This is a genomic window from Microbispora sp. NPDC049125 (assembly GCF_040802045.1).
Taxonomy (GTDB): Bacteria; Actinomycetota; Actinomycetes; order Streptosporangiales; family Streptosporangiaceae; genus Microbispora.
On record NZ_JBEZDW010000043.1, the window covers coordinates 1 to 57,671 of the forward strand.

The 57,671-nt window shown below is 66.4% G+C and carries 45 protein-coding genes and 1 tRNA gene (1 of these 46 running past the window's edge); 32 read left to right on the forward strand and 14 right to left on the reverse strand.

Going from position 1 to position 57,671, the window contains the following annotated elements; all coding sequences use genetic code 11:
• The 4 genes from AB0B72_RS34120 to AB0B72_RS34135 form a co-directional block, all read left to right on the forward strand.
• Positions 1-573, forward strand: a 573-nt coding sequence (locus tag AB0B72_RS34120) for a type IV secretory system conjugative DNA transfer family protein (protein ID WP_367743506.1), incomplete at its 5' end; no start/stop codon positions are given.
• Complete coding sequence (locus tag AB0B72_RS34125) at positions 570-917, forward strand: DUF4913 domain-containing protein (protein ID WP_367743507.1); 348 nt, start codon at positions 570-572, stop codon at positions 915-917. The genes AB0B72_RS34120 and AB0B72_RS34125, both read left to right, overlap by 4 nt.
• A gap of 44 nt (positions 918-961) precedes the next feature.
• The gene (locus AB0B72_RS34130; RefSeq protein ID WP_367743509.1) at positions 962-1,348 is read left to right on the forward strand and encodes a hypothetical protein; all 387 of its coding nucleotides are present in this window, start codon (positions 962-964) and stop codon (positions 1,346-1,348) included.
• Positions 1,345-2,847, forward strand: coding sequence for a hypothetical protein (locus AB0B72_RS34135; protein WP_367743510.1), 1,503 nt, complete (start codon positions 1,345-1,347; stop codon positions 2,845-2,847). The genes AB0B72_RS34130 and AB0B72_RS34135 overlap by 4 nt, the downstream gene beginning before the upstream one ends.
• 187 nt (positions 2,848-3,034) lie before the next feature.
• Here the strand turns inward: AB0B72_RS34135 and AB0B72_RS34140 are convergent, their stop codons facing one another.
• Both AB0B72_RS34140 and AB0B72_RS34145 read right to left on the reverse strand, forming a co-directional pair.
• Positions 3,035-3,727: an Imm52 family immunity protein gene (locus tag AB0B72_RS34140; protein ID WP_367743512.1), complete on the reverse strand. Its 693-nt coding sequence runs from the start codon at positions 3,725-3,727 to the stop codon at positions 3,035-3,037.
• A gap of 21 nt (positions 3,728-3,748) precedes the next feature.
• A complete protein-coding gene (locus tag AB0B72_RS34145) occupies positions 3,749-14,335 on the reverse strand; it encodes an RHS repeat-associated core domain-containing protein (protein WP_367743513.1) in 10,587 nt (3,528 codons plus the stop codon).
• Positions 14,336-14,911: 576 nt separating this feature from the next.
• Between AB0B72_RS34145 and AB0B72_RS34150 the strand changes: the two genes are divergently transcribed.
• Together AB0B72_RS34150 and AB0B72_RS34155 are read left to right on the forward strand one after the other, a co-directional pair.
• A complete protein-coding gene (locus AB0B72_RS34150) occupies positions 14,912-15,799 on the forward strand; it encodes a phosphotransferase enzyme family protein (protein ID WP_367743514.1) in 888 nt (295 codons plus the stop codon).
• Complete coding sequence (locus tag AB0B72_RS34155; RefSeq protein ID WP_367743515.1) at positions 15,789-17,096, forward strand: hypothetical protein; 1,308 nt, start codon at positions 15,789-15,791, stop codon at positions 17,094-17,096. The genes AB0B72_RS34150 and AB0B72_RS34155 overlap by 11 nt, the downstream gene beginning before the upstream one ends.
• A gap of 94 nt (positions 17,097-17,190) precedes the next feature.
• Here the strand turns inward: AB0B72_RS34155 and AB0B72_RS34160 are convergent, their stop codons facing one another.
• Complete coding sequence (locus AB0B72_RS34160) at positions 17,191-18,081, reverse strand: phosphotransferase family protein (RefSeq protein ID WP_367743516.1); 891 nt, start codon at positions 18,079-18,081, stop codon at positions 17,191-17,193.
• A gap of 657 nt (positions 18,082-18,738) precedes the next feature.
• On the opposite strand from AB0B72_RS34160, the gene AB0B72_RS34165 reads away from it, so the two are divergent.
• From AB0B72_RS34165 to AB0B72_RS34240, 16 genes are all read left to right on the forward strand, one after another.
• Positions 18,739-19,386, forward strand: coding sequence for an HAD family hydrolase (locus AB0B72_RS34165; RefSeq protein WP_367743517.1), 648 nt, complete (start codon positions 18,739-18,741; stop codon positions 19,384-19,386).
• A gap of 70 nt (positions 19,387-19,456) precedes the next feature.
• On the forward strand, positions 19,457-20,632 hold the full coding sequence (locus tag AB0B72_RS34170) for a helix-turn-helix domain-containing protein (RefSeq protein ID WP_367743518.1): 1,176 nt from the start codon (positions 19,457-19,459) through the stop codon (positions 20,630-20,632).
• Positions 20,633-20,710: 78 nt separating this feature from the next.
• Positions 20,711-21,277 (forward strand): ATP-binding protein, encoded by a 567-nt coding sequence (locus AB0B72_RS34175; RefSeq protein ID WP_367743519.1) that lies wholly within the window; start codon positions 20,711-20,713, stop codon positions 21,275-21,277.
• 167 nt (positions 21,278-21,444) lie between these two features.
• Entirely contained in the window at positions 21,445-22,389 is a 945-nt protein-coding gene (locus tag AB0B72_RS34180) for a thymidylate synthase (protein WP_367743521.1), read from the forward strand.
• Positions 22,386-24,128: a carbamoyltransferase gene (locus tag AB0B72_RS34185; RefSeq protein WP_367743522.1), complete on the forward strand. Its 1,743-nt coding sequence runs from the start codon at positions 22,386-22,388 to the stop codon at positions 24,126-24,128. The genes AB0B72_RS34180 and AB0B72_RS34185 overlap by 4 nt, the downstream gene beginning before the upstream one ends.
• On the forward strand, positions 24,125-25,177 hold the full coding sequence (locus tag AB0B72_RS34190; protein WP_367743523.1) for a hypothetical protein: 1,053 nt from the start codon (positions 24,125-24,127) through the stop codon (positions 25,175-25,177). Before AB0B72_RS34185 ends, AB0B72_RS34190 begins: the two co-directional genes overlap by 4 nt.
• A 66-nt stretch (positions 25,178-25,243) precedes the next feature.
• Positions 25,244-25,762: a topology modulation protein gene (locus AB0B72_RS34195; RefSeq protein ID WP_367743524.1), complete on the forward strand. Its 519-nt coding sequence runs from the start codon at positions 25,244-25,246 to the stop codon at positions 25,760-25,762.
• 43 nt (positions 25,763-25,805) lie between these two features.
• Entirely contained in the window at positions 25,806-26,645 is an 840-nt protein-coding gene (locus AB0B72_RS34200) for a class I SAM-dependent methyltransferase (RefSeq protein WP_367743526.1), read from the forward strand.
• Positions 26,642-27,409: a hypothetical protein gene (locus tag AB0B72_RS34205; RefSeq protein WP_367743528.1), complete on the forward strand. Its 768-nt coding sequence runs from the start codon at positions 26,642-26,644 to the stop codon at positions 27,407-27,409. The genes AB0B72_RS34200 and AB0B72_RS34205 overlap by 4 nt, the downstream gene beginning before the upstream one ends.
• A complete protein-coding gene (locus AB0B72_RS34210) occupies positions 27,406-28,047 on the forward strand; it encodes a histidine phosphatase family protein (protein ID WP_367743530.1) in 642 nt (213 codons plus the stop codon). The genes AB0B72_RS34205 and AB0B72_RS34210 overlap by 4 nt, the downstream gene beginning before the upstream one ends.
• A complete protein-coding gene (locus AB0B72_RS34215) occupies positions 28,047-28,886 on the forward strand; it encodes a phosphotransferase (RefSeq protein WP_367743531.1) in 840 nt (279 codons plus the stop codon). The genes AB0B72_RS34210 and AB0B72_RS34215 overlap by 1 nt, the downstream gene beginning before the upstream one ends.
• Positions 28,887-28,955: 69 nt before the next feature.
• A complete protein-coding gene (locus AB0B72_RS34220; RefSeq protein WP_367743533.1) occupies positions 28,956-29,903 on the forward strand; it encodes an NAD-dependent epimerase/dehydratase family protein in 948 nt (315 codons plus the stop codon).
• Positions 29,904-30,058: 155 nt separating this feature from the next.
• Positions 30,059-30,403 (forward strand): hypothetical protein, encoded by a 345-nt coding sequence (locus AB0B72_RS34225; protein ID WP_367743535.1) that lies wholly within the window; start codon positions 30,059-30,061, stop codon positions 30,401-30,403.
• A gap of 507 nt (positions 30,404-30,910) precedes the next feature.
• Positions 30,911-31,942, forward strand: coding sequence for an endonuclease domain-containing protein (locus AB0B72_RS34230; RefSeq protein ID WP_367743536.1), 1,032 nt, complete (start codon positions 30,911-30,913; stop codon positions 31,940-31,942).
• Positions 31,942-32,568 (forward strand): hypothetical protein, encoded by a 627-nt coding sequence (locus AB0B72_RS34235; RefSeq protein WP_367743538.1) that lies wholly within the window; start codon positions 31,942-31,944, stop codon positions 32,566-32,568. The genes AB0B72_RS34230 and AB0B72_RS34235 overlap by 1 nt, the downstream gene beginning before the upstream one ends.
• A gap of 2 nt (positions 32,569-32,570) precedes the next feature.
• Complete coding sequence (locus AB0B72_RS34240; RefSeq protein WP_367743582.1) at positions 32,571-35,732, forward strand: ATP-binding protein; 3,162 nt, start codon at positions 32,571-32,573, stop codon at positions 35,730-35,732.
• Positions 35,733-36,030: 298 nt separating this feature from the next.
• Here AB0B72_RS34240 and AB0B72_RS34245 read toward each other — a convergent pair whose 3' ends face one another.
• Complete coding sequence (locus tag AB0B72_RS34245; RefSeq protein WP_367743540.1) at positions 36,031-36,480, reverse strand: hypothetical protein; 450 nt, start codon at positions 36,478-36,480, stop codon at positions 36,031-36,033.
• 139 nt (positions 36,481-36,619) lie between these two features.
• Between AB0B72_RS34245 and AB0B72_RS34250 the strand changes: the two genes are divergently transcribed.
• From AB0B72_RS34250 to AB0B72_RS34270, 5 genes are all read left to right on the forward strand, one after another.
• A complete protein-coding gene (locus tag AB0B72_RS34250; RefSeq protein WP_367743541.1) occupies positions 36,620-36,898 on the forward strand; it encodes a hypothetical protein in 279 nt (92 codons plus the stop codon).
• Entirely contained in the window at positions 36,895-37,740 is an 846-nt protein-coding gene (locus AB0B72_RS34255) for a DUF2637 domain-containing protein (RefSeq protein WP_367743543.1), read from the forward strand. The genes AB0B72_RS34250 and AB0B72_RS34255 overlap by 4 nt, the downstream gene beginning before the upstream one ends.
• Positions 37,741-37,751: 11 nt before the next feature.
• The gene (locus tag AB0B72_RS34260; RefSeq protein ID WP_367743544.1) at positions 37,752-38,807 is read left to right on the forward strand and encodes a toprim domain-containing protein; all 1,056 of its coding nucleotides are present in this window, start codon (positions 37,752-37,754) and stop codon (positions 38,805-38,807) included.
• Positions 38,808-38,928: 121 nt separating this feature from the next.
• Complete coding sequence (locus AB0B72_RS34265) at positions 38,929-39,411, forward strand: hypothetical protein (protein WP_367743545.1); 483 nt, start codon at positions 38,929-38,931, stop codon at positions 39,409-39,411.
• A 26-nt stretch (positions 39,412-39,437) separates the two neighbouring features.
• Positions 39,438-39,650, forward strand: coding sequence for a superinfection immunity protein (locus AB0B72_RS34270; protein ID WP_367743546.1), 213 nt, complete (start codon positions 39,438-39,440; stop codon positions 39,648-39,650).
• A 191-nt stretch (positions 39,651-39,841) separates the two neighbouring features.
• Here the strand turns inward: AB0B72_RS34270 and AB0B72_RS34275 are convergent, their stop codons facing one another.
• The 6 genes from AB0B72_RS34275 to AB0B72_RS34300 form a co-directional block, all read right to left on the reverse strand.
• Positions 39,842-40,609: a ComF family protein gene (locus tag AB0B72_RS34275; RefSeq protein ID WP_367743547.1), complete on the reverse strand. Its 768-nt coding sequence runs from the start codon at positions 40,607-40,609 to the stop codon at positions 39,842-39,844.
• A 3-nt stretch (positions 40,610-40,612) separates the two neighbouring features.
• Positions 40,613-41,587 (reverse strand): DNA-processing protein DprA, encoded by a 975-nt coding sequence (locus AB0B72_RS34280; RefSeq protein WP_367743548.1) that lies wholly within the window; start codon positions 41,585-41,587, stop codon positions 40,613-40,615.
• Positions 41,588-41,735: 148 nt separating this feature from the next.
• On the reverse strand, positions 41,736-42,389 hold the full coding sequence (locus AB0B72_RS34285; protein ID WP_367743549.1) for a hypothetical protein: 654 nt from the start codon (positions 42,387-42,389) through the stop codon (positions 41,736-41,738).
• Positions 42,390-43,326: 937 nt separating this feature from the next.
• Positions 43,327-44,763 (reverse strand): relaxase/mobilization nuclease domain-containing protein, encoded by a 1,437-nt coding sequence (locus AB0B72_RS34290; RefSeq protein ID WP_367743551.1) that lies wholly within the window; start codon positions 44,761-44,763, stop codon positions 43,327-43,329.
• Positions 44,760-45,113: a hypothetical protein gene (locus AB0B72_RS34295; RefSeq protein WP_367743552.1), complete on the reverse strand. Its 354-nt coding sequence runs from the start codon at positions 45,111-45,113 to the stop codon at positions 44,760-44,762. Before AB0B72_RS34295 ends, AB0B72_RS34290 begins: the two co-directional genes overlap by 4 nt.
• Positions 45,114-45,356: 243 nt before the next feature.
• Positions 45,357-46,808, reverse strand: coding sequence for a DUF4041 domain-containing protein (locus AB0B72_RS34300; protein ID WP_367743553.1), 1,452 nt, complete (start codon positions 46,806-46,808; stop codon positions 45,357-45,359).
• 460 nt (positions 46,809-47,268) lie between these two features.
• Here AB0B72_RS34300 and AB0B72_RS34305 point away from each other — a divergent pair, with 460 nt between their 5' ends.
• A complete protein-coding gene (locus tag AB0B72_RS34305) occupies positions 47,269-47,838 on the forward strand; it encodes a hypothetical protein (protein WP_367743554.1) in 570 nt (189 codons plus the stop codon).
• Positions 47,839-48,006: 168 nt separating this feature from the next.
• Here the strand turns inward: AB0B72_RS34305 and AB0B72_RS34310 are convergent, their stop codons facing one another.
• The 3 genes from AB0B72_RS34310 to AB0B72_RS34320 all read right to left on the reverse strand — a co-directional run bounded on the left by AB0B72_RS34310 (position 48,007) and on the right by AB0B72_RS34320 (position 55,452).
• Positions 48,007-48,837, reverse strand: coding sequence for a hypothetical protein (locus AB0B72_RS34310; RefSeq protein ID WP_367743555.1), 831 nt, complete (start codon positions 48,835-48,837; stop codon positions 48,007-48,009).
• The gene (locus AB0B72_RS34315) at positions 48,746-54,961 is read right to left on the reverse strand and encodes a hypothetical protein (RefSeq protein WP_367743556.1); all 6,216 of its coding nucleotides are present in this window, start codon (positions 54,959-54,961) and stop codon (positions 48,746-48,748) included. The genes AB0B72_RS34310 and AB0B72_RS34315 overlap by 92 nt, the downstream gene beginning before the upstream one ends.
• 417 nt (positions 54,962-55,378) lie before the next feature.
• Positions 55,379-55,452, reverse strand: a tRNA-Pro gene (locus tag AB0B72_RS34320).
• A gap of 95 nt (positions 55,453-55,547) precedes the next feature.
• Here AB0B72_RS34320 and AB0B72_RS34325 point away from each other — a divergent pair.
• The 3 genes from AB0B72_RS34325 to AB0B72_RS34335 all read left to right on the forward strand — a co-directional run bounded on the left by AB0B72_RS34325 (position 55,548) and on the right by AB0B72_RS34335 (position 56,846).
• Complete coding sequence (locus AB0B72_RS34325) at positions 55,548-55,991, forward strand: hypothetical protein (RefSeq protein ID WP_367743557.1); 444 nt, start codon at positions 55,548-55,550, stop codon at positions 55,989-55,991.
• Positions 55,992-56,073: 82 nt separating this feature from the next.
• Complete coding sequence (locus AB0B72_RS34330; RefSeq protein WP_367743558.1) at positions 56,074-56,334, forward strand: RNA polymerase sigma factor; 261 nt, start codon at positions 56,074-56,076, stop codon at positions 56,332-56,334.
• Between the two features lie 287 nt (positions 56,335-56,621).
• On the forward strand, positions 56,622-56,846 hold the full coding sequence (locus tag AB0B72_RS34335; protein ID WP_367743559.1) for a hypothetical protein: 225 nt from the start codon (positions 56,622-56,624) through the stop codon (positions 56,844-56,846).
• A gap of 195 nt (positions 56,847-57,041) precedes the next feature.
• Here AB0B72_RS34335 and AB0B72_RS34340 read toward each other — a convergent pair whose 3' ends face one another.
• Complete coding sequence (locus tag AB0B72_RS34340) at positions 57,042-57,404, reverse strand: DUF6458 family protein (protein WP_367743560.1); 363 nt, start codon at positions 57,402-57,404, stop codon at positions 57,042-57,044.
• Between the two features lie 118 nt (positions 57,405-57,522).
• Between AB0B72_RS34340 and AB0B72_RS34345 the strand changes: the two genes are divergently transcribed.
• Positions 57,523-57,671, forward strand: partial view of a hypothetical protein gene (locus tag AB0B72_RS34345; protein ID WP_367743561.1) — the 5' end (the start) only. Its footprint extends 598 nt past the window's final position; 149 of the gene's 747 nt are visible here — the first part of the coding sequence; its start codon is at positions 57,523-57,525; its stop codon lies beyond the right edge, outside the window.

Here is a 57,671-nt window from a genome sequence, read left to right on the forward strand (position 1 = left end):
ATCGCCGCGCTCACCGACACCACCATGCGTGCCGCCGAACGGCGGGCCGAGCGCCTGGGCGGACGGCTCGACCCGCCGATGGTCGTCTGCCTGGATGAGGCGGCCAACATCTGCCGGATCGCCGACCTGCCCGAGCTCTACAGTCACCTCGGCTCGCGCGGCATCGTGCCGGTGACGATCCTGCAGTCGTACGAACAGGGCATGACGGTGTGGGGTGAGGCAGGCTTGGCGGCGATGTGGGGCGCGGCGACCCGCAAGGTGATCGGCGCCGGCGTCGACTCCCCCCGCCTGGCCCGCGACCTCGCCACGCTCGTGGGCCAGCACGACGTCCCCGTCCGCTCGGTCTCCTACGCCGACGGGCGGGCGTCGGAGCAGATCTCGCTGCGCCGTCAGGACATCCTGGAGCCGGCCGCCATCCGCGCCTTGCCACCAGGGACCGCGCTGCTCCTGGCCACCGGCGGGCGCCCCGCCTTGATCTCCCTGCTCCCCTGGTATCGCAGTCGCGACGCCGACCGGATCCAGGCATCCCGCGCCAGGCTCGAACGACTCATCACGGAAGGGGCGGCGCGATGACTGAGCCGGTGTACGCCACGCTCGAAGAGTGGGTCACCGAGCGGTTCCGGCCCATCTACCGGCGCACGCTCGGCGGTGAGTACCGCTGGTGCGCCCAGTGGTGGAAGCACGCCGAGGCCATCTCCCGCCTGACCGCGCTGTGGCACGCATGGGAGGCGCTGCGCCTGGAAGCCGGCACCGGGATGGGCGTCTGGTACCGCGACCACCTCGATCACCAGTTGCCGATCCTGCTCGGTGCCCGCGGCCCCTTCTACCAGTGCAGCGAGGACGAGCACCTCGAACCGCACCTGGCCGTCATCGAACCGGCCCCACCCGGGTGGTGGGTCGTCCCCGACGACGACTAACTGCAGGAAGTGACATCGAACCAACCGAGTGAAGGAAGCCCACAATGATCACTCGTGCGTACGACAACCTGATCGGACAGCGACAAGCCGATGTCGAGACCGTGACGGCAGCGGCAGCGGACGCGCTGGCGGCCATCGCGGCAGCGATGGAAACCGGCGAGGAGCACGGGCCGCCCGAGCTGTACGCCTCCTACGCGTTCCTTCAGCAGGCGGCCGTCGAGGCCCTGACCGAACTTCGCGCCCATCCGAAGGCCGCTGTCCATGAGGCATTGGACGTCGACGCGCCTGACTTCGCCGAAGTGAGCAAGCTGGGCGGCCTGGTCTGCGAGGTCCTACTCGACGCCGCGATGCGCATCTCGGGCAGCCGACAACTCGACCTGCTGAAGGCGGCGGCCCACGCGGCCCGGATCAGGGACCTGCTGGCGTCATGACGGCGACCTTCGGCGACTTCATCGACGGCGCACGGGCCCACCTGGAGATAGCCGACCGGCACGCCCACGCCGACATCCACCCGGGCATCTCGGCGGGGATCTTCGACGCCGGCCGATCGCTGACGGCGATGCTCGCCCGCTGCGCCGACGACTTCGCAGGCGCTCGGGAAGTAGGCAACCCGCTCCGCCACGCCTCTCACCTGCTCGGGCGATGGGAGACAGACGGGTCATCCGCCCAACACCCGATACCGCTGCATCTGTCCGCCGCCGCGGTCGCGTGGGGAGCCGCCGGCGATGTGCTGGCCACCCACTTCTCCCCACGAAGAACCCACGCCCGCTCCGACTGGACCACCGTCATCACCGACCAGCGTGTCCGCAGCCACCTGCTCAGCGAGGTGGCCGGCCACGCGCTGGCCCTGTCATCGATTCTGGACCGTACGGCCCACGCTCACGCCGCCGACATCCGGGCAGCGCGCCACCTGCTGAGCTCGTCCCCCATGGTCGCGGCAGCGCGGCTGGACGGCTCCGCCGCCTTGCGAGTCGTACCTCTCAACCAGCCCGCTGCACCAGAGCCGATCCCGCAGGTGGCACAAACCGCTGACGAGCTGCGCGCGGGCATCACCACCGGTGCCGAAGCTCTGCGCGCCCTGCGCTACCACGACACCGACAAGGGACCAGCGGAATGGCACCGAACAGCACTGGCGGCCTCGATCATCACTCACATCAGCGCTCGCATGCTCACTCAGCTCACCCGCCGGGCCTATGAGCTGAACCCCGACCGCCAGCACGACCTCGGCCAGCTCCTGCAACGCGCCACCGACGGCCTGGACCAGTCACACGCCGAATGGAAGGGCGTACGCCGGGCCTGGCTGCGCCATCTTCGCCCCGGACCCGTCGCGAGGTCACTGCGCCAGCAACATCTGGAACAGGTGGCCGTCCGCCTCGGACGACTGCTCTACGCCAACCCAATGTGGACTCCCGCGCCGCACGATGCCGCCGAGATCAAGAGCCCTCAAGCACTTGCAACCAGCACTGGGGCGATGGTGCCGACCCTCAGATCGGTGCTGCACACGTTCGAAGCACTCATCGCCGTCACCGAACAAGATAGAGGCGACATGATCCGAGCTGGCAAGGCTGATCACCTACCGGACGGAGACACATCGGCGCTCCGGACGGCCTACGAGGAACTGTCCACACCCAAGGTCCGCACGTCATGGTCGATCAGCGAAGCCATCTTCCTCGCCGCTGACCCGGACCAGAGGCCGCAGCTATGGCCCGAGGTTCACGCACTCGAGCTACGCCGCAGCCCCACCGCCTTCACCCAGCAAGCCGCCCGCGAGCGGGACGGAACCAGCCGATGGCTGGAATGGCTGTCCACCCGCACCACCGTGTCAGACACCCGCCTCGCCTCGGCTGTCGAGCCAGGGACGACTCCACACACAGCACCGCCGGGGCAAAGATCGGCGTCCGCCCACCGCGGTCGCAATCGCCTTCCCTGACCCTCCACGCAGCAGTCGAATGACTGCATCATCACTGTGAGCTGCCCGCTGACGAAGTCACCGCCCAGGCGCCAGTCCCCCATCAGCACCTTCCATTTGGTGCCGTCCTTCACCAGGCAGCACGTCACGGCGCGGCGCATCGCCTCAATTGACTACTGCAAAAAATAGCAGAAGAGATCCACCCCGATCATTCCGCGGATCGATAGATCATCTTACGCACCGATGCCGCCTCATGGGATGCCACTTTTACTGGTGGCACATCGAGAATTGCCAGCGTTCCTCCTGCGAACTCTTCCGTCATAACGCCGGCATCAGTGCTTCTCTTTAGCATCCAGGGAGGCTTCACATAGGTAAACCACCCTGCCGTTGGAATATCTACAGTTTCGGCCTGCTCCGTCTGAATAGAGTAGCTTGACCATATGGCATAGTCAGGCTGCCAGATTTCAACCATTGTCTTCATCATGCGGGCAGCGACGTCTTTTTCATAGAGGCTGCACCCGCTCAAGTTGCTGTCCGGGTCTGGTAGATCGAGAACGAGATGGTTCGGCTCGCTGATCACGCTCGAGCCGGCCCCACAGGTGATTGCGAGGCCTACTGGAGCTTCGCCCCCATTCCAGAGTGCGAGAGAAAACCCTAGCTCCGCGATAATGGACCTATCGGCATCCCTTCGATTACTCCCCTCTTTCAATGCCCGACTCAGCTCTCCAGCCGCAATATCAATTGGCCCCTTCCTCGCAGTGGCCTTGCTTCGCCCGGTTCTGAACCAGGTCCGGAGGCTGGGATGAGCATTACTCAATCCTTCCAAGCAGTTTGCGAGTTTGTACGCACAGACCTCCGCGCTCTCAGGTCGAGGCCCCCAGTATGCTCCAGCAAAGAACATGATCGCTCTAACTTCTTTCACTTACGAGACGGGTTGGTGGACGAGGGTGATGCCCTTAATGCCGCGACTCGCGAAGAGGTTTTGCATAGCAAGCATGGCATCTTTCTCTGCCACATACCACACTACTGGTGTGCCATGAGCCGCCTGCAATTGGCGTTGCGCCTGCGCGACGAGGTCGTCGGCTCCATTATACCATGGCTGGAATCGACCGTTTTTGACAAATTTGGCATAACCGGGTCCCTTGGCATCCATGAGGACACCACCGCGGTAACCGTCAAATTTAACACCGTTCACCCAGTAGACCATGCCGTGAGGAACACCGGTGACTTCCATTTGGTACGCCGCTGCCCGCGCAGACATACTCTCGTTTGCCGACCCCCAACTTCCAGGACCGCCCGGTGTCGCCCAGCAGCCTGATGCATTGTGTACGAGGATATCGACAGTACCAGCGATAACGTAATATGTATGGAAACCCTCGATAGTGAGATTGTGCACTCGCTGCCTGAGCCGTTTGAAAAGCTTCACAGAGCTTACGACGTAGTCCCTGCTAGCGCTACTTCGTAAGCGCATACCCGGCGTCAGGTTGTATGCTGGCAACCAGTGCCCCTGATCACTTGCCCAAAAGGCATGCTCTGCAGTAGATATGATAGTTGCAGTTTCTGCAGAATTATCGGCGTCAGCTCTAAGTGTGACCTTAACTAGGCTCTTATCGCCCTCGTTAACGCTCAGAGCTATGACCGTCTTCGCTGCGGTGCTGCCCGTAATTGGATCAGTGGCTAAGACAGTGTCGCCGACTTCAACTTCCTCGATCGGTTTTTGGGATCCGTTCGCCATAAGTACCGAGGTGCCGGGCACGAAACTGCTGCAGCCGGTAAATTTGCGCACAGTTTTGAAATATTGCAAGGCTTTACTGGCAGGCAGCGAGGAGACGAGGCCGTTGAAGCAGTCCTGAATGTTTGGACTAGTAAGACAGCTGTCAATCGCATCAACACCGAAATACCAGAGGAGGAGCCCGCCAATCGCGTCTGTTCCCCAGACGGTTTCGCAATAGTTGACGTCCCCGCCCCGGGCGTTACTTCCACATATTACTTTTCCGTACCCGGCGGGAATATCGTCCGGATCGATGGTGTTACGAAGTTCATTGAGCTGCCTCTTGAGTTCCCCCTTTCTCCATTCCTTGCACTTTCGGGAGTTTGGGTTCTTACAGTAGAGGTCGTGCAACCTGCGGTTTTGCTCGCCTCTTCTACACTCCTTATACCCTTTATCCTGGGGATCGCAAGTGGTGCCCAGGCCCGTTGGATCGGACATGCCGATAGGATTATTACCTGCGTATTCGTATGGATTTGCCCATTGAGGCCGGCGCAGATCCAGAAGAGGGTCCGGGGAAACGAACCTACCGATCTCAGGGTCATAATATCGGGCAGAAAGGTAGTCCAGCCCGGTCGTGCCGTCTTCCACCTTGCCCAAGAATCCGTGGTCTGTGAACGGCAAGTCGTCACTACCGCGACGCTGACCGTAGGGGAGATAACGCTCGCGGGATACCCTTCCAGTCGCGTCGTCAATGGCAAGCTGGGTAGAGCCGTGCAGACCGGACATCAGCCAGGTGACCCCGCTGCCACCAACGCGCATTGCTACCGTGGCCCCATCGGGGGTGGTGTAGTAACGCTTCCCGGAGATTGTGTTGCTAGTAGCCTCGATCTCCATTGAGCCGAGGTAGAGAGTTGACTTTCCGTCTGGATCACGGCGTATCAGACGGTCTCCGTCTGCGTCGTATACCATCGTGGTGTCTTGCCCGTCGATGGTGGCTTTCTCTAGTTGGCCAAGTCCGTTCCAGTCAAATTTTTCGATCTTTCCTGCAACGGTGCGGGAAGTGAGTCGTCCTGCCGTGTCGTAGACGTAGGCGTCAGCGCTGCCGGAATGCGTGATAGCAGTGACTGCGTTTGGCCCTGAAACGGAATCGCCGGGCTCCGGATAGGAGTAGGTGGAAGTCTGTCCACCCGTGGCCACACTGGTGATATTTCCGACGCCGTCGTAGGTGTAGGACTGAGTGTAAGGGTCTATGCCTAAGCCATCTGCATTGGTTGGTCCTGCAACGCAGTCTGTAGCGGTTGTGGTCCAAGCTTGTGCTAGACGACGTAGTCCGTCGTAGGTGAAGCATTCTGACTGACCTGAGCCAGCGCCCACTGTGGAGGCGGCATCTAGGACGCGAGTAATTGCGCCTGCGGTATTGTAGAAATATTGATCGTCCTGTGCAACATGAGGGCTAGAGGTTCCTACTTGGGTTGTGGTAGTAACTCGGTTTACCCATCCGTTTGTATCGTCCCACGTCAGTACGCGCTTAATCTTCCCGCCCGCGCCATAGGCACGCTCAGCAAGTTTGCTGGTGGGCTTGTAGGAAGTGGAGTCAACGTAGGTGAAGCCACCTCCAAGGTTGGAGGTGAGTGCTTGCGGCAGGCCTAGCTCGGAGTAGGTTGCGACTACTTTTTCCTGGGGCAGTCCACCCGCAGCGGGCATTTCGTATGCCGCAATCGCCCCTGTGGCTGTGTAATTATTTGAGAAGACGTAAGTCCCCGCTAGCAATCCTTCCGAGGAAGGAATCGTCACCTTAGAGCCGATCGGACGGTTCATCCGGTCGTAGCCCGTCACAGCATCGACGTACGCATTGCCATCAACGTATCGGGTCCCGGCGGTCAGCTTGCCCTTGCCGTTATCGAGGGTGTCATACACCCATTCGGCTAGCTTGGTGCCGGTCTCGGTCTCCCCGGACCAGATAGCAGTCTTGCGTCCCAGGTCGTCGTAAGAATAGGAGATTTTCTCGCCCTTGCCATTGGTCGCCCACAATAGACGGCCAGCGTCATCGTAGGCCTGGTTGGAGTTACCAGCGTCTGGGTCGTGGGCGGCGGTGCGGCGGCCGAGAAGGTCGTAGGTGAAGGTGCGGACATTGCCGTTGGCGTCGGTCTGCTTGGTCAGCCTCCCGTTGCGGTCGTATTCATACGTCGTGTCGTAGTGCGTGGCGGGGCTGACGGTGATGGTTTGCCAGGAGGCCCAGTCGGAGGGAACGCCGCCCCGGGTCGCGCGGGCACGCCAACGGATCTTCCACCCACCGGCGAGTTTCCCGGCGGGGACAGTGACGGCGGCGTCGCTGCCGGAGGAGACGCCGGTGATCGATGTGGTCCAGATGCTCCCCGTGCCGTGCGCGGTATCGGCCGGGTCGTGCTCGACCTGGAAGTCGGCGCCGAGTTGACCGCCCTGGGGCACGCTGACTTTGGCGATCAAAGCGGGGGTGAGTGTGCTGGTGGTGCCGCCCGAGGACGGCTGGGTGCGCAGGCCCTCGACCACCGGGAGCTGGGAGGCGTCGACGACGGTCAGCGGCTGCCACGCCGACCAAGCGGTCGTCCCCCCAGGAGTGACGGCCCGGGCCCGCCAGCGCACCAGCCACCCGTCGCCGAACTTCCCGTCGGGCACGGTGACGGACGCCTGGGTCCCCGACGTCACGTCGTCAACGGCGGTCGTCCAGATGCTCCCCGTGCCGTGCACAGTGTCGGCCGGGTCATGCTCGACCTCGAACTCCGCACGTACCTTGCCGCCCGCCGGGTCGGTCATCTGCGCGAGCAGTTGCGGGGTCAGGGTGGAGGTCACGGTGGTACTGCCGACGGCCTGAGAGGGGGTGACCTGGAGTGCGCCCAGCACCGGGTCGGGCAGGTCCACGCGGAAGGTCTGCCAGTCCGACCAGGCCGAGGCCGCGCTACCGGCCAGGGCGCGGGCCCGCCAGCGCACCGTCCAGCCTTCGGTCAGCGCCCCGTCAGGTACGGCGACCGAGGCCTGCGTTTCGGCCGGAACGTCATCGAGCGCGCCGGTCCAGATGCTCCCAGTGCCGTGCGCGGTGTCGGCCGGGTCATGCTCGACCTCGAACTCCGCCCGCAGCGTCCCGCCGGCCGGATTGGTCACCTGGGCCAGCAGGTGCGGAGTCAGCGACGGAGTGACCGTGCTCCCGCCCACGACCTGGGAGGGCGTGATCTGGAGAGCGGTCACGGCCGGGTCGGCTGGGACGTTTCCGGCGTCGATCGTGGCGAGCTGCCAGTCCGTCCAAGCCGATGAGACCTGAGTGGCGGTGTTGACGGAGCGGACGCGCCAGCGCACCCCCCAGCCGTTGACCAGCTTCCCGCCGGGCACGGTGACGGCCGCTTGGGTGCCGGAGGCCACGTTGTCGGCCGCCGCCGTCCAGATCTGGCCGGTGCCGTGCGCGGTGTCGGCCGGGTCGTGCTCGACTTCGAACTCCGCGCGCAGCGGTGCGCCGTAGGAGTCGGTCACCGTGGCCAGAAGCTGTGGCGTCAGCGAGGAGACCACGGTCGTGCCGCCGGTCACCTGGGAGGGGGTTATCTGGAGCTGGGCGACCGCTGCGGCCGGGATGGTGACGGTCAATCCCTGCCAGGCCGTCCACGCTGAGGCGTTGGACCCGGCGGCGACGGCGCGGGCGCGCCAGCGGACCTTCCACCCGTCGGCGAGCTTGCCGGCGGGCACGGTGACAGTGGCCTGGTTTCCCGAGGCGATGTTGTTGACCCCGGCGGTCCAGATGGTCCCGGTGCCGTGCGTGGTGTCGGCCGGGTCGTGCTCCACTTCGAACTCCACCCGGGAGGCCCCACCGGCAGGGGTGGTCGCCCGGGCCGCGAGCGCTGGGGTGAGGGTGGAGGTGACCTGCGCCCCGCCGAGCGTCTGGGACGGGGTGACCTGGAGTTGGTCGACCACCGGGTCGGGCACGGTGACCGTCGCGGTCTGCCAGGCCGACCAGGCCGAGGAGGTCGAGGAGCCGGTGTTGGTGGCGCGGGCCCGCCAGCGGATGTGCCAGCCATCGGTGAGTTTCCCCGAGGGGATGCCCAGAGGGGCGTCCTGGCCGGAGGAGACCCCTGCCGAGGTGCCGGTCCAGATGCTGCCGGTCCCCTCCGCCGGGTAGGCGGGATCGTGCTCCACCTCGTAGTCGGCCTTGAGCGTACCGCCCACCGGGTCCGTCACGGTGGCATGCATGGTCGGGGTCAGCGTGGAGGTGACCATAGTGCCGTTGGACTGCGTCGCCGGAGTCAGGGTCGGATTCGACAACGTGGGCGGCGGCGGAGGGGTGTAGGTAACCGACAGCTGCGGCTCCGCCGCCGCCTCTGCCCAGTATGAGGAAAACGTACGCTTGTAGCTGTCGGTGAACGGCGTAGTATTTTCTTTCGTCCCGATCAAGCGGAAACCGTAGTTCGGCGTTCCGCTCGCCCATGCTTGGACGATCGAAGTAACCGTCCAGGTCATGGACCCGGTGACATTGGTCGTGTTATTAGGACATCGAGTGTCGGTCTGTGTCGCCTGCCCGGTGGTCGTGGCCGACGGCTGGGTGCTCCACCTGGTCGAATAGTCCCAGTTGCTCGTGATCCGCTGCATCGCCAGTGCCCCGGGAATGCACTTATAAGCGGTCTCCATCTGCAGAGTCAGTGTCGCCCCCTGCACGGAAGCCCCGGCAAGAGCGCCGGTATCGAACTGCAGGAAGGAGCGCTGCACTGACCGGGATCGATCGAGGAGGTCGAGATTGCCCACACCGAGCTCTTCGGTCGAGATGTATGCGGCACCCGACGCGAGGGACGTTGTATAAGTCGTGGTCAGCGTCAGTGTGGGATCGACAGTGACGGGATAGACGGTGTTCGGATCGGTGAGAAACTCTGCATCCGGCCTGAGCACCAGGACCTGACCGTCGTTCTCCGTGCGGGTGTCGATCTTTCCGACTGCTCCACCGGAGGAATACATGACGGGATCGGGCGCGGGAGCGATCGCCTTACCTTTCGCGTCACTCAACCGAAAGCCGCCCTGGCGCGTCTTCGACAGCTTCAGCTCGCCGTCCATCGACACGCGGTACTCAACGGGACGGTCAGGCCGTTTGCGCAGCACCACATCATGCCGGAGCCCTGTAGGCAGCGCCGTGACCACGAGATCCGCTCCACTGCCGGCCGCGTCGACGAACGTCGCCACATTCTTGGCGACACTCGGACGTGGCAGTGCCGTCGGCCAGGTCAACTCGATGGACTTACCCGTTTCATCGGTCAACTTGGCGAACGGCCCGGTCCCTCCGGTGGAAATCTCCACTTGCGGTCCCGCGTTGGGCGCTAGAACGCCGTCCTTCTCCGTGAGGGTGGTATCGATCGGCGTCCAGGCGTTCCCCCGCTTGACGCGCACCGGCGCGGAGCTGATCGTCGTTGTGTACGAGCCATTCGCGTTGGCGACCGTGGAGCTGTCGGCGGTGGTCAGGGACGCCACCTCGACCGGCTTGCCGGAGGCGGCGGCCTCGCGCGACGCTTGGGCTCCCTCGACAGGCGCCCTCCTGACCAAGGCGTCAGCGGGCGCGGGCGATCCCGTTGCGACGGGCTTGGAAACTGGCTGTTCAGCCGTGGTCGCAGTCGCGGGAGTGGCAGCCGGGCCTGCCACGGTGGCGCCCTGCTGGCCGGTACCGCCACCGGTGAGCCATTCCTCGATCTTGGTGACCTGGTCGGCGGCGTCGGTGTAGTAGACGGTCTTACCGCCTACCGGCGGGGTGACCTCGTATTTGTCGGCCCCTAGATAGTTCGTCGTCGTACGCCGCTGCTCATCCTTCTTAGACATGTCGACTTGGGCGGTGGTCCGGCCGAGTGCGTCATACTCTGGTTTCGACCACTGGAGCAACGAGTCCAATACCGGGTTCAGCAGGCCCGAACCAGCTCCCGACGAGTTGTACACCGGTGCGGTGGTCGCGGACTGCAGGCCTCGCCCGTCGTAGGTCGTCACCTGAACGATCCGCCCGCCCGCAGGAGAGGCGGCCTGGCTTTCCCGCGGACGGCCCAGCCCATCCTCATAGGAATAGGTGGTAACCCACTTCGCTGAGGCGCCCGAGCCTGACTGAAGTCGAGACATGGCTGTCGAGGCGGGACCGGTGACCGCGCCATCGGCGTTCATGGGAATCGTGTAGGCGACCTTGGCGGCGGGGACGCGATCGGGATGGGCCGTGTCGGGTTTAGGAGCGTCAGGCGTCCACAACTGCAGGGTGCGACCGAGAGCGTCATAGTCGATGTTGACGTCGTTGCCGTTGGCGTCTCGCATCCCGACCGGCTGGCCGGTGTACGGCGACGACCAGGTGGTCACCGTGTGGCTCAGCGGGTTGATGACCGTCACCCCGCCGGACGGCCATCCGACCGCCGGAGTGTAGGTGATAAAGGTCGTCTTGTTCATCGGGTCGGTCGAGGTGAGAGGTCGGCCGTAGCTGTCGTAGGTCGATTTGTTCGTCGAGTAGTCGGAAGCGGTGGAGTAGGAGCGGACCTCGGTGACGTCCCCGCGCGTCGGCGTATTAGATCCAGGGCTGGTCGCCCCGTCGTACAGGGAGATCGTCCGGCTCAGGAGTGTGCCGGCCGAGCAGTCGTCCCCGGCGTGTTCCTCCTCCGACGTCGTGTAGTTGATCAACCACTTCGCTGTGTTGCGGGCGTAGGTGGTGGCGGTGCAAGTGTTGTCGGAGGCGTCGCCCCGCTCGCCGTAGTCGTTGACCTTGGTCGGCAGGCCGTCGGCGTTGTAGGTCGTCTTGGCCTCGGTGTAGCGCCAGCCGGAGGTTGTCTTCTCCCGGGCGACCTGGCGGGTCTGGTTGACCAGGTGCGGGTCGTAGATGCCCACCCCGGTGCCGGTCACCACGTTCTCGTACTCGTAGCGGGTCGATGCCTCTTCCCCGAAGGCGTTCGGTACCGATGTGGTCATCGGACAGGGCCCCAAGTCGGTCCAGTAACTGGGATTGAGACCGCTGGAGTACGAGACGTTGGGGACGATCGCCTCCCAGTGATGATTCTGGTAGGTGACGCGGTCACCGTAGTCGTAGGTCACCCCGGTCCGCCAGGCGGAATACGTACACGCATACACCGGGGTCGACATGCCGGTGATACGCATGGTTTGTTCCTGCAGCGTTCTACCGGAAAACGCACGAAGGTCGTCATGCGGTGTGCCGTCGAAGTCAGTCACCGTAGTGTGCTTGGGGCTCCCGTCGGCCAGCGTGTCCTCATACAACCCGCGGTAGAAGGAGGTGGCCGTCACGCTTGCCTGGGACTGGTCCCCGCCGATCGTCCCCTTGATGACGCGGACGGTCTGGTAGCCGCGGAACTCCGTCCAGTTGCCCGGCCACTCATCACACGTCTGCAGCCATGGGTAGTTCTCCTCCAGCAGGTAGGCGTCGCCCACGCATTGCCGGGGGATGGGGATCAGCGGGACCGGCTTGGCCCATGCCGGGCTTCCCACGTACTGGTACTGGGTGACCTGGTCGGGGGACCCGGCCACCAGGTCCCGCTCGGTGGTCTTCATGACCAGCCACTTGTTGTAGATGGCGCCGTTGCGGTAGATCGACGACTCACCGAAGGTGTAGTTGTACAGCTCCCAGCCGTAGCAGTCCTGGGCGCTGACGTCCCACCCCGTCATCCCCTCGTCGTCACACGGGTTGGCCTGCCCGTAAGTGATCTCAGTGGCACCCCCGAGCCCGGTGGTGAGCGCCGAGATCCGCGGCATCCGGAAACGCGGGTGGTCGTCGCTGAACTCCACGTAGTCGGCCCGGTTGTCCAGCATGGTCGCGCTGAAGTCGACCGGCGGGGCCTTGATGTCCGGCCCGCTTCCTGCCATGCCGACCGGCTGAATGCGATCCAGCCACAACACCGGCTTGCCAAGGCAGCCGAAGGGAGAGCCCTGCGGGCAGTCGGTGTCGATCCACTTGTAGGTCAGGTTGAGCCGGGTCACGTCCTCCCACTGGGAGGACGAGGTGTTCCACGATTGTGAGGTGATCGAGTCCAGCCGCTTGCTGGTGAAGAACGTCGGAGTGCCGTTGTGCCCGCAATTGGCGCTGTCGGCGCACCACAGGTCCGTCGGCGTGTCGTCTTCCCAATCGGTGACCCCCGCGGGGGGCGTCCCGCGATCCACGGCGTTGAAAGCGATCTTGCCGGTGGGTGTCGACCCCGCGACGTTGACGTTGTGGCCGTAGGTGACCTCCGACAGGTATCCGCCGCGGTCGTACGCCAGGGTGTAGTCCGGCAGCCAGGTGCACGTCGTTCCACCCGCCCGGCAGTAGGTGTTGGTCTCACGGCCATAGGTGTAGTCGATCACGTTGCCTTTGGGATCGATCTCCCTGTCCAGCTGCCACCGCCACGGCGCGGAGCAGAACGCCGGAGTCTTCGGGTAGGAGGTCCCAGATGCCACGAACGCGGCATGACAGGGCTCGTTCGCGTTGTCTCCGAGGACGGGCACCTGCCAGGAGGAGTCCCGGTGGTACCCGAAGCGGTAGATCGTGCCGTCCTGTGTGGTCACCTGCCAGTACGGCTGGCCGCTTTCACCCCCCGAGGTGAGGTACGCGATCTTCCAGCCGAAGTCCTCCACTGTCTTGTACGTCCCCGACGACGCTTCCCTAACGATCTGCGAGGAGCGGCCGCCGACCGACAGCGTCAGCACAGAACTTGCCGGGTCCTCGTCCGGCGAGTGCCAGCACAGGTGCCCCTCCAACCGGTTCCCCGGCAGGCCGCACGACTCGAACTGCCGCTCGATGAATCCCGCGTTCAGATCCCAGCCCAGGCCCGCCAATGGGGCCTGGTTGTTGGTGTAGGAGGTCAGCGAGTCCACCGACGACGAGGAATACCGCAAGGCCAGTGCCGGTGCCGATCCCCCCGGCGGAGGCACCGCCGAGATCGGGTAGCTGTAGGAGAAATCACCACCGGAAAGCCCGACCTGCCAGGTCCCGGACGGCTTGAGGTCAGTGGCCGCGAATGATCCGCCCGCGTCCGAGCCTGTCGACGCAGCCGAGCTGGCCAGCACATACACCGACGCGTCTGCCGATACCGCACCACCCGCAGACGCCGCCGCGGCGTCCATAACCGCGGTCAGCTTCCCACGCGCCACATCATTGATCACCGGCAGCGTTCGCGTCTTCGCCCTTGCCTGCTCCGCGCACGCCTGCGACGGCGTGGCATCCAGAAGACACGCCGGCACCTTCAGCACGGTGAGCCGTGAGGCGAATCCCCCCGAGTAGGCGTTGCCGAACGACGAATAGTCCACGGTGACCTTCGCGGGCGCCGCTGCGGGACTCCCATCGCCACGGGTCAGCCGTACCGCGACCCCCACGCCCCCCAACCGCCGGGCGACCGCGTTGTCGAATGTCTCCACCTGTATCTGGGACGGAGAGCTTTGCAGCGCCGCGGACGCCGACGGAGAAGGCGAGCTGGCTTTGCCATCAGGCTTCGTGGTCGTCTTCAGGGTGGCGGGCGCCGCCACCGGAGCCACAGACACCGGCAAGCCGGTAACCGTAACCGCAGCCGTCCCCTTGGAAAGATCAACCCGTCCGGTACCCGGCTGCGGCCACGTCGGTGCGGCACGCTTGATCGGCTTTTGCAAATCCTCGGCACCCTTCGGTACCGGCTTCGGCCCTACCGGATGCCCGTCGACGCTCCGCTCGGAGGTGGATGACGACGCCTCCGCGGCAGCTTTCTGCACAAGCCCGTCCGGCACGCCTACCCCAGCGACAAAGATGCTGAGGCAGACCACAGCTCCCGTCAGCGGCGGGAGAACCTTACGCCGTGACGGAATGTAACGTTCCACCCACACTCGCGAAGCAGGCACACCGGTCCCCTTAGCCACCCTGTGACGCGCCTCAACGCGCCACATAAGCCCCGCATAAAACCAAACAGACTGGATCATGCGATGCGGACAAGAGAGGGTCAATGCCTATTTTGCGGTTGCGGTATTACGTAGGGTCACTACGACCTCCGACGCAACTCCGCAAATAACGCGTTTACGCTGGTCAGCCAGACGACATCAGCGAGCACCCACCTAGTGTGATGTCAATCACGATTGAGCCTCAGAGTCGTAGATCACAGGAGGGCAATCAACATGCCTTCCGCGTATAGGCGCCTCAGGCATTCACGTGATCTCAATGGAAACGATTCGGACATCTGGGATTACATCTCACGTCGGAATAACAGCAGCAGACATGAATTGGGATGGATTGCAAGGTTTTCGAAATAGACATCGAGCCTAATAGATCTGTACCGCAGCCCGACGTCCTGGAGGCCACCCCGAAGGACTGAACAGTCACTGCCGCTCCGCGCCGCCGTGTCGCACCGACACCGGCAAGGAAGTTTGACGTGCGCGAAGAGCCGGGCGAGGGTTGATCTCATGGCGGCCGACTTCACCCCGCAGGTGCTCACCGACGTCGTAACGGCCACATGCCGTACGGTCGAGCTGGATCCGGCAGGCGCCGAGCTGCTCCGGCTTGGCGAGAACGCGATCTACCGGCTCGCCTCCGAAGGCGTCATCGCGCGGATAGCGCGGGGCCACGATCGGCTTCCGGTCATGGAGAAAGAGCTGTGTGTAGCAGCCTGGCTGCAGGCATCGGGCGTCCCCGCCATCGAACCCCATGACGACATCTCGCAGCCAGTCGTAGTCAGCGGCTACCCCGTCACCTTCTGGAAAGAACTGACACCGACCGAGCCATCTCCGACCGCCGCCGACCTCGCCGATTTGCTCCGCCGCTTCCATGCCGCTGGCGATGCCCCCTGCGAGCTCCAGGAGTTCGATCCGCTCTACCAGGTGGAGCCTCGGCTGGACGCGGCGGAAGCCGTACGCGACGAGGACCGGGAGTTCCTCCGAACACGGTGTCGGGAGCTCGTCAAGCGGTATGCCGAGCTGGAATTCGTCCTCCCATACGGACCAATCCATGGGGATGCTCACATCGGGAACCTGCTCCGAACCGAGGAACACGTTGTGCTGCTGGATTTCGAGGTCGTGGCGCTGGGGCCACGGGAGTGGGACCTGATCCCCACTTCGGTTTCAGGGCAGCGCTTGGGACTTCCGAAGGAGCGATATCGGGCGTTCTGCGATGCCTACGGGTTCGACGTACGGACCTGGCCGGGCTACACGGTTCTTCGAGACGTTCGTGAACTGACGATGACGACCTGGCTCATGCAGAACGTCGGCGAGGATCCGCGCATCGCCGAGGAGTTCGAGCTACGAGTGAGGTCCCTGCGCGAGGGAGACCGCGACGTTGTCTGGCATGCGTTCTGACCAGCACGCCAACAGCAAACGACTCTTCGATCCGCCCGCGCAGCGCGAGTGCGTTCGGCTCACCAACATCTACGCGACCCCATGGCATCGCGGCGGTGACGTCGACGACGCCTTGCCTGGAGAGCACCTGCGTCTCGGCCGGCTGGACGGCTACTACGCAGGCTCGGCCGCACAGCTTCCCAAGGTGATCCACCGAAGTGTCCTCGATCACGAGCAGATCAGCTTCAGCCGCTGGGACCATTCCGACCTCCTCACCGGCGCTCGGCTGTGGCTTCTCGCGGTCCCCTCGGAACAAGTGGTGGCCGTACTCAGCCTCGACGTGAGCTGCGAGATGGTCCGCACCGTCGACCTGCTCGAAGACTGCTACTACCTCGACGTCAAGGTCGGCGGGCAGTCCGTGGAAGCGCTGGCCGCCGAGGTGCTCGGCACGGCCGGCGAGTTCCTCCCGGAACGTCATCAAATCGCCTTCGGGCCGACGCTTGCCGCGGCCACGTGCGACGACATCGTCCAACGCGTCATCTATCGCAGCGACCTTCCCTACCGGAAGGAGTACAGCGCGATCACCTACCCCTCCGAGCTGAACCGCCGTCCCGACACCGTGGCCGCGGTCGGGCCCTACGTCAGCGTCCTGGGCGGCCAGCAGGACTACGTGGAGAACACCGTCTTCCTGTCCGCAGTGCAAGGCGTGGCGAGCGCGGCACGGCTGCGCGAGATCCGATCGGCGGCCTACTCCGCAGTGGCCGCATTCCGGACCGGTGATCGCGCGCACCAGGCCACCCAGGCCCGTCGCAAGACGTTGGAGCGCCTGAGCGATCAGCTTGGAGACATGGAGCTCGATCTCAGCTACAGCGTCGAAGCGACGGCCGACCTCGGCCTCCTCGTGCCCTCGCTGCGAGTGGTCGGCTACCACGACGCGCTGTATGCCGCGATGGGGCTGGCGGACAAGGCCGAAACCGTTGCCCGGATGCTGCGGCGACTCGAGCGCGCCATCGGCGCCGAAATCACGGCGATCGAAAGCCTGGAGCGTCGGGCCGACGAAGACCGGCGGCTGCGCTGGACCGTGGCCGTCGGATTCGTGTCCACCGTCGCCGTTCCCGTCGGCCTGGTCCTCGCCTTCTTGGGCATCAACGCCCGCGAGGTTGACGACAACTGGTCCATGTTCGACACCCACTACATGGTCGTGTACCTGTTCGCGGCCACGCTCGTACTCATCGGGGCCCTGCTGTCGATGACGCTGTACATGCAGCAGCGGCGTGCCATGCGCAGGAACGGCGGCCCATACGAAAGCGTGGAGTGAGAAGTCTGCATCCTCTGGCCGTGTTGGAGCTCCCCGCGACATCCGGGCCGGCATCACGTCGGCCGTCCGGCGTACTGCTGCCGCGCGTTGCAATTCACGGCGTGAGCAGACGTATCGCTTCGCGGAGGTGACGCCGAACCGCCTTGATGTAGACAGGGTCGGTGGTGGGGTCGTTGATCCAGTGCACGGCCTGGTCCGTGATCCACTCCGCGACCCAGATGCGATGCCAGCCCAATGCCCACTCCTCGGCGGGCAACCCGCCGCGCGGCGTCAAGGCGTCCCGGGGTCCGCCCGCGGCGACGTACGCCTCGATCAAGCCACGTACGCGGGCGGCGTTCGCGGGGCGCTGGGTGCCGGGCCAGGAGGCCAGGTCGAGTAGACCCGGACCGCTGAACGCGCGAGCGAAGTCCAGCACGCGCCGCCCGGCCCGCCCGATGTGCAGCGAGGAGGGGTGGAACTCTGAGTGGCACAGCCCGAACGGCGTCCGCTCCGCCCCCTGCGCCCGCACCGGCGCCACCTTGTCCAGTGCCGAGAGCATCTGGGCGATGTCGGAGGCCGACCTCCAGCGGCGAACCTGCCGCAGGTCGTCCATGTGCGCTAGCGCGCGCGAGGGCAGCAGCCGTAACTCGTCCACATCAAGGATCGGCAGGATCTCCGCCGGGCGGACCCGGTGCAGCACGACCGCCGCCCGGACCCCATCCTCATCCTCGGCCTCGCGAACCGGCTCACCGAGGTCCTCAAGCAGCATTCCGAGATTCCCGCCACTCACCGCCGAGCCGTACAACTCGGGAACGGGCACACCGTGTACGGCGGCCAGGTTGAGTGCCCGGTCCTCACCGGTGAGTGGCTCGGCGGCGAGCTTGAAGATGGCCGTGTCGCCGTTCGGGAATCGCAGGCGTTCGACCGCCGACAGCGCCCCGGCGCGAATCGGCTCCCGTTCCGGCTCGCCGATGAACCCGGCCCTCCCATACAGCTGCATGCGCAACCGGGCGACAGTCACGCCTTCCGCAACCGGTGGTGCCCCACGCAGCGGCGGTTCGGTTCGTGTCGGGCACAGCGGGGTGCTCATCGTCATTGACGCACACTCCTTCTGATTCGTGCTGGTGGGAACTACCGGGCCTGGCCTGCGAGAAGGGCCAGCCAGAGCTCTACGGCTCGGGCGGATCGGAGCCATTCCGTCTCGCGCACGTTCACGCCATCGCAGGTGCGGACGGTACGGCGAATGAACACCAGCCCGCCGGACACGCACAGCTCGTAGACCGTCGGCTTGCACTCACACGTATGGCGACGGATACGGGCCTGGACGCAACGCGCCGACGGCTCTCTCCACGTGACCTTCTCGCATCTTGCCTGCGGCGGCGCGGCATGAAGACCGTGAAACGGTCCCAGCAGCTCCGCCCCCATCCAGCTGAACGTCTCCCCCAACGGGGCGAGAGCCGTGGCGTGCGCGGATATCACGTGACACTCCTCAAGAACGCGCCGGGTCGAGGGTCGGCAGTCATTCATTCGGGCTGACCAGAGCCCCTGTTGGCTTACAGCTTCAAGCGGAGTGCGCAGAGGAAGTGACACATCATGTGTCACCCGACAAGGACCACGGCTCGCGCCGGGATCACCGCATCCCGCAGGCCGTACGCTGGCACCCGTGGTGGTTTCTGTGGTGTTCGACGTCGGTGAGACGTTGCTGGACGACTCGCGGGAGTTCGGCGCGTGGGCCGACTGGATAGCGGTCCCCAGGCACACCTTCTCCGCGGTGCTCGGTGCGGTCACGGCTCAAGGGCGGGACAACGCCGAGACCTTCCAGTACTTCCGGCCCGGCTTCGACCTCGCCGCGGAACGACGCCTACGGGAGGAGGCCGGCCTCGGCGAACGCATCGAGGAAAGCGACCTCTACCCCGACGTACGCCCCGCGCTGGCCGCGCTCCGGGAGAGCGGCCTGTGGGTGGGCATCGCCGGCAATCAGACGACACGCGCCGCCGAACTGCTGCGCAGCCTGAGGCTGCCAGCGGAGCAGATCGCCACATCCGGCGAGTGGGGGGTAGCCAAGCCCAACCCCCAGTTCTTCAACCACATCATCGAGATAGCTCCCGGCAAGCCCGACGAGATCGTCTACGTAGGCGACCACCGGGACAACGACATCCTCCCCGCCAAGGCCGCGGGACTGCGTACGGCTTTGATCCGCCGCGGACCCTGGGGACACCTCTGGGCAGATGACCCCGCCGTCATCGAGGCGGCCGACTGGCGAGTGGACGCGTTGACCGAGTTGCCCGCGCTCTTGGCCGCCGCGCGCTAAAGCGACCGTTCCTGCTGTCGCCGGCCGATCCGGCGAGGTACCGTGCTGGCGACCACGGAGCGGAGCCGAGATGTCTCTTTCTGAGCATGGTGACACCGGACGGCGCATCGCCGCCGTACGTTCCGGCCGACGGATGAAGCAGGCGCAGCTGGCCGCCGCGGCGAACATCTCCCTCAGCATGCTGCGGAAGATCGAGCAGGGTTCCCGGCGGGTCACGCCCGAGATGCTGGTCGCCATCGCCGAAGCTCTCGGAGTCGACCCCGGGCACCTCTCCGGCACCCCCACCCTGACCGACAGCAGGGTGCACGCGGCCATACCGGAGGTCCGCCGCGTCATCGGCTCGTTCGACCTGCCAGAGGACGGTCCAATTCGGCCGACACGGGATCTGGACGACGCCGTCCGGGATGCGATCGACTGGCGGCTCGCCTCCCAGTACGCCGCTCTCGTGAGGGCCATCCCCACGCTCCTCGAAGAACTCATCCGGGCCGTTCACGCGTACGCCGGTCATGACCGGGAGCGGGCGGCCGGCCAGTTGGCGCTCGCCTATCGCGCAGCGGACGGTGTCGCGTTCAAGTACGGATACCTCGACTTGTCGGCGCGGCTCATCGAGCTGATGCGCTGGGCTGCCGACCAGAGTGGCGACGAGCTGGTGGTCGCCGCGGCGGCCTACGTCCGCACCGAGATCTTCTTCGCCGACCGGAACCTCGGTCCTGCCCTGAGGGCCCTGGAGGCGGCCGCTGCCCGAATCCAGTCCACCGCCACACCCGACTCCGCCGCGGCGTACGGCTCGCTGCATATGAGAGCCGCAGTTGTCGCAGCACGTTCGGGCAAGGCCGGCGCGGCGCGGGATCATCTGCGCGAGGCGAAAGAGGCCGCCGGCCTGGTGCGCGAAGGTGTCTACCACGGCACCGCTTTCGGCCGATCATCCGTGCGTATCCACGAGGTGGCCGTCAACGTCGAGCTCGGAGACGGCGACGCAGCCGTGCGGGCGGCCGGCAACTGGGAGCCACCACTTCAACTGCCCGCCGAGCGGCGCTCGCACTACTACATCGACCTTGCCCGAGCGCAGCTGTGGACCGGCAGACGCGAGGAGGCGTTCACCTCCCTGCAGCACGCCAGGCGAATCGCGCCGCAGCACACGCGTGAGCATCCGCAGGTGCGCGAGATGCTGACGACCCTGCTCAGGCTGCAGCGGGCATCGCGGGACAGCCTGCTCGGCTTTGCGAGCTGGGCACGCGTGATCTGACGACCCGCGCACTGCCACTCTTTGTGTCACTTGGCATGTCGGCCGCCGACCACCCTTGAGTCGCCAACGCGATGAGGGATGGAGCCAGACGTGATCACGGGTGTGCCGGCGCAGGTGAGCGGTTGGGAAACGACGAGTCATTCGCGCGACTATCACGTGCTCGTGAAGGTCTTGCGGCCCGGTTCCGCCGCTCGTCGGGCTCGGGACGTCGTCCGTCAGGTGCTCGAAGCCGCGGGGGTCAACGTTGAAGGCGTGAGCGACGCGGAGAGCGCGGTGGCCGAGCTTGCGGCCAACGCCGAGACCCATGCACGCCGCCCGTACGAGCTGCGCATCGTCACGGTAGAGGGCTCGCCCACATGGTGTGAGGTCGTCGACGGTGACGAGGACCTGGACGGCATCCCCATGATCCTGCGCGAGTTGAGGAGCTCTGACCCGATCGCCTCATGGTCCCAGGAGAGCGGGCGGGGTCTCCTCATGGTTCACAGGCTTTCCGCTGGACACTGCACCGCCTACTCCACCAGGGCGTACACCACCGGAGCCTCCGGAAAGGCCGTCGGCTTCGCACTGCCCGTGAAGGGCGACCTGGATCCGGACTCCCCCGCTCCGCCGGTTCCGCGATACGGCGACAGCTCCCACCTCAGTTAGGGCAGTCCCGTTCCTCCCGCGCAGCCGAGGCAGATGCGACCACGGCACGAAACCCGGGCCTCCACAGAGGCCGGGAGCGGACCGCAGGTCGCCTCGGATCTCGGCTGCGATCGCTCCCTACACCCTGCTCACCCGACGCCCCTGACGGTCATGAAGGGAACCCAACCATGACGATCCTGACTGGTGACAGCGTCACCAAGCTGTTCACGGACGTGGTCAAGCTGGTCAAACAGGGTCAGCACGTAAGCCCGCGTGGCATGGCAACCCGCGAGGTCCTCGACGTCCACCTGGCGCTGACCCGGCCGCGCGCCCGGCTGCTCCTCGCGTCACCGGCCCGGGTGCTCAACGTGGCGTTCGCAGTCGCTGAGACGGTGTGGATCCTGTCCGGCTCCGACGATGAGTGGATCTACGGCTTCAACGGGCAGCTGCGGAAGTACGCCGACGACGGGGTGCTCCGCGGCGCCTACGGCCCCCGCATGCGCCGATGGGGAGGTCACGTCGACCAACTGGCGCAGGTGCTCGCCCTCCTCAAAGCCGACCCAGATTCCCGTCGAGCAGTGATCCAGCTGTACGACCCCGCCCGGGACTCCGCCGGACACCGTGACGTGCCTTGCACGCTCGGTTTCCGCTTCCACCTGCGCCGGGGGCGGCTGCACATGTCCACGACGATGCGCAGTCAGGACCTGTGGACCGGCATGCCGTACGACCTGTTCTTCACCACCACACTGCATGAGCTGATGGCAGGCTGGCTGGGCGTCGAGCTCGGCACTTACCGCCACCACGTCGATTCCCTGCACCTGTACGAGGACGACCTCGAACGCGCGGAGGCGGTGACGTCGGTGGCCGGGTCAAGCGGCGAGCTGCCGGATCTCGCAGTGCCATGGGAGGGGTTCGACGCGCTGCTCGCCGCGGTCCAAGGAGGGGCGGTGAGTGGCCATCCCGGCTGGGACGCCATGGCAAAGGTGCTGGGCAGCTACCGGCTATGGAAGGCCGGAGAGCGTGCGACCGCCCAGCATATCGCCGATCGAGTACGCGGACCGCTCGGGGTCGGGCTCCGTGCCTGGTATGAGGAACTGCAGGTGCGCGCCGGCAGTTCGGCGGCGGCCCGATGAGCCCGCTGACGTCACCGCCCGCTGCGACGTCAACGGTGACACTCGGCCTGTGCTCGTACACCCACGATTCGTCCGCCGCCCTGTTGGTGGGCGGCGAGCTGGTGGGCTTCGTCGAAGAGGAACGCCTGTCGCAGGTCAAGCACACCCGCGCCTACCCGGCCAGAGCTGTGGACTGGTTGCTCGTCGAGGCCGGGCTCACCCCCGACGATGTCGGGGTGCTGGCCTACAACTTTCACGGTCCGCGTTATTTGGGCGCTCTGCCCGGCACTATCGGCATGCTGGGCTCGGCGGCCACGCGCGGGCGGTTGCTGCCCCGAGCGCGCTCCTTCGTCAAGGTCGCCGCGCGCACCGTGCGTCGCACGGTCGCCTTGCAGCGGATGTTCCCGAGCGCACGGATTGCCCCGATCGTTCACCACCGGGCCCATCAGCTCTACGCGTTCGCCGCCTCGGGATGGGAGAGCGCCGCCGTCCTGATCGTCGACAGCCTGGGCGAGACGCAAACCACCACCATCGCCGCCGCCCGGCAACGGGTTCCAGGGCGACCGCAGGTCCGCACCCTGCACGCTCTTCACGATCCTGCCTCGCTCGGCTACGCCTACGGCGCGGTCACCGAACATCTGGGCTGGCGGCGCGGCGATGAGGAAGGCACAGTGATGGCCCTGGCCGCGCTGGGAGATCCGGCACGCTTCCGAAGTCTGTTCGCCACCGGCATTCGGCTCACTCCCGACGGCTTCACTCTGGACCCTTCCCTGTTTCTTCTCCGGGTCCTGTCGTCTGCCTACCCGCGGTTGTCGACGCGTTTCGCCGATGCCACTTGTCCGCCTCGCGACCCGAGCGCGCCGGTAGAGCAGGTCCATCGCGACCTGGCCGCCGCTCTGCAAGAGCGCGCCGACACGGTCATGACGCATCTGGCTCGCTGTGCTCACGCCCGGACTCGGGCTCGGCGGTTGTGTGTCGGCGGGGGCGTGGCGACCAACTGCGTCAGCATCGGCCGCATCATCGAGGCGGGGATCTTCGAGGAGGTGTTCGTCCCGCCCGCCCCGGGCGACGCCGGGACCGCGATCGGCGCGGCAGCCGCCGCGCACCTGGATGGGAACGACACTCCCCTCTCGGGCATCACCAGAGCGTGCTATCTGGGTCCGTCCTTCCGTGACGGCGACCTTGATCTGTCGCCGTGGCCGGGTCTCACCGCCCGGCCGGTGCCAGGCGACGAGGCCGAGTTCCTGGCCGAGCAGCTCGCTGGCGGGTGCATCGTCGGGCTGTTTCGCGGCCGGGTCGAAGCCGGCCCCCGAGCCCTGGGTAACCGCTCCATCCTGGCCTCCCCGCTGCAGCCGGGCGTGGTTGAGCGGCTGAACGCCACGGTCAAGTTCCGTGAGTCGTTCCGGCCATTCGCCCCGATGGTCCTGGCCGAGCGCGCGGCCGACTACTTCACCCTTGGCCAGCAGGCCCCCTTCATGTCCATGGCCTCCGGCGTCACGGAGCTCACCCGCCAGCGGATCCCGGCGATCGTGCACGCCAACGGGACCGCGCGCCTGCAGACCGTCACCCACGACGGCAACCCCTTCATGCATGCGGTGCTGGCAGCCTTCGCTCGCCGTACCGGCGTCCCGGTGCTGATCAATACCTCGCTCAATGTAAAAGGCAAGCCGATCTGCGGCACCCCACCGATGGCTTTGGACTGCCTGGCCTCTTCCGGGCTTGACGCCCTGCTCCTGGAAGGCAGGTGGGTGACCAAATGATCATCGGATACAGCTTCTGGGGCTTCCTCGGCCCGGGAATCACCGACACCCCGGACGGGGGGCGGGGCCACCGGCGCCCGCTGATCGACACACTGATCGCCGACGGGCACCGCGTGGTCTTTCTTCAAGCCGACCGGGATCGACTGGAAGCCGGTGACGGCCTCGGCGGCCGGTACACCTTCACTTCTGGGCTCCCCGACATCGATGTGCTGTTCCTGGAGTGGCGCTGGCCTATCCCCGGCCGCAACACCACCCCTTGCGGGACGCCGCTTCACACCTGCGACCTGCACCGCCAGACCGAACTCCTGGACGTCTATACGATCGTGCGGAACACGCCCACTGTTATCTGGGACAAGGACCGGCAGCTGCCTCGTGGCAGCGTGTGGCGTCACCGCCCCGGGGTCGTCGTGTGCGAACCAGCCCTTGATCCGACGCCGGGCGCACACCGCCTGCTGTTCCCCCTCGATGACGATGCCCTGGACCGCGCCGACCCAGCCGCGCTGGCCGTCCGGCCACGGCCCATACCGTTGGTCTACGTCGGCAACCAGTACGGCCGCGACGAGGAGTTCGACCAGTTCTTCGCTCCGGCCGCCGCCCGGCTCCCTCATGTCATCGCGGGCAAATGGGCGGACACCAGCCGCTGGCCTGGCCTCACCTTCACCGGCCGTGTTCCCTTCCCCAAGGTCCGCGAGCTGTACGGCGATGCGCTGGCCACCGTGTTACTGCTGCCCGAGCGGTACGCGGTGGCCGGGCAGATGACCCAGCGCCTGTTCGAGGCGGTCCTGGCCGGCTGCATGCCGGTGGCCCCTGCGACGATCCGGCATGTCGACCGGTTCGTCCCCGCTCAGCTGATCGTCAGCGACGCTGCCGACACGGTCCGCGTCATCCAATGGCTCCGCTCCATCAGGGGTAACCGGCAGCACGAGGACCTCATCGCGGAGTGCGTGCGCCGCCTGGAGCTGTTCCGGCTCAGCGGCCAGCTCCAGGCGCTGCGCCGAGTCTTCACCGACGTCTCCACGGCCACCACGGCGCAAGCCGGGACGCGCTAATGATCACACCTGACAGGCGCTGCGACCTGTCCGACCCGACCATCCCGTCACCTATCGTGGAGCGTCATGCAGCAGATGAACCGGGTGGCCGTCGTCGGCTCCGGCGGCAGCGGCAAGTCGCATGTCGCCCGCGAGCTGGGTCGGCTGCTCGGCGCGCCGGTGACTCACCTGGACGCCGTGTACTACGACGACGCGTGGAACCCGCTGCCGCCGGAGAAGTTCGAGGCGGCGCAGCGGGAGCTGGTGACCGCGCCCCGCTGGGTAATCGACGGCAACTACAACTCCACCCTGCGGATCCGACTGGACGCGTGCGACACCGTGATCTTCATGGACGTGCCGACCCGGACGGCCCTGTGGGGAATCATCTCCCGCCAGGTCCGCCATGGCGCCGGGCAACACTCCGCCGGGATCTACAACCGCATCCACTGGGGAGTGTTGCGCTACGTGGCGACCTATCGTCGGCGCATGCGCCCGCAGGTCCTGGAGAAGATCAGCCACTACGGCGGGCACGCCGCCTTGATCACCTTGACCAGTCGTCGTCGCACTCGCCGCTGGCTGCAGCAGGTCGCCGCCGAGCTGACCTGACCCGCTCGGCCAGCTGGCCGGCGGGCCCTGGGCGGTGTGCCCGATGACTGCCTCTCCCCACCCGTTCCTCGATGCCGCCGTGCAGGCCGACCTGTATCGGGACGGCGCCCGTCTGGCTGCGCGCACCTCTGCCCTGCACCAGGCCAAGACGTGCGGCCGGCCGGTCGCCGACGTCATCGCCGACCTGGTGATCCGGTTCCTGCCTGAGCCGCACAGGGCGGTGGTGGCCGACCTCGGCTGCGGTCGCGGCACCAGCAGTCGGGTACTCGTCGAGCGGGTGCGACTGCGACGGCTCATCGCCGTCGACGCCTCGGCGGCGATGCTCACCGTCGCACGCTCCCGCCTCGGCGCGCGGAGCCCGGCGGCGTTCGTCCAGGCCGACTTCCACCATCTGCCGTTGCCGGACGCATCCTGCGCGGCGGTAGTGGCTGCCTTCTGCCTGTACCACGCGCCCGCCCCCCGGCTGGTGCTGCGGGAGATCGCCCGCGTCCTGAAGCCCGGCGGCGTCACTGTGCTGGTCACCAAATCGACTGACAGCTACCGAACCCTCGACTTGCTGGTCGCCGCGGCCAGGCTCGACGTGCACGCGGCTGAGCGGGTCAGTCTCTACGCGTCGGCGCACAGCGGCAACCTGGCCGCCCTCACCGCCCCCATCCTGCCGCTCATCCATGTGGAGCATGAGGAGCACCGCTTCTCCTTCACCGGCCTGGACCACGTCGCCGCGTACCTGGCCACCAGCCCGAAGTACGACCTGCCGGCCGGGCTGCGCGGAGATGCGGCTGCCCTCGCCGCTGCGCTGCGCGCACGGCTGCCCGATACCCCTGTGCACACCACCTCGACCATCACGTATCTGGTCGCCGCCCGCCCGGGGAGCACACGATGACCAGCCAAAGGGTGTTCACCAAGGAATACCCCTCAGCGTCCGCCTGTGCCCGAGCTGTCGCTCACCACGCCTGGCTGGCCGAGCATGCCCCTCCGCTGCGCCAGCCCGCCATCGCGGCCGTACGGGAGCACGCGATCGACTTCGTCTTCGTCGACGGCCGCCATGCCGAAGTCGGGGACCTGCCCGCGCTGGCCGCCGCGCTCGGTTGGGCCCACGCTGCGGCTTGGGTGAGCGACCTGCATCGCGCCCGTCTGGACACCCCGCATCCAATAGACCTTCGCGGGACGTACGTCATGGATGACTTTGTCAGCCCCCGCCTGGCAGCCCTGAAGACGCGGCAGCTGCCGGAAGCTGCGGCCCCGGCCGCCGAACGCTTGCTGCGCGCGGCGGCCACCGGCCCAGCCGCCTTCTACAAGGACACCAACCCGCGCAACATCCTCATCACCCTGACCGGGCTGCAGGTCAACGTCGATGTCGACGACCTCACACTCGCCCCGTTCGGCTACGACCTCGCGAAACTCATCATCACTCTCGCCATGACCCACGGCCAGCTCCCGGCGGACGTGGTGACCTCGGCGCTCGCGGCCTACAACGACATGCTGCTCCGCTCCAGCCTGGCCGGGGTGCCACTGGCCCGGCTGCTGGACTACGCCGAGCTGCACCACGTGTTCACCGCCCCTTACCTCGGTCGCGGCGGCTATCGCTATCCCTGGCCACAGGTGCGCCCCACCCTTCCCTTTCACGAACAGGAGGACTGCTCGTGATCACCACGGAACTGGTGTTCGTCCGGCATGGTGAGGCGCGGTGCAACGCCGCCGGCATTGTCGGTGGTCCGCGCACCTGCACCGGCCTGACCGACGTCGGCCACGAGCAGGTGGGCAAGGCCGCACGTCGTCTTGCCGCCGAGCATGGCGGCACACCCTTCGCCGCGGTGTATGCCGGCCCCCGGATGCGGCTACAACAGACCGGGCAGCTCCTGGCCGCGGCCCTGGGTCTTCCATTGCTGACCGAGGCCGGTCTCGACGGCCCCGCCCATGGCCAAGCAGACGGCCGTCCGTGGGTGGAGGTCAAGACCGCCTTCGGCGGCGGCCCGCACGTGCACCCCGACCGGCCGTGGGCGTCGGGGTCCGACACCTGGAACGGCTACCTGCGGCGCGCTACGTACTTCCTGGCTGTCCTGATCGACCGGCACGACGGCGAGCGGGTCCTGCTCGCAGCGCACGGCGAGACCATCCTGGCCGCGCACGCCCTACTCCTCGGCCCCGCCTCTGAGGCCGGGTTCACGATCGAGCACGCCTCGTTGACACGCTGGCAGCGGCACCGCAACCGTTTCGGCCGGCATCGCTGGATGCTGGAGCGCCACAACGACACCGCCCACCTCATGCCCTCCGCGAGCTCGTGATGGCGGCGCCACACGACGCTCGCCTGCAGTTCGCACGTCGCCACCTCGGGCCGGTCACCATCCAGCCCTCCCCAGATATGCCGCCGCACCTGCTGCTGCTCGCCGACGCCAGCGGCACACGCTATCTGATCAAGCAGCATCGTGATCCCGGCCGGTTCGAACGAGAGGCCCGCGCCTACACCACCTGGATTACCTATCTGGGCGACCGAGCACCGCAGCTGATCGCCACCGACCCGGCGACTCTGTCGCTGCTGCTGACCGAGGTGCCCGGACGCAACGCCGCCCTCCTGCCACCGGGCTCTATCGCCGAACGGCGGGCGCACCATGCCGCCGGTGCGATGCTGCGTCAGATCCACCAGATCCCGACCGTCGCGGCGGGTACGACCATCGCGGCCTACTTGGGACAGCGGCTGAGTCTCTGGGCCGATCGCGCCCACAGCACGAACCTGATCAGTTCTTGTCAGCGAAGCGAGATGGAGGCCCGCGCGACCGCACTGGCCGACACCACTATGGACGCCGCCATCTGCCACCTGGACTACCAGCCACGTAACTGGCTCCTGGCCGACGACGGCACGGTGAGAATCGTCGACTTCGAGCACATGCGGCCCGACGCCCGCCTGCGTGATCTGGCCCGCCTTGCCCACAGCTACTGGGCCACCGCGCCCGACCTACGCGCGGTGTTCCTCGACGGCTACGGCCACCCGCTGACCGCCCACGACGACCAGCTGATCCAGCAGTTCGCCGCCATCGAAGCTCTCACCGCTCTCGTACAAGGCCACCAGCGCGACGACGCGCAACTCACCAGCCACGGCCGTCTACTGCTCGCACAACTCCACTGACCACTGGAGATCACATTGTCCGAAACCTCGTGCCCTGCGGACCGCCACTCCCCGCCGCTCCGCCGGGCGGTGGTCACCGGCGTCGCCGGATTCATCGGATCCCACCTTGCTCAGGCACTGCTGGAACGCGGCGTCACCGTGATCGGCGTCGACCGCCGCAATGCGGAAACCGACCGCTCCGCGGCCGTCAACCTGACCGCCCTTCATCGGCATCCCAGCTTCGTCCCGATCACAGCCGACCTGCGCAACTGCGCCGTCGAACCGCTCCTACTGGACGCCGACGCCGTGTTCCACCTGGCCGGTGTCCCTGGCGTCCGTCCCTCGTGGGGCCCGCAGTTCGGCGACTACGTCGCCTGCAACATCCTCGCCACTCAACGAATCATGCAGGCCGCCACTCGGCTGGGGGTACCCCGACTGGTCGTCGCCTCTTCGTCCAGCGTCTACGGGCCCACTGACGGCACGCCGAGCAGGGAAAGCGATCCGGTCCGGCCCGCCTCACCGTACGCGGTGACCAAACTCGCCGAGGAACAGCTGTGCCTGGCGCACGCCGCCCGGCCGGACTGCTCCACCACCGTCGTGGCCTTGCGATACTTCACCGTCTTCGGACCACGCCAGCGCGAGGACATGGCCATCCATCGCATCCTGACCGCCGCCGTCGAAGGCCGGACTGTTCATCTCTATGGAGATGGCAGCCAGCGACGCGACTTCACCTACGTCCTCGACGCCGTCGCCGCGACGATCACCGCCGCGACAGCCCCCATCAGCAGCGGCGTGATCAATGTCGGCGCCGGCACCACCTTCTCCTTGCTCGACGTCGTCGACCACGCGCGCCGCCTCACCGGACGACCAGTGATCAAAGAGCTGTGCGCCACCCACAGTGGTGATGTCCCCGCTACATGCGCCGACCCGACGACGGCGCGGAGTCTGCTCGGTTGGACTCCATCGGTGGATCTGGCCACCGGAATGGCCAGGCAGCTGGAATCACTCACGGCGGCGCACCAGAATGCCATGGTCTGACGGCCGCCCCGCATCGCACGACGGCATGGCGGTCGTCGACGCTGAGGGCTCCACCCCTGCCGCCCATGGTCGGTAGCGTCAGACGACACGAAGAGCCGCAAAACGATCTGCCGACTCGTCGTGCACATGGCGATCGATGAAAGGACTTCGACACGATGACCCAGCTCGGCGACTACGGCCTCCCTGGATCGCTTACCCGCGTGCTGGCCGATGTGGCCGCCGAACGGGCCGCACAGGACACTATGTGGGGGCTGCAAGAGCACATTGACGGAACCGGGCCCGAGCGCTCCGCCGAGGCCGACCAGGCCAAACGCGCGGTAGCCGACGCCGCCGCCGACGGCCGGCTGACCTGGCGACACATCCTGCACGAAGAGGTCCTGGAGGCGTTCGCCGAAGACAATCACGAACGCCTGCGGAACGAACTGATCCAGGTAGCAGCGGTCGCGGTCAAGTGGGTCCAGTCCCTGGACCGGCGAGCCCTCATCCCCCAAGAGCAATAGCGTTCGAGACCTCTGCGCACCTCCGCACTCACCAAAAGTCTCCACCCGCTTCGCGGTCGGGCTCGGTTGGGGCATCGTCGCGCTCGGGCTCCCCGCGGTCCTGCGGACTATCTAGCAGGCTAGCGATCCACGCTCAACAGCAAACTCGCTCAGTGGCGATATGTGAGGATGCCGTGCCGCCCGCCCACCCCGTCTATCTGGTTGATCACGGGTAATCCCGCAGACCAGAGGCCTTTACATTGTAGATCATCGGTGCGGCGGTCACTATCCGGACCGCCAGATCAGATTTCGCAACCAGCCGGAGTCAAAGTTGCTTTCAGGCAACACAGAATACATCTTCACAGGATGACCGTTTGTATGGTTTTGTAACCTCCGAAACAGGCGACATTATTGGAGTTCCTACTCGTCCGCTCGCGCGCCCTATACCCTTCGCAAGTCACGTTTTCAGAGGAGTGTCAGAGGGGAGCCGGTGTGCCATTGTCGTGGGGCGACCTCCCAGTCGGGAGGGTGCTCCGCCTTGCCGGAGTCGATTCCATCATTGACGCCAATGTGATGGAATTGTTATTGGATCCCTTACCCGAGACCGGCCCCGCCATCATCACCTACACTGCGGCTGAAGGTGATTCGGTCTTAGAGGTGGTGGACTCCATTCTCTACGATCTGGAAATACTGGCCATTGGACTTTTCCCAGCCTGGTTACCCGGAGGCGATCGGCTCTCCAGCCCCGGCGGTGGCGGAATGGCGGCGGCGAGGATCCTTGCGATGCGCCTTGCTTCAAGCACCCGTCATTTCGGACCGTTCCTGGCCGACCTTGCCGCCCGGGCCATCCAGCACCGCGGCCCATTGGTTCCTGGGCGGCGCGGTCCAAAGGGACGATCGTTCCCTGCGGAGTCACGGGCCGCTGGTCTGGCTCAGGTCATCGCCTCCACGTTCGGCCGCGAATCGGCGGCGCTGGTCATCTATGTGCCGGAGAAGCTGACCTCTCATGGAGAGACGCTCCTGGTTGCCGGGTGCGAATGGCTGGCGCACCGGAGCGGCATGGGGATCTGGCTCGTCGGCCCCGAACTGCGCCGCGTCGAAACTCTCCATCTGAAGGTGCCCGCAGCGGTAAAGAGACTGGCCGAAGAGATGCCGGCACCGCCACTCCCCGCGACGGTGGGAGTGCCGCCGATCGCCGGAAGGCCGCACGCGGGAAGCGCGGTGGAGCAGGCGCTGGAGGCCGCCCTGGCGGAATGTGACTGGGCTCATGGCCGGACCTGGAATCAGACGTATCAGTCCCAAGATCCTTTATTCGTCATGATTCGCACTGACCTGATGTGGGTCCGGGAGAAGTGCGTCGTAGAACTCGACGGGCCGGAACACGCGACGTACGCCCAAATGGAGCGTGACCAAATTCGTGACCGGCACCTGGAACGTGACGGGTTCACGGTGTTGCGATTCACCAACCAGCAGGTAATGGGCGACCTACAGGCGATTTTGCGCCGCATCGATGGATTTCTCCGGGCGCGACGCCTCGGAATGAGCGAAGGAGCAGACTGATGTCCGAAGAAAGACTCACGTACCGGCAGGTCGCAGCTCTGCTCGTGCTAAGGGAGCTCGGAACCGCGTTGCCTCACAAGAATCTGAAGGATGAATGGGGTTTGGAGCTCGATGTCAAGAACCGCGCGGCCCTCGTCGACGCGAAGTTGATCGAGTCGGAAATCAAAGCCAAGCGAGCTCTGTGGTACACGATCACACCGGCTGGTGAAGAGCGCGTGATCGAGGAGGTACGCAAGGGAGTCGCAGTGTCTTCCCGCTCGGGCAAGGCGCTGGCTCTTCTGTATCTACGGTCCCTCTTAGCGCCCAAAGCAGCGATCTCAGCCGTCGAGGAACCCGTTCAGACACCGGTGAAGACGATGTCGCCGGAGGAAGTGGAAATCCGGATTCGCGATGCCTATGCGAAGATCACTCCCGGAGCTGGCCGGTGGGCCGCGATGACCAAGCTACGCCCCCTCTTGGCCGACATCGATCGGGATTTCCAGGACGACGTTCTGCGCACCATGATGCTGGCGGGGCGTGCGGACATCGAGCCCGTTGCGATTCTGGGTGACCTGAGGCCCGAGGACCACGCTGCCGCGATCATCATTGGCAGCACGCCCAACCATCAGTTCCGCGTCGGAGCGTGACGATGGTTACCGAATGGTACGCGCTGGATAGCCTCAAGATCGTCTCGACCGTCAATGCCAGTGAGGATGTCTGGCAGCCCGTTCCGTTCCACGTGCCCGAGATGCACCCGGCGGCTTCCTACGCTCTTCGCTCGGGACTGGATGCCGCCGCCGACTCTCCCGCGACCAGCCCCATCGGGGTGGTCCTTGAGGGTGGCGCCGGAAGCGGAAAGACGCACCTGATGAGCTGGCTGCGTGAGCAGGCCATCCAGCGCGATGGCTACTTCTTCCTCATGGGCATTCTCGACGCCCGCAACTTCTGGGAAAGCGCCGTCGTGTCCATCCAGGACGGGCTGGCTCGGGTGGGCACAGACGAGGAGACCCAGCTCAAGCGGTTTCTTCGCAATCTGACGGGCCTAATGCAGCTCCCGCGGAAGACTCAGCAGACGATTATCGGTAACCAGATGGTCACCCGCGAAGATCTCGATCAGTTCATCGAGGGCCTGTGCAGAATCGATCGCCGGGTTGGCAGAGATGCGCAAGACGTCGCTCGGGCTCTGGTGCTCCTGGCGGCCAATGACGGTGCCCTGGCGGACATCGGCGAGTCCTACATCTACTCAATCGAGGATGGTGAGAGCTACCGGCTGGGGTGGGGGTTCCGACAGGTCCGCAAATCTCCACAGGAGATCGTCCGTGACATCTCCCGACTGCTGGCGTTGACTGGCCCGAGCGTCATGGCCTTCGACCAACTCGACGCGTTCATCGCGCAGAGCAGCCTCTTCGCCGAGAACAGCTCCAACAGTCCGGCGACCTCGGCGGTTCTTCAGTTCGCTCATGGGCTGACCAATCTCCGCGAGGTGTCCAGCCGAACCCTGACGGTTCTCTCCTGCTTGCCGGAGACGTGGACGATTCTTGAGGAGCTGGCTGTCAAAAGTTTCAAGGACCGCTTTCGGAAGGCCACGTTCCTTCGGCGCATCCCGACTCCTGAGTTGGGGGCGGAACTCGTCACCGTGCGGCTCGCGGAGCACTTCAAGGACATTGGCTTTGACCGGCCATATCCAACGTGGCCGATCAAGTTGGAGGCCTTCGCGCAGGCCCCCTTTTACACTCCGCGTGAGGTATTGGACTGTCTCTATAAGCATATCCAGAAGTGTTTGCTCCAGCGAGGCGAAATCACTGAGCTGGACAGCCTCGACGCGTCCTCGGACGTGGACGATGGTTTTAGAAAGCATGATCCCAAGGAGGAAGCGCTTCAGGCGATCGATATCAAGTTCGCGATGCTGGCCGATTCGGCCGACATCAGTGGAGCGCTGGATACCGAACTGGAGGACACGGTTCTTCCTGGCCTGATTTCGGCGGGCCTCCGGGCCTGGATCGTGGAGCAACACGGGACGTTCGCGCACTACCGGGTCGACCCGCCGATGGGCCGGAAGACCTCTCTTCACGCCGGTCTCAAGCAAGTCCTGAACGAGGCGACTGAAGATGAGATCCACTGGGCGTTCCGCGGCATCGCCGCCACGCACCATCTCGCGGCGTTGACTCGGCTTCGGAAGGCGGCCCTCAAAGCCGGTCTCGCGGAGGAGAGTCCCAAGCGTCGGTTGATCATCATCCGGAACATTCCGTGGAACTCCGGACCGGTCACCCAGAAAGCAGTTGCCGGCTTCCACGCCAGGGGCGGCCGCGTGATCGCGGCCGGCCATGAGGACCTCAAGGTGCTGTGCGCCCTGCGGGATCTCTTCGCGGAGAGCGTCCCTCACCTCGACCAGTGGATCGCCAGCAGGAAACCCACCGCCGACCTCAAGCTGTTAAAGGACGCTTTAGACGATTGGCCGGACCCAACTGCTGCGCAGGAACCTCGTGCCCCAAAAGCCCCTGAGGGGCCGCTCGCGCAGGCGAAGCCTCTGCCGACTCACGAGACCGGTACCTCGGACGACTCTCCGGAAAGCCGGCCGGTCGGGGTGCCAACGCTGATCGTAGGGCGCTCAGAAGACGGTGGGCATCCAGTCTCCGTAGAGTTGGAAGCGCTTCGTAAGCACGTCGCGATCTTCGCAGGATCCGGCTCGGGGAAAACCGTTCTGATCAGACGAATCATCGAAGAGTGCGCGCTGCAGGGCGTGTCCTCGATCGTGCTCGATCCGAACAACGACCTCGCCCGTCTCGGCGACGCATGGCCGGAGGAGCCTTCCGCCTGGGGCCCGGGTGACGGGAGCCGGGCGGCTCGCTACATCGCGCACACCGATGTCGTGATCTGGACACCACGCAGAGGGAAGGGTCGTCCGTTGGCCTTCCAGCCGTTGCCCGACTTCTCCAGCGTCCGGGACGACGCCGACGAGTTCGACGAAGCCGTTCACGCCGCCATGGCGGCGCTCACCCCACGGGCGAAGGCGGAAGGCGGCAGCAGCAAATCCCAAGTCGCTCGGGCGGTGCTCATGGAGGCGGTTGTCCACTTCGGCAAGTACAAGAACGGCGGTCTCGACGGGCTGATCAGCCTGCTCGCGGACTTCCCCGAAGACATCAGTCAGATCAGCGGAGCGGCGAAGATCGCGGATGGGCTTGCCCAGGTGCTCCGGGCTGCTGTCGTGACCGATCCACTGTTCGGAGGAGAAGGTGAGCCAGTCGATCCAGGGCGCCTTCTCACTCCGGCCGCAGGAAAGCAGGCCCGGGTTTCGGTCATCAGCTTCGTGGGGCTACAGAGTGACTCCGAGCGGCAGTCCTTCGTGAACCAGTTGCAGATGGCGCTGTTCGCCTGGATCAAGAAGAACCCCGCCGGTGACCTGCCCCTCGGTGGACTCTTCGTCATGGACGAAGCGCAGACCTTCGCCCCCTCAGGCGCTATGACCGCGTGCACGCAGAGCACACTCGCGTTGGCTTCCCAGGCCCGGAAATACGGGCTCGGGCTGGTGTTCGCGACCCAGGCACCTAAGGGCCTGCACAACCGGATCCCAGGCAACGCCGCGACACAGTTCTACGGCCTGCTCAATGCGGATGTACAGATTGAGGCCGCGAAGGCGATGGCCCGCGTCAAAGGCGGCAGGGCCGATGACATCGGTTCGCTTCGCAGCGGCCAGTTCTACGTCGCACCCGAAGGCGCGAGGTTTACGAAGGTGCGTACACCTCTGTGTCTGACCTATCACCCCAGGGCGCCGCTGACGACCGAGGAGGTCATCGCCCGAGCGAGCCGATGATCTTTCAGGTCAGCCGTACTCGTCCGGAGTGTCATCGCCGCTCGCAAACGGGTCTGATGCCGATTTCGTGATGGATTCACTGCTCGTGATCTTGGGGGCTGCCGGTCAGGCGATCCAGGTGGTGTGATCTTGTTGCTGGCGTTTCGGGGGTCCAGGCGTGAGCGTCGGCTGGAGCCGTGACGATGGTCGCACCCTGAGCCATCGGAGCCGAGGGATTCAATATCGTCCAATACCCAACGCCCGGGGCGTCGCCGAGAAGAAGTCCTCATACAGGGTCCTGCGACGGCCCGGGAAGAGGTCACGCTTCTTCTGCTTGATCCCGGCCGCGTTCGAGGCGGGCGGCGCTGATGATGAAGTCGGCCACGAGCTGGCGGCCGCCGTCGGACATCTCTACCAAGGCTCGCAGCGCCTCGCGGTTGAGACCTGCCTCGCCAACCAGGGACGAAGCAGCTACCTGGGCGGCGGTCGCTTCCGCCTCATCGTCGTCGCCGAAGTAACCGATCGGGATGCCGAAGAAGCTCGCCAGCGCCTTCAGTGTCTTAAGCTGCGGGTTGTCTGATCGCCCCGTCCGTAGCTTCCAGATCGTGGTGGACGACAGCTCCTCCCCCGTCGCCTCCGAGATCGCCGCCGCCGCCTCCACATTGTTCTTCGGTGGCCTGCTGCCCGCCGGCCAGCGGTTCTGGATCAACCACTCGATCTTGGCCGCGAGAGACCTGGTGCTGTTCGCCGTGCCCGGATCGTCAGCCACTGCCCCTCACATCAACTTTGAGAGACACAGACCGCTCTTCATCGCTTTTAGTTGACAGACGGTTACGCAGAGTGCCTATCCTGCTCTCGTCATCAACTTTAGTTGATGACCACCGTCTGTCCACGCCCGAAGGTTACCGATGCCAGCCACACCGACGCGAGCACCCGACGAAACCAAAGCTCGCCACGAACGACTCGTCCGCCTCGGCCTGGAAGTCAGCCGTCGCCACTGCCTGGCCCGGCTGATTCGCCGCCACAACGGCCAGTGGGCCCTCACCGTCGGCCGCGAGACCGTGTACTGCGCCGGCGCCGAAGGCGTCTACGCCTACGTCACCCGCAACGGCCTCATCCTCTCCCCCGCCGACGACGAAGGCATCGCCCAAGCGGCCTCCCGTCTCGCCGGAGGTGCCGCCCGGTGACCCGCAACCTAACCCTCGCCATCACCCTGGCCACCTGCCTCGTCGCACCACTCGTGGCGGCCCTGGCCGTACTCGGGGGCATCGGCTCCTTCGCCACCCTTCGCCATCTCGCCCAGCCCTGGTTCGGCCCACACGCCTGGATCGTGCCCCTCGGCATCGACGTCGGGGTCCTCGCCCTGCTGGCGTGGGACCTCCTCATGGAGTTCGCCGACCTGTCCTGGCCAATCCTGCGATGGATCGCCTGGGCGTTCATCACCGCCACCGTCGTACTCAACGTGGCCGCCGCACACGGCAACCCCATCGCCGGCCTCATGCACGCCTCGATGCCCATCCTCTTCGTCACCGTCATCGAAGGCATCCGCCACCTCATCCGCCGCTGGGTCGGCCTGACCACCGGATCACGGCGTGAACGAGTTCCACTGTCGCGCTGGATCCTCGCCCCGATCTCAAGCTTCATGCTCTGGCGGCGCATGGTGCTGTGGAACGTCACCAGTTACCCCCGCGGCCTCCAGCTCGAATACCTGCACCTCCAGACGATCTCCGAGCTGCATCAGGCGCACGGCCGGTGGCTGTGGCGCTGGAAGGCCCCCCTATCCGAACGCGTCGCCGTACGACTCCAACTCGCCGGCGCGGCCTTCCCCGCCCCCGCGCTCACCCAGCAAGACGCCGACGACCAGCTCCTCCAGGCCGCCCAAGCCATCGTCTCCCAGGCCGAGCAGCGCGGCGTACGGCTCAGCCAGATGGACCTCGCCGCCCAGCTCCGCGCCCAAGGCCACCGCATCGCCAACGAGCGGCTGCGCTGGCTGTCCACCACCATCGGCCTGCGCCGCGAGCCCGTGTAGGGAGACCGCCGATGCTCATCGCGATCCACCAGCAGGCCGAGCGCTTCTTCCGGGCTCGTTACGACGACAGCTGGGTCCCCGCCTATCTGGAAGATCGCGGATTCGACGCATCCACTCAGCGGACATGGCAGGCCGGGTACGCACCCAACGACTGGCGTGCCCTCACCAGGCACCTACGTGCCCTCGGCTTCGGCGACACCGCGATCGAGGCCTCCGGCCTGGCCCGCAGGACCGCACGCGGCATGCTCGTCGACTTCTTCCGCGACCGGGCGATGCTCCCCATCAAGGAGCCGGACGGGACCACGATCGCGTTCATCGGGCGCAGCCACGACGGCGATCCCAAGTACCTGAACAGCCCACGTACGCCCCTCTACACCAAGGGCACGGCGCTGTTCGGCGTGCACGCCCTCACCCTGAACTCCACTCCCGTCATCACCGAAGGCCCCCTCGACTCGATCGCGGTCACCACCGCCAGCACAGGCAGCCTGGCCGGGATCGCGCCGTGCGGCACAGCGCTGACACCAGACCATGTCGCGACGCTACGCGCGGCCACCAACCTCAGAAAGGTCCTGATCGCCTTCGACGGCGACCGCGCCGGCAACGAGGCCGCGATCCGCGCCTACACGCTGTTCAAGCATGTCTGCACGGCCGACGCGGTCGTCTTCCCCGCCGACCAGGACCCGGCATCCGTCCTCCGCGACGCCGGACCGGCCGCCCTGACCCAGCTCCTGCACTCACAGACGCGCCCGCTCGCCGACCTCGTGACCGACGCCACGATCGAACCCTGGCTGCGGTCGCTTCAGTACGCCGAAGGCCGCCTCAACGCGCTGCGATCAGCCGGCAAGGCGATCGCCACCATGGCGCCGCGTGACGTCGCCCGCCAGGTGGCCCGCGTAGCCGCCCGGCTCAACTTCGACCACGCGACCGTCACCGAAACCACCACCGACTCCCTCACCTCTCGATTGGCCATCGGCGACTTTCCTCTACCGCCCACGATCGGCGGCACCACACCAACACCCAGTGGAAGGAGACGTAGTGAACGACCACCACGCGGACCCACTCCGTGAGGCAGTCGCCCACGGAATGCAGAGGGCGGTGCAGCTCACCCCTACTGCTGCGGCAGCAGCCCAGATCTGGTTCCACACCAAGGCCCAGCGCGTACGAGTACAAGCGGAGCGGGAACGCCAAGTGGCTGACGCACTCCGTGCCCGGCAACGGGCCGCGCTCCGCCTGGGGCGGCTGCAATGGCTGCCCGCCAACGACCCGGCATGGCTGCGAAACGCCGACCTCCTGCAGGTGAGCCGTGCATGGGGAGCTGCGGTGCCGTACACGGTCAGCGACCCCACGGCAGAGCGCGCACGGCTCAAGTGCGAGGAACGGCTGCGAGAGCTCCACCCTTACGCCATGAACCGCTACGACCGGCTTCGCTCCGAAGGCCATGCTCCTGAGGCGGCCATGCGAGACGCCACGCCGCTGTTCGCGCGGGAGCCCCGTCCCCGGACGGGGCATCCCGCAGCCGCTCGGCGGCAGCTTCCGGAGGCCGTGCAACTCGCCCAGAAGGATTACCCTCACCCGATCGACAAGGTCGTCGAGGCGCGCGGCGACGCGAAGGCAGCGGCCGTACCCGGCCCGAAGCGAACCCAGGCACCTGCACGGAATCCCGGCCTGTGATCAATCGACTACGAAAAGCTGTGGGGGTGGATGCTCTTGCGCACAGCTATCTGTTCTGGATCGGTCTGATCCTGCTGCTCGTAGTGGTGTACCTCCTGCCGACCCTGATCGGGCTCGTACGGGGTGTCGACAATTTTCTCCTGCTCATCGCGTTCAACTTCTTCGGTGGCCTTACCTGCATTGGCTGGCCAGCAGCACTCTTCTTGGCCTTCGTGCTGCCCAAGCGAAGTAAGCCATAGCGCTGCCGAGTTTCAGTTTCAGGGGTCGCCCCGTACCCGGCGATCGGATCTGGTCAGCAGGGTGTGTAGTGCTGTCAGGTGCGGCTGAATGAGATCCTCGCCGATGCAGAGATCTTCGGTCGGCCGGTGTCGCGACGGCGAGTGCTGGTGTGACCGTGCTGTCAGCGGTGGTCCGCCATTGTTCGCCCCTGCTAGGGGGTGCTGCAAAGGCAGCAGCGGTCGAAGCTGAACGGTTCTGCGCTGGCCTGAGTCCAAATGGCGCTATTGGCGCGGTTGTATTCGGGGTTGATGAGCCGGGCAACAACAAGCGCGGTCACGGAAGCTGCGCCGGCGCGATGGAGGGCGGAGGCTGCGCTCTGGACGTGGGCGCCGGTGACGAAGATGTCATCCACGAGCAGGACGACTTCGCCATCGATGCGCCCCATCGCCTTGAAGGCGTATTCGTTCGACTCCCGGGGGGCGACCACTGCGGCGCCTACGTCGGGCCAGAGGACAGGCCTATAGAGGTCTTTGAGCGCGGCGATCATCTGGATAGCTTTAGGCATGGGATGAAAGGCGGGGAGCGGCTCACCAGATCGCGTGCTTGGGACCGTCGTCACCATCGTGAAGTCTCCACCTGCCACGCGTTTCAAGCACAGGGCGTGGGCGGCGTAAAACCGGGAGATCGTAGCCGCCAGGAGCGCCGTCCTGTCTGGGCCGCGTCGACGCAGGGACTGGGTGCCAGAACGGGACACGATGTCGTACAGCTGGTCATCCTTTTTGACGCATAAGGAGACGGGGACGACGTGGCTGGTCGGACGGCGAACGTTCTTCATCGTGTCCCGGCAGCCATCGCAGACGACATAGGAGGAGTCGTTGGGCCCCGAGTGGCAGATCCGGCAGACACCGGGACGCGCCGCCGGAACGTTCCGATAGAGATTGATATACCGCTCGGTCACTTCGTGGGCGGAATCACCCATCGGTCAGAACATCTTCAGGTGTCGGGTCACATCTAACAGAATCACCACCTGAGACAACAGGTCGTCAATATCCCGTACGACAGTGACTCCTCCCCGGTAGGCCATGCGCTGTACCCAACGGTGTTGCTCGTGGAGTTGGTGAGGCACAAACAGATGCTTTCCCTGAGCGAGGGCGCCCTGCGCCTGCTGGGCAGAGCCGCTGCCGTCCTCACCGTTCACCAGGTAGACAGCAGCGGCCAAGCCGCTGGTCACGACGCGGGACAGCGAGACGGTCGTATGTGTGATCGGGGCTGAGGGCCAAAACGGCGAGACCAGCGCGCCGCTGTGAGCTATCTCCTTGGCCAGAGTCGCGTTCTCAGAGGTGATCGGCACAGCGATGCCATGAGCCAAGGTGGCGATCGTGCGGCCACCCGTTGCGAGGGCGGCAGCATGGATGGCTGAGTCCAGGCCTGCTACGACCGTGAAGCCCGCCTCCGACAGAGCTTTGACGTCCTGCTGAACCTGCCCGATCTCCGGCCCACCAGGATCGTGCTCGCCGACGACCGCTATAGATCGGTCATCCTCCTCGATCAACCTGCCGCGGATCCAAAGGAAGGGCTGGAAGTTGTGGGCGAAGTCCAGGTTGCCTGGATACTCCTCATCCAAGACGGTAATTAGATGTACCCCGTCAGCTCGAGTACCTTCTATTAACTCCTCGGCCCGCACGAGGGATCCGGCTCGGCACCGGGAGACGACCTCCGTCGCGTATGCCCGGTCCTCCTGGTCCAGGCCGGTGTAGTCCCCGCTCAGGAGCCGCAAGGCACTGCCGGCAGCCTGGATCACACGGGCTGTGTGATGCCATGGCCCGACGGTGGCCTTGGTTAACACGAGGACCGCGGCCTGTTCTTCGACCTCGGACATCTCCACCACCTTATCGAACGTGATTTCGGTTTGAACGTACGCCAGTTGAACGGCGACCGTCCAGACCGGCCGTGACATGAGCCTGACGACAGACTCTGATCCATCGCTCGATTTCAACCGAACCGATAGCGTCACCCCCGAAAGGATCTTGAGGTTCTGAGCGGCAAGATCAAACTTCTAAGCCACGTGCGCCGAACTCAAGCCCGCAGTGGTCACCTCCCAACGATCAATGATCAAACCGAAGGCGCTGGGCAGCATCTGGCCGACCACAGGTCAACAGTCGGCGTCCGGTCCACGGTGGCGCCGAGCGCCCCTCCAAGCCGACGATGACTCCGCTGCCATCGACGGTGCAGGTGATGCCGTACGGCCAGGCGTCGAGGAACACCCCCAGGATGAGGTCTTCCATGCCGCCCTCGATGATGCGGTTCAGCCGCTCCCCCGCCGCCCCCGGCGAGGCGACGACGAACAACCACGACAGATCCGCGGGCACGCCCGCGTCGGTCCGCTGCCCCGTCCGCCTGACGATCTCCACCTCCAGCTCGGTCACCACCTCCTGCAAGAAGTCGAGAACCACCAGCCCCGGAATGTCGGCGCTCGCCGCCTCCTCACCGAACAGGCGGACCGCGTCTTCGCGCGGTATGAGCACCCGCGCCGTGAGGTCCTCTCCGGCCAGCAGTTCCAGGACCACGGCGCGCGCCACATCATCGGCGCCCGGACCGGTCACCCCCATCCCATGGAGTGCGGCCAGCGCGAGCACATAGCCCAGGTTGGATGCCCCCTGCTCCTGGTTGGACACCTCGGCGACGGCCGGTTGCTCCACCGTGGCGTTGTCGTCGTGTAGGGCGACCGGCAGCGCGGCCGTCGGCATGCTGACGCGCATCAACCGATCACCTTCCCGAGTGAGACGGGCGCGGCGCCACCACACCGCCACATCGGCCACCAAGCGACGTCGCCTGCGAGAAGCGACAGCGAGCAACAGCGCGACGGCAAGAGCGGCAGGAATTGTCATGGGCGACAGCGACCAGGAGGAACCCTCCGGCCGGTACGCGACGGTCCGGGTTGGCCTCTGTTGCCGTACGGATGCCTTCATCGCCGGCGGCTTCGTCGCACCCGGGGCCGGACGCCCTCGGGGTACGGCAGCCGCTGCCCGGTGCCTCACATGACTGTCCTTGCTGGCGGCGACCTCTCGTATCGGCACCGAGACGGGCCGCCTCCTGTTCGGCCCGTCCGTCCTGGGGTCGTGCGCAGTGCGTGCAGGGCGGTACTGAGGGGGCTTGCGCTGACTCTTGCCCTGGGCGTCCCGCCTACCGGTCGCTGGCTTCGCGGCAGGTGATGGCTGGGCCGACTCACTTGCCTTGATCAGTGGTTGCCCTGCCGCCTGCGGGAGGCGGATCTGCTGGGTCTGCTCAGGGACCGCATGAGCAGCGTCGCCTTTCACCGAGTCTCTGACCGCTCGGCCCACATCAGGCCGGTTGCCGGTGAGCAGCCAGTTGCGTACCTGCTGCTGCATGGCCGCGCATAGCTTCGCCTCGTCGATGTACTTGCCGGCCGTCTTTCCCAGGTGCGGGCACCCCGGGGGATCGGCGTACGCCGCAGGCGACCCCGTCGCTAGCAAGACGGCGGTCGCGAACAGCCCCATGGGCCCCCAACGCCCTGCACTCCAACGGCGCCGATGCGGTGGAGACAGATACGCGGCCGACACGACGGCACCCCCGGGACGATTGCGAAGCGAAGATGATCAATTACCCTACGCAATCAGTGACATCGATCCTGCGAAGATCCAAGCGAGTCGCACAGATCAAAGAATGATCTTCCAGCTACCGATGCGAACGCCGCGACGCTGAAGGCCCTGGAGGGCCGGCGGAATGGCCGGAAGAATGTGGAAGCGTTCCGGACGGCGGCCGGATCGGCTCCGGGAAGTCCGCCGCAGCCATCCGCGCAGGGGACGATGCCGGAGCGCTGACCGCCCCGTCCAAATATCGCGCCGCAGCGCGCGCCGCCACCGCCTGGGCCCGGCGCCCTTGCGCGGCGCGCAGCTCGGCCACCGCGCTCACCAACGCGACGATGTCGGCGACAAGCGCGCCCCCGGGTGGCATCGACCCTCCGGCCGCCAGCATCCGCACCGTCCTGCGCAGGCTCAGCCCCGCGCGTGTGGGAGGCAGAATCCGGGCGTACGGCTCCCGCGCTGCGCGATCGAACGCCTCGGCCGCATGGCTGAGGCGTCGGTCCTTGAGCACGTGCGCCGCTACGTGCAGCAGGTCGGAGGTGGCGCCGGCCAGGTCGGCTGCGGCACCTGGGTCGTTGGAGGCGGCCCATCGGATGCGTGCCGCGGCCTGTGCGGAAGCTGCGGAGACCTGCTCCCAGAGCTCCCGGCGTTCCGCCGACCTCGTCCGCGGGTGGTCGCCGTTTCCGCTGCTCCACCGGGTCCGGATTTTCGGAAGAGTGAGGTCGACGGCCAGTTTCCCGCCTCCGAACCAGACCGGCTCTCCGGCACGGTTGAGATGGTCTGGCAGCGCCACCGCATAACCTGTGACCTCGCCTGGGTCGCGCTGGCTGAACCGCCTGCGGACCAGCACCCCGGAATCCTCCAGGCGGCGGAAGAACTCCTCTTCCGACGATGCACCGGCCGCCGCCGTTACGACGTACCGCCGAAGCGCGTTCCGCGGGACTTCCGGCAAGCGCTTCCTGCGTGTCTGCTCGGTCTCGCTGCGGGTCGGCCGGCGGGCCGCCGTCCGGTCCCCTGGGGCCGTGAGCCGCAGCCCATACCGCCGCTCCACCGCCTGGCAGGCTTCCCGTACCCGGTAGAAGTCGTTCCAGGTCTTCGGCTTGGTCCCGTCCTGGCGAGCGAGCGTGGCGACGATGTGGATGTGGTCATCGGCATGTCGTACGGCGACCCAGCGCACCCCGTCGTCATCGCCGTCCGCCGCCAGACCGGTGCGGCCCATGATCTCGTGTGCGATGTGGGCCCATTCGTCGTCGTCCAGAATCCGGTCCTCACGCGCGGCCCGGGCGACGCAGTGCCACACCGGCTCGGCGTAGCCGCCCTCCCCCAGCGCGGCCAGCGGCTGGTTGAGCAGTCCGATCAGATTCCGGAAATCCCGGCCGCCATCCGGCCGGAGCGCTGGCTCCAGCTCGGCCGGATGCCACCATCCAGCCACGATGTGCGGGTTCACGTGCTCATTGGCCCGGCCGGGGCCGTACAGATAATACAGCAACCCCCCGACGCGCCGGCCGCGCATGACCTTTCCGATCATCGGATCGTCTTCCGGACAGCTTCAGCGATTCCGTCCAGCCGCTGGACCGCGCGCAGGCAGGCCGCGGCATACGGAAGGAGGTTGCCGGGGTCGACCCCGGTCGCGTTCAGCGCCGCGACGGCCTGGTTCAGATTGACCCCGATGCGGCGCACCTGACCGGAGGCGTGCATCAGCTCGATCAGCGCCTCCCGCATCGGATCCGGCATCGGCGGGTTCGCGGCTCGCGCCGCCGCCAGAGCCGCCTCCGCCGCGTACGCCCCGTGTGCCAGGCCGAGCCGCTGGGCCGCCGTCCGGAAGTCGGCGTACTCCTCCTCGGTCAGCACGAACTTCACCACATGCAGCCTCGGCATAGCCTGCCGCTCCCGCCGCCGCTGCCGCACCTTCCTGGACCCCGCTATGGATCCTGCGTCCTCTCCCCCATCGGACATCTCGTGACCGCCCCCCGACGACCGCGCCCGGTCCCAATTGATCAGAACCCACTCTCGCGCCCCTGCGGGAGTGGGTGGTTCTGATCTAGAATGTCCCCCTCTGCATCCCGCCGGATGCAGAGGTAATGGGACATTACGAATATCTTGCTCCCGCTCTGCGGGCGCTCAGGCTGCCGGTGCGGCGCCGTTCGCCGATTGACGCCACTCCAGCGCTTCCGGGATGTCGCGGTACTCCAGCAGGTGCTGTCCGGCGATCTTCTCCAGCAGGCCCCGGACCTCGGCCGGGGTCGCGCGGAAGAACTCGCGGCGGAGATTGACCCGGTTGACGCGCCGCTCACTCAGCTCATCATGGAGCCGCCCCTCCAGTGAGACGGCGTCCTCGCTGAAGATCAGCGCGTGGGTATCGAACCTGAAGGGCACCGACGCATCGCCCAGCTCCCGCACCCGGTCCTCCGGCTCCAGCCGCCGGGTCATGCCGATCTTCACGATGTCCTCGCCGAACGCCCCGATGTTGGAGATCACATACACATAGCCGGCGCGGATGTTGGCCTCCCGCGCCTCGACGTCGGCGACCGCGGCTCCGATCTCCTCAAGCTTCGCCTTCAGCTCCTCCGCCCCGGCCTGGTCGCCCTTCTGCAGCAGCTTGGTGAAGGCCGCCCGGTAGTGGGCCTCCTCCTTGCGCAGGCGGGCCTTCTCGCGTTCGAATTCCCGGCGGGCGGCCTCCTCCTCACGCTGCCGCTCCCGCTGTGCGCGGATGAGCTCCTTTTCCTCTTCCACCTTGGCCAGGTAGTCCGCGGTCAGCTGCAGCTCATACACCCGCAGCCGGTGGTAGTCGTCGCTGACGTGGATGTGCATCGTCTTGCCGAGCTTGACGATGGCATCACCGGCCTTCTGCAGCCGGTCGACCGCCGACTGCAGCTTGTAGGGCCGCATCGTCCGCACGCAGTTGTCCGCCTCGGCGTTGTAGGCCCGGAGCATCAGCCTGGAGAAGTCACGGACCATGCGACGCCCCTCGGCGGCCGACCCGTTGACCGTCCAGTTCGTGGCACCGAGCACCGCCCGATCGGCGCGGGCCATGCTCTTGATCTGGTCCTTGACCTCGGCCAAGCGCCCCTTGTAGGCAACCGCGTCGCTCAGCGGATGGGAATACTCATAGACGCCGACCTCCTGTAGCAAGGCGACATCTTCGGTCTGCACCACCTGGGCTTCGATCTCCCGCAGGCGCCGCCCCGCCTCATCGATCGCCGCCTGCAACCGGCTCTGCTCCCCGCGCATCGCCTCAGTCGCCGCCGCGACCTGCATCGCATCCATGGCGCCCAGACGCTCGGCCCACTCACGAAGCTGAGCGTTCTCCGCCTCCAGCCGCTTCTTGCCGCCGAACAGACCACCCCCCGCCCGCTCCGGCACCGGACCTTCAGCCGGTGGTGCGGCATGGCGGCCCTGTACGGCCACCGGGGCAGGAGCAGGAGCAGCAGCTGGAGGAGAGTCGACCACCCAGAACTGCCAGCCCGCCGGAGCCGGAGGCCAGGACGGGTCCGGCTGCCACCCTGCGGGCGGCCGCCAACCAGGGGGCGGAGTGGGCCACCCCGGCGGCGAGTTGAACCGATGCACCGTCATCGACGCCCTCCTCAACTTCTGACCCGGCAATCACGCCGGCCGCAGAAGAAGGGACAGCCGCCTCACCCCGACGGTTTACCGATACTCGCGGCGCCCTGGGCATCGTGACGCAAACGTGAGACATCGCTCCGGAGTGCAACCGCAATCCGCCCGCGCCGAAGACCAACGGGTGACCGCTACTCCCGGCGCGATCAAAGAAATGTCCTCGAGAACCCCATACGACGAGCAGCTCGGCCACAAGGGCGGCCTGCGCATCGCAGAATCTGTCGAGCGCTGTCGATGGTGAGCGGGAGCTGAAATGCGCGGGTGGATGCCTGTCCTTGTGGGGCTGTCGAGCATGACACTGGCCGCCTGTGGTGGGCCCGCTGGGGACGACGGCCGAATGCAGGTGTCCGCATCGGGCTCTTCCCTCGCCGCTCACCGAACGAGCCTCGCAGCGAAGCGATGGACCCGACAGGACGTGACCGCGCTGTTCCTCACCCCCGCGACAGCCAGCCTGTCCGGCGGAGAGACCCGCACCGTTCCCGCGGGCACGATCACCAACCTCGACGTCTGCGTACCGCTCGACCCGATGAACACTCCCACCGTGGCCATCGACAAGCGCTACGCCACCGCCAAGCAGGAGATCGGCCTCCCCTACAAAGGACACCTCACCCAGCAAGGCTGGATCTTGCCAACAGACGCTGACGCCGCGCACGTCATGAAGCAGGTACGAAGGAATCTCCCCCGGTGCCGCTACTCCGGGAGCACAAACTCCCCGATGGATCCGCGTACTCGCATCAGCGGCACTTCCACGCCGGAGAAGTACGCCCGCGACTCCTTCGGCTGGCATGGACACCGCATCGAGCAGACCATGAACCGCAACGGCGAACGCGCCTCGGTCAGCACCCTGCTCCTCCTACAACGCGGCCCCGTCCTACTCGCCCTCGACTACACCAACTACACACCCAAGACGCCCGAGCAGAAGCTGCGCGCCTACAACATGACCGTCCTTTCCAAGGTCCTCGCCCACCCGGATGGTCACAGATAGTCTGTGAAACTCACACCCTTTACGTAGATCGCTTGCGCCTGTCCAGCACATTTCGCTTGTACACCCTCGGCGTCCCGAGCCACGCGAAGGCCGGAACACACGGCAACCCTGCACGTGTCGCGATCCTGCCCGGCTCCGGCAACGGCGACGGATCGTCCACGGTGAGCTCTACGGCTGGAGTACACGGCGCGCAGTTCCGCCGGGTTCGCTGTCGGTGCTCACCTCCGCGTGATCGTCGCTGTCGTTAACACGAGAGCAGAGGTCCAAGATGGCCTGACGGTAGTCATTGGCAAGGACAGCGAGCGGGTCGCGCAGGGTAGGTTCGGCATCGGCCACATCTGCATCGCGGGCATCGGTCGCCTCTCCGGTGGAGATAACGGGTTGTCGGATCTGCTGCGCCATCCCGACGCCGAGACGGTCGAGAAGACGGTCGAGGCGTTGTTCGGCCGTTGCGGCGCGGGTCAGCATTGTGACCTCGTCCGGAGTGAGCTTTTCGCCGAATGCGGCGAGCCAGCCCTTCTCAAGGTTCTCCTCGCCGACGATTACTAGGTCGAGCAGCGCGGCCAGGACGCGGTGGTGGAGATTCTGGAGTCGTTCGAGGATGGTGCCTCGCTGCCAGCGGGGAGCGTCGAGGTCGGGAACGTCGTTGAGGAGTTCGACGAGCCTTAGGGCGCGAGGCGGAGGCCATCCCGAAGGCCAGGACGAGCGGTGGTCCCATAGTTGGAGGATCGCCGTGCGAGCGTCGGCGGCCCGAGCGGGTGCGTCCGATTCACCGGCCGCCTTGGCCTGGTCGGCGGCGTGGATGAGTCCAGCGGTGTGGTGAGCGAGCCATCGGGTGAGAGTGTTGTTAGTTCGAGCTTCGCCGAGGTCTTCAAGGATTTGCTCGCCAAAGCGGACGACGGGGTCCTCATCGGCTAGTGATGTGGCCGTCAGGGGTGATGAGGTAGACGCGGCTTCGGGGGAGCCGGTAGTCGTTGGCGGAATTCCGGTGTCGTCCAATTCGGACCTCCACGATGAGGGTCATTCCGGTCTTGGAGAGGAATCGCAGCAGCGGCTCTGTCGCGACATGGAGGCGGTAGCCGGAGGAGGTGGCGGCGTTGGTGTCGTCGGTCCGGCGATCGGCCCATTGGATGGTGCGTGCGATCTCGGTGTCGTCGCCAAGGCGAAGAGCGCTCCCCTGCGGGTTGAGGGCTGCGTCGGTCGTCTGACGGAACAGGCGACCGGGCAGAGGACATTGCGCGTGCAGGTTGTAGGCGTACGGGTCGTGCTCGTCCAGTCGGTCGCGGTCGCTGCGGGGGTAAGCGAGCCAGCCCCGCAGGACGAACGGGCCGTGGTCGACCTCGAATTCGTCCTCGTCTTCTTGCGGGAGCTTCCAGTCGGCTGGATTGGGCGCTGCGGCGAGCGCCCGCTGCAGGTCGGCGGCGCGTTCAGGGGCGACGAGCGCCGACCAGATACAAGTCTTGCTGTAGGCGCCGGACCGGTTCACATGAGTGTGGCCGGCGACGACGATTCTGTCGGGGACACGCCCGTCGACGAGGCCGAGCGCGTCATCGTAGTCCTTGTCCGCGGGGGTGTCCCAGTCATCGAGCGGCGGCAGGTGACCGAATAGGCCGGGTTCGGCCGGCACCGGGTGGCGGAGATCGGAGATCCAGGTGTTGACGCTGCTGGGGAGGTGCGGGACTAGCCAATCCCACCACGGATCTTCCGCGTCGTCGTAAGGAGGGATGTGGATCGGCAGGCCGGCATCGACGAGTTCGCCCGCGACGACCATCATGGCGTGGTATTCCAGGTACAGGCGCAGGTTCTCCTCGGGGGGAATCGATCCGTTGCGGTGCGACATCCGCAGGTAGGAATTTTGGTCGCGTAGTTCGCGGTCGTCGCGCCACCAGTCGTCTTCGGTTAGTCCCCACTTATCGACAATCCAGCGCTCAGCGCGGTCGGCGATGTCCTGGATCGGCCGGTTGAACGCGTGAGCGAGCGGCGTGTACCAGTAGGGGATGGTGTCGATGTCATCGAACCGGTAGCGACGCCCGTTGGGCAGCCCGCGGTTCTCGCTTCTGTTGCCGTCTGTGCGGTGGATGGAGCAGGTGGCAGGCTGGTTCGCTGCCCGGAGCAGGTCGGTGTCAGGGCCGGTGGGATCGGCGAGCGCGAGGGCTGCCTGACGGGCGAGTTCGCGGATTTGGACGTGCGGAAATTCGCGGCTAGTCGCATGCTGAATCAAGTCGGACAGGTAGGCGGTGAGCACGCTGGGGCGTTCAGCGGCAACGCGCTGCAGGGCGACCAGTAGTCCGGCAGCGGCTGACATGCGGTAGAAGAGCAGCGCCGGATCCCGGAACGGCCCGGCGTCCGTGCGGTCCAGGCAGGCGACGAGCTTGCCGGCGAACTGGCGGGCATCGGCGGGGGCGGCGTGCGTCAGGAGGTCGCGCACGGCGTGGGCGGCACGCCAGCGGATCGCCCGGCGTGGATGACCGAAGGCGCTCCACAGCAGAAGGGTCACCGGTTCGGCTGGGACGGTTGCCGCGGCGGCTTCATCGTCTCCGGTTGTGGGGAGGCGGTCGTCGAGCAGGGCGATCACGGCCTCGGCGGCGTCGTCACGATCACACAGCCAGCCGAGGAGCGCGGCGATGTTCTGCCAGCCGAACGGAGTCAGGTGAGGTCGTGCATCGGGGAGTGCGGTGAGGACAGCGCGCCGGATGGCGTCGTCATCGGCGAACTTACGGAGCTGCTCGACCAGCAGGTCGGTGTTTTGCGACCAGGCGATGTCTCGCAGATGCCCGGTCAGCAGCGTCGGGAGCGCGGCGTCGGCCCACTCCTTGACGCCGGACCAGTGACGCCATCGCGTGAGGCAGTGAGCCAGCACCGGGAGGACGGTCTGGACGTTGGCCAGGTGGCACAGGCTGGCCACCGCCGCGAGCATCGCCACCCGGTCCTGGGGGCTGACGGACAATGCCACCCTGGTGATGTACTCGCGCATTCGCTCGCCGTACACGCCCGTCTTGGCGAGCTCCTCAACACCTTCGGCGAGTGTGGTCACGCTGGAGCCGGACGAATTGACCGAGAGAAGTTGTTCGTTCGCCGATAGGTCCAGGCCGGACCGTCGCTCGTCCGTGTCACAGTCGTCGAAGCCCAGCCGTGCGACCGGCTCCAGGTTGGATCTGATGGGCTCGTTGAGACCGCGTTCTGCGGCCCAATCAAGGAGCTGGGTGGCCAAGGCGGGCTGGGCACGGGCGGGTACGTCACGGCGGATCCAGGCAGCGGTGCGCTTCAGCATGACCCGGGCGTCAGCGGTACCCGACGCGTCCTTCCTCATTTCGTCGATGATGGCCAAGCGGTACTGCAGGCGGGCGTTGTCGTCCTCGACGAGGTGGGCGAGCCCTAGCGCTTGGACACCCGGGATTCCGCCTGCCTTAACGGCCCCGACCAGGGCCCGGGGCAGCGTCGCGGACAGCCGAACTCGTCTCTCGTCGTCCCACCGGCTCACGGCCCCCAGCGCTACCCCGGCGCTGAGGCGACCCGCGGCCCCGGCGACGACCTCGTACGGGACGACCCCACCATCGGAGACGTGTAACGCGACGTTCTCCGCTGCACGGACGAGCCGGGCGGCGACCGCTGGACGCTCGGCGGCACTGATCACGGCACGGTCGGCGAGGTCGGCGTACACCGACAGCAGGCGGGCGGCATCATCGTTGATTCCGATCGCCGCATCGACCGCCTGGTGGAACAGCTGTCTGCCCAGCTCGGGCGCGAACTCGTCGGCGAGGTCGGCGGCATCGGCAAGCAACTCCAGCCGCTCCGCCGCCGGGTACGTGCCCGCCTGCACATACTCTGCAGCCCGCCCGCACAGGTCGATGGCCAGACCGGTGTGTCCGCCGCGAGCAGCGACGCGAGCCGCCAGGTCCAGCCACAGTGCAGGCGCGGCGCTCCCCAGTAGCGCAGGGGCCGCGTTGACCAATCGACCGATCAGACTGAGGTCAGCGGCAGCATCGACGATCGCATCGGCGACGATCGCCGCCCATGCACGGTAGGAGGTGTCGAAGGTGAACCAACGATGCCCGGCCTTCTCGGTACGTTCGGCGAGCCCGGCGACAACGAACCCGGTGACCTCATCGCGGTCCGCCTCACCAATGGCACAGCGGGTGGCAAGCAGGGCTGCCGCTAACAGGGGTTGAACCAACTCGGCCCACTCGCGCCGGTCATGAGCTCGGGAATCGTCAAATGTCTGCTTCCTGGTGTCCTTGTCTTCCGGCTGCAGGGACGGTGGGACCACGTCGTCGACGGTGATCTCGGATCCGCCGAGTACGGCGGCGATCGCATGGCAGCGGAGGGTGGTGACACCAGCCTCATTGCCGTTATTGAAAGCCCAGCGGTGAGGAGGCAGCGGGCGGGCCCAGTGCTCGGCAAGCGCTGCAGCCGCCTGCCGGTCGCCGTGTCGCGCGGCGATGGCGATCAGTTGATCATGCCAGGGTTTCGCGGTCCCTGGATCTTCGGCGAGAACTGCGGCGATCACCTCGTCGAGCCAGTCCCGGTCGGGAGCAACCGCGGGCGAGGTGGCATACGCCAGGAAAGGTGCCTGTGTCGCGGATGGGACATTTTGCGCACGCAGGGCGTCCCGGACCGGTCCCGGCCCGACCTCGGCGGCGATCTCTGCGGCTAGTGCCGCCGCTATGTCGGGCATGGCCTTCGCGGACTTCCACCTCAATAGTTCGCGAACGGCCGCTTCCATCCCGTCAAGCCTGTATCGGGCTTCGGCAGCAGACGCCACGTCATGCGTATGCAGGCTCCAGCCGTGGGCTTTCTCCGCCCCCTCGGCCTTCCGTCGGCGGAGCCACGCATCGGCGCGATTCAGTTCGGCACGCGCATCGGCATGCCGGGCCGGGTCACGGGCCAACACCGCAGCCACACGCATCTGCGTGGGCGCATGCCACTCATCGTCGAAGGTCAGAGGCCGTGCGTGCCGGGACAGGACGTCGATGTCGGTGTGCCGTGCGACCAGGTCGAAGTGGGATTTGACCAGGGACGACAGTGTGTCGAGCCGGGAAGCGGTGTCGCATCCGCGGACTGCCACACGAACCGCGGCAGCGGCACTGCCGGTCGTTGCGGCGGCGCGTGCAGCCAGGTCGAGCCGTCGGCCCTGCACCTGAGCGCGCCGGAACCCATCGGGAATCGCCTCCGGCCAGTCCTCACTCAGCACGAGTGTCAGCACGTCGTCCAGCCGGCCCGCCTCAACGAGGTGATCGGTGACATGCGCTGCCGCGTCCGCGTCGCTGACCCGGGTGGTCAGGAACATCTCCGCGAGCCGATCGTGGGCCGCGATCACCTCTGTAGGCTCTACGCGATCCCGCACATACGTCTCGAAGTCCTCGTCGCGAAACTGGATCGCCCCATCCACCAAGGTGACACCGGGAGCAAGCCCGTGTGCGAACGCGACGACAGCCGTCGGATTCACACTGAGCGCGGCAGCCAGAGTGGTGATGCTTATCGGACGGCTGAGCGCGAGCATAGTCCCGAGCCATCGCCGCCCGCCCGCGTCGGCACCGCTCACCTGCAACGCCGGCTCAAGCAGCATCTGGAACAAGGGCTCGGGGGTGCGGGCGCAGGCATCCAGGAGGGCTGGCATCTCCCACTTGTTTTTCTCGGCCAGGTCCAGCGCGTAGTACTGGGCCCGGGGGTTCCCGTCCGTCCGTTGATGAAACGCGGCCACGTCCGCAGGTGAGGCGTCTGGCCGGTAACGCCGCAGGTGCGCAGTCGATGTCGTCTGGTCGAATGGTGCCAGTTCCACCTGAGGTGCGCCGGAGGCATCCAATGACTCGACCCGGTGGCTTCGTGCCGTGAGCAGAACCGTGGCGCGCGACGGCAGCGGCAGCCCCGCGAGCCCGGCCAGGAATCCGCGGTCGCCTCTCTTGTGCGCTGCGAAAGCCGCGTTGTCCGCCGCGTCCACCGCTAGGACGAGGACAGCGCCCGGGTCGAGTGCTGTGACAGCGTCTTGCAGCGCGCGGCCTAGCCGACGCCACAGGTCCTCGTCGGTCGCCGGTGGGCGGACGAGGAAGGGGCTCCCGCACTGCCGGGCCAAGTCGTTGATCGTCTGGGTGATGAACCGTTGCGGTGTGTGGCGCTCCTCGCCGGAACTGAGGTACTCACCGCCGCCGTAACAGTCGAACAGGGTAACCACCGACCCCGATGGCAGGTGGTCACCGAGTTGCCGGATTGCGGTCGTCCTCCCCGCGCCCGCCGGACCGTGCGCCACGATGATCGCGTCCGGATGCGCGAGCAGCGTCTCCACGATCGCGCGTGCGCCCGGTGACGGCAGCGGGTCACCCAGCGGGGCCAGCCGGGCGGGCGCCGGATACAGATCTAGCGGATCGGCGAGGCCAAGCGCGGCCAGGACATCCTCGGCGCGGATGCCTCGCCGCGGAGACTCAGGAAGAGCCTCGCGGCGGACCAGTTCAAACAGCCGCAGGGCTGAGTCGTCGTCTCGTCCCGGTGTGAGGCTCGCCGCTCGGGCACGGACGCCGCGCGCCAGCGCGGCCCGGCCGAGCGAGCCCGTCCGTGACAGGTCGAGAACCACCAGAAAGTCACAAAACTGTTCACTGGTGACCACCTGTCCGACAGCAGCGGACAGCCTTTCGACCACGTCGGCGTGCTGCGGGTCTGTCAGGGCCTTGAGCAGTGCAGCGCGACCCTCTCCGGGACGTCGAGAGCCCGCCCAGTGTGCAGCTGCGGCGACGGCCTCCTGCACCAGCGGGTCGCCAGGCTGGTTTCCGACAAGATGGATGCGTACCTTGCGTTGGATTTCGCTTCGATCGAGCTTTTTGAGCAGCTTCGAATAGACGCCCGCGAGGTCCGCGATGACGGACCTTGTCGAGGGCGAGCTGCCGTTGGCCGCGCTTTTGGTCCGTTTCTTGCACAAGCGGCTGACGGTCCACGCCGTCCCCGGATGCTTGGTGCTGTACTTGAGCTGGGACAGATGCACAGCAGAGGCAGCCTCGAGAGTGTCTCCGCCGAAATACTCGGCGACATCCACCGCCTCGTAGCCCTCGTCTGGATCATCGACCCGGCTCAGACCTTCGATGACGACGACTGTCTTATCCGTGCCGGGCTCTATCAGTTCCAGCACGCCAGTCACGGACCACCAGAAGTGGAAATCGTCACCCGCGTTCGACTCTGGCGCTCCCAAAACCCTACTTCTCCTGCTGTCCTGTCGGGCGACCAAGGATGATCACTTGGCTGAACCCAGCCTAGTCCCGTTGGCGTAACGCAGGACGCTGTCGAACGGCGGCCGATCGGTTCGGCTGGTCGTGGATGGTTTGAGTAACTCATGGCCTTTACGCTGTAGATCACGTACGCCTGCCTGTGGCCACTTCGTTTGAACACCCTCGGCGTATCGGGCCATGCGAAGGCCGGAACACACGGCAACCTGCGGCAATGGCAGGCACCCCGCTGTCGGCAACTGACGTCTCGTCCGAGCAACAAATGAGCAACAAGAACACGAAAGCCGTGATCACATTCTTCGTGATCACGGCTCCGACCTGCGTAAACAGTGTCGGGACGACAGGATTTGAACCTGCGACCCCTTGACCCCCAGTCAAGTGCGCTACCAAGCTGCGCTACGTCCCGGCGCCCGGCGTTTCCCCCGGGCGGCTTCACCAACCTTAGCGCAGTTTCCGGGCCCGTGCGTACACGTAAGCACTCCCCCGGCCTACCCTTTGATCATGGGAAGGAAGCCGCGCATCGACCAGGACGAGCTCCGCCGGCTGGCCACCGAAGGGTGGTCCAACGCCCGGCTGGCGGAGCATTTCGGCGTCACCGAGTCCGGCGTCCTCCAGGCAAAACGGGCGGCCGGGCTGTCCAAGCCCATGACGGACCACAGCCGCGCCCTCCCATGGAAGCTCAACCGCGAGCACGCCCAGAGCGGCCCGGCCACCAACCTCCGCAACCTGTCCGCCGCCGCCCAGGGCCGCGCGGTTTCCACCGACAAGCTGAACACCGCCGTCCGCTGGGCGACCCGCCTGGTCGACGGCGGGCTCGACGTCGACTACGACCCCGAGCACGGCTTCCGGGAGATCCCCGCCGCCGGCCCGTCACACATCGCCCGGGTGCTCGCGGAGGCTCAGGACGTAACCGGAAGCCCGCCCGGCGGCACTACACAGATGTGAGTCCCTCAGACGGCGAGCTCGTCACCCGTGCCAGGGCCGGCTACGCGTCCGCGTTCCACGAACTGGTCCGCAGGACCGGCGGATGGCCCGCTCGCTCGCCCTGCATCTGGCCCGCGACGCCGGCTCGGCGGAGGACCTGGCGCAGGAGGGGTTCCTGCAGGCGTGGACATCGCTCGGCCGCCTCAAGGACGGTGAGCGCTTCCGCAGCCGGCTGTACGGCATCCCGCTCAACCTGAGTCGGAGGTGTGGCCGCGTCGCTCGGCATGTCTCCCTCCGCCGTCAAGCTGCGCTTGCATCGCGGACGCCACCAGCTCCGGGGCGGCTCGCTGACGACTTCCCATGACGCCCGAGGAGACCCGCCATGGTCCCTGCCCGCATCACCATGATCGTGCCCGCCGCGCCCCGCATGCTGGTGGTCCTCGTCGACGAGCGGGGCGAACGCGTGCTACCGCCCCAGCCGATGGTGGGCAGGGTCGCGGGGCTGGCGGCCCGCGGTCATGACCGCGACCGGCGCCACGCTCGAAGCGGTCCACCTCACCGACGCCGCCGAGCTGCGCCTGCGGGCCGCTGGCGAACTCACCCGCCTCGGCGTACGGCCGGCCGAGGGACTACGCGTGCGGCGGCGACCGGGTGGCGTGGCTGCGGTCGGCGGCCGGGGAGCCGCTGGGACACGCCGATCTGCGACAGGCGATCCTCGCCGGGGCCCACCAGGGCGGCCGGGTACGGCTGTCCGCTGAGGTGCGCGGCACCTGGGACGCCGGCTTCTACCTGCGGATCGTCGATTCGTACAGGTCGCAGAGCCCCGAGGATCACCAGCACACCGCCCCACCGGCGTCCGGCGGACCCTTGAGGTGACGGCCGACGTGCCGCGTGACGCCGTCTTCCTGCTGTCCGGCGTCACGCTCCGCGGCCCCGGAGCGGTGGAGGCCCGCGACGTACGGCTCGTCGCCGGCTAGGACGGACCACCGGCGGCTCGATGAAGCGGCGCCCGTGCGCCGCTCCCACGCTCGGGCGCCCCCGGGTTCGTCTCGATCTCGCCCCGGGAGAGCCTTACAGCTCGTCCCGGGCGACGGGCTCCCGGCCGACGGGCTCCTGAGTGATCCGCTTCGTCTCGTCCTGCACGTGTACGTGGCGCTCGCCGGGGTGAACGACCGCGTGCGACTCGGTCTCGTGCACGTGGACGTGCGGCTCGGCGGCCGGGTCCACCGTGTACATGTTCGGCTCCAGGACCTCCACGCTGTCCTCGGCCTTCGGCCGGCGGGTGTAAAGGCCGGTGAGCAACGTTCCGGCGAGACCGATGATCATGAGGATCCAGCCGATCATCTGCAAGTCGATTCCGGGAATGTCCCACTTCACGGCGAAAGCGAGAACCGCACCGATGCCGATGAAGGCGAGACCGGCTCCGAAGCCCATTGCTACCTCCTCTGCTGGTGAAGCGCCACTTACCCGCAAATCCGCTGCTTACGCAATGCGTGAAGGGTGGTTTCCAGGGCAGTGCGAATGAACAACGCACTCACCCCTGGAGGCACGTATGAACGCCGTAGCATGGGTGGCCGTCGTCATAGTCGCAGTGCTGGCGGTTTTGGCGGTCGCCTACTTCGTGTCGGCCGCGAACCGCCGACGTCATCTGCAGAACCGTTTCGGGCCCGAGTACGACAGGACCGTGCGGGAGAGCGAGAG

What these genes read in the sequence shown, in the direction of transcription:
- AB0B72_RS34185 (WP_367743522.1), top strand. Translation starts at nt 22,386, where the DNA reads ATGAGCCCGCTGACGTCACCGCCCGCTGCGACGTCAACGGTGACACTC.
- AB0B72_RS34300 (WP_367743553.1), bottom strand. Translation starts at nt 46,808, where the DNA reads ATGACGGTGCATCGGTTCAACTCGCCGCCGGGGTGGCCCACTCCGCCC.
- AB0B72_RS34190 (WP_367743523.1), top strand. Translation starts at nt 24,125, where the DNA reads ATGATCATCGGATACAGCTTCTGGGGCTTCCTCGGCCCGGGAATCACC.
- AB0B72_RS34275 (WP_367743547.1), bottom strand. Translation starts at nt 40,609, where the DNA reads ATGGGTGATTCCGCCCACGAAGTGACCGAGCGGTATATCAATCTCTAT.
- AB0B72_RS34285 (WP_367743549.1), bottom strand. Translation starts at nt 42,389, where the DNA reads ATGCGCGTCAGCATGCCGACGGCCGCGCTGCCGGTCGCCCTACACGAC.
- AB0B72_RS34175 (WP_367743519.1), top strand. Translation starts at nt 20,711, where the DNA reads ATGGAGCCAGACGTGATCACGGGTGTGCCGGCGCAGGTGAGCGGTTGG.
- AB0B72_RS34130 (WP_367743509.1), top strand. Translation starts at nt 962, where the DNA reads ATGATCACTCGTGCGTACGACAACCTGATCGGACAGCGACAAGCCGAT.
- AB0B72_RS34290 (WP_367743551.1), bottom strand. Translation starts at nt 44,763, where the DNA reads ATGATCGGAAAGGTCATGCGCGGCCGGCGCGTCGGGGGGTTGCTGTAT.
- AB0B72_RS34200 (WP_367743526.1), top strand. Translation starts at nt 25,806, where the DNA reads ATGACTGCCTCTCCCCACCCGTTCCTCGATGCCGCCGTGCAGGCCGAC.
- AB0B72_RS34205 (WP_367743528.1), top strand. Translation starts at nt 26,642, where the DNA reads ATGACCAGCCAAAGGGTGTTCACCAAGGAATACCCCTCAGCGTCCGCC.
- AB0B72_RS34170 (WP_367743518.1), top strand. Translation starts at nt 19,457, where the DNA reads ATGTCTCTTTCTGAGCATGGTGACACCGGACGGCGCATCGCCGCCGTA.
- AB0B72_RS34240 (WP_367743582.1), top strand. Translation starts at nt 32,571, where the DNA reads ATGGTTACCGAATGGTACGCGCTGGATAGCCTCAAGATCGTCTCGACC.
- AB0B72_RS34125 (WP_367743507.1), top strand. Translation starts at nt 570, where the DNA reads ATGACTGAGCCGGTGTACGCCACGCTCGAAGAGTGGGTCACCGAGCGG.
- AB0B72_RS34295 (WP_367743552.1), bottom strand. Translation starts at nt 45,113, where the DNA reads ATGCCGAGGCTGCATGTGGTGAAGTTCGTGCTGACCGAGGAGGAGTAC.
- AB0B72_RS34340 (WP_367743560.1), bottom strand. Translation starts at nt 57,404, where the DNA reads ATGGGCTTCGGAGCCGGTCTCGCCTTCATCGGCATCGGTGCGGTTCTC.
- AB0B72_RS34195 (WP_367743524.1), top strand. Translation starts at nt 25,244, where the DNA reads ATGCAGCAGATGAACCGGGTGGCCGTCGTCGGCTCCGGCGGCAGCGGC.
- AB0B72_RS34325 (WP_367743557.1), top strand. Translation starts at nt 55,548, where the DNA reads ATGGGAAGGAAGCCGCGCATCGACCAGGACGAGCTCCGCCGGCTGGCC.
- AB0B72_RS34155 (WP_367743515.1), top strand. Translation starts at nt 15,789, where the DNA reads ATGCGTTCTGACCAGCACGCCAACAGCAAACGACTCTTCGATCCGCCC.
- AB0B72_RS34225 (WP_367743535.1), top strand. Translation starts at nt 30,059, where the DNA reads ATGACCCAGCTCGGCGACTACGGCCTCCCTGGATCGCTTACCCGCGTG.
- AB0B72_RS34150 (WP_367743514.1), top strand. Translation starts at nt 14,912, where the DNA reads ATGGCGGCCGACTTCACCCCGCAGGTGCTCACCGACGTCGTAACGGCC.
- AB0B72_RS34215 (WP_367743531.1), top strand. Translation starts at nt 28,047, where the DNA reads ATGGCGGCGCCACACGACGCTCGCCTGCAGTTCGCACGTCGCCACCTC.
- AB0B72_RS34135 (WP_367743510.1), top strand. Translation starts at nt 1,345, where the DNA reads ATGACGGCGACCTTCGGCGACTTCATCGACGGCGCACGGGCCCACCTG.
- AB0B72_RS34235 (WP_367743538.1), top strand. Translation starts at nt 31,942, where the DNA reads ATGTCCGAAGAAAGACTCACGTACCGGCAGGTCGCAGCTCTGCTCGTG.
- AB0B72_RS34140 (WP_367743512.1), bottom strand. Translation starts at nt 3,727, where the DNA reads ATGTTCTTTGCTGGAGCATACTGGGGGCCTCGACCTGAGAGCGCGGAG.
- AB0B72_RS34330 (WP_367743558.1), top strand. Translation starts at nt 56,074, where the DNA reads ATGGCCCGCTCGCTCGCCCTGCATCTGGCCCGCGACGCCGGCTCGGCG.
- AB0B72_RS34250 (WP_367743541.1), top strand. Translation starts at nt 36,620, where the DNA reads ATGCCAGCCACACCGACGCGAGCACCCGACGAAACCAAAGCTCGCCAC.
- AB0B72_RS34180 (WP_367743521.1), top strand. Translation starts at nt 21,445, where the DNA reads ATGACGATCCTGACTGGTGACAGCGTCACCAAGCTGTTCACGGACGTG.
- AB0B72_RS34260 (WP_367743544.1), top strand. Translation starts at nt 37,752, where the DNA reads ATGCTCATCGCGATCCACCAGCAGGCCGAGCGCTTCTTCCGGGCTCGT.
- AB0B72_RS34280 (WP_367743548.1), bottom strand. Translation starts at nt 41,587, where the DNA reads ATGTCACGGCCGGTCTGGACGGTCGCCGTTCAACTGGCGTACGTTCAA.